Here is a 55,741-nt window from a genome sequence, read left to right as displayed (position 1 = left end):
TGTCGGCGTTGACCTGGTACGGCAGCAGTTGCTCGATGCGCTCGTCCCACGCTTCCACCGGCTCACCCATCGACACCCAGATGTCAGTGTGGATGAAGTCCACGCCCTTGACCGCGGCTTTCGGGTCTTCGGTGATGGTGATGCGCGCACCGCTCTCTTCGGCGAAGGCTTTGCACTGATCGATGAAGTCCTGATGCGGCCACAGCGCTTTCGGTGCGGCGATGCGCACGTCCATGCCGAGTTTGGCGCCGATCATCAGCAACGAATTACCCATGTTGTAGCGCGCATCGCCCAGGTAGGCGTAGCTGATGTCGTGCAGCGGTTTGTCGCTGTGTTCGCGCATGGTCAGGGTGTCGGCGATCATTTGCGTCGGGTGGAATTCAGCGGTCAGGCCGTTGAATACCGGTACGCCGGCGAACTTGGCCAGCTCTTCGACGATTTCCTGTTCGAAACCACGGTACTCGATGGCGTCGAACATCCGCCCCAGCACGCGGGCGGTGTCCTTCATGCTTTCCTTGTGGCCGATCTGCGACGACACCGGGTCGATGTAGGTGACGTGGGCGCCCTGGTCATGGGCCGCGACTTCGAAGGCGCACCGGGTGCGGGTCGAGGTTTTTTCGAAGATCAGCGCGATGTTCTTGCCTTGCAGGTGCGGACGCTCGGTGCCGGTGTATTTTGCGCGCTTGAGGTCGCGGGACAGGTCCAGCAGGTAGTGCAGCTCGCGAGTGGTGTGGTGCATCAGCGAGAGCAGGCTGCGGTTGCGCATATTGAAAGCCATGATTGGATCTCCTTGGGTTTCGGTTATCCCCTCGGCCGTGCTGGATAAGCATCGGCCAAGGCTCGAAAGTTAATAATCGATAGGGTCGCGAATGATCGGGCAGGTCATGCAGTGGCCACCGCCACGCCCGCGCCCGAGCTCACTGGCGCTGATGGTGATGACCTCGACGCCGGCCTTGCGCAGCAGGGTGTTGGTGTAGGTGTTGCGGTCGTAGCCGATGACCACGCCTGGCTCCACCGCCACCACGTTGTTGCCGTCGTCCCATTGCTCGCGTTCGGCGGCAAAGGCGTTACCGCCGGTTTCGACAACGCGCAGCGCCTTGAGGTTGAGGGCCTTGGCCACGGTGTCGAGGAAGCTGGTTTCTTCACGGCGCACGTCGATGCCGCCCGGTTTGCTTTCATCGGGGCGCAGGCTGAAGGCGACGATCTGCTTCACCACTTCCGGGAAAATCGTCACCAGGTCGCGGTCGCAGAAGCTGAACACGGTGTCCAGGTGCATCGCCGCGCGGGATTTCGGCAGGCCGGCGACGATGACTCGTTCCACGGCTTTGTTCTTGAACAGGTTGACCGCCAATTGGCCGATGGCCTGGCGGGACGAGCGCTCGCCCATGCCGATCAATACCACGCCGTTGCCGATCGGCATCACGTCACCGCCCTCAAGGGTAGCGTTGCCGTGGTCCTGGTCGGGGTCGCCGTACCAGATCTGGAAGTCGGCGTTGGTGAACTGCGGGTGGAATTTGTAGATGGCGGTGGCCAGCAAGGTTTCCTGACGACGCGCCGGCCAGTGCATCGGGTTCAGGGTCACGCCGCCATAGATCCAGCAGGTGGTGTCGCGGGTGAACTGGGTGTTGGGCAGCGGCGGCAGAATGAAGCTGGAATGACCGAGGAAGTCGCGGAACATCTGAATGGTCTTGCCACCGAAACTGTCCGGCAGGTCATCGGCGGAAACCCCGCCGATGAGGAATTCGGCGATCTTGCGTGGCTCCAGGCTACGTAGCCAGGCCCCCACTTCATGGACCAGGCCGAGACCGACCGAATTGGCGGTGATCTTGCGCTCCAGAATCCAGTCCAGCGCTTCAGGCATCGCGACGATGTCGGTCAGCAGGTTGTGCATTTCCAGCACGTCGACACCACGCTCGCGCATTTTGGTGACGAAGTCGAAGTGGTCGCGTTTGGCTTGGGCGACCCACAGCACATCATCGAACAGCAGTTCGTCGCAGTTGTTCGGGGTCAGCCGCTGGTGGGCCAGGCCGGGGGAGCAAACCATGACTTTGCGCAGTTTGCCGGCTTCGGAATGGACGCCGTACTTAACTTTTTCCGTGGTCATTACCGTGTTCCTCCAGATCAAAACATTCAGGTGCTGCTTTTCATTACAGTGCTAAAGGGTCAGAAAGCCGGCATACAGCCCATAGGCCGCCACCAGGGCGCCTACGACGACGGCGGCGAAAATCAGCTTCTCGACGTTAGTGAAAACCGGTTTGTCGACTTCAAGTTTGGCCTTGGCGAACAGGATCGCGCCGGGGGCATACAGCAGGGCGGAGAGCAGCAGGTATTTGACGCCGCCGGCGTACAGCAGCCAGATCGCGTAGATCAGTGCGATGCCACCGATGACCAGGTCTTTGCTGCGCTCGGCCACAGCGTTTTCATAGCTCTCACCGCGCACTGCCAGCAGCAGGGCATAGGCCGCCGACCACAGATAGGGCACCAGGATCATCGAGGTAGCGAGGTAGATCAGCGACAGGTAAGTGCTGGCCGAAAACAGTGTGATGATCAGAAACAGCTGCACCATCGCGTTGGTCAGCCACAGCGCGTTGGCCGGTACAAGGTTGGCGTTTTCACGGCGCAAAAACGCCGGCATGGTGTGGTCCTTGGCGGCAGCGAACATGATCTCCGCGCACAGCAACACCCATGACAGCAACGCCCCGAGCAAGGAAATGATCAGGCCGACGCTGATCAGCACCGCGCCCCAATGACCAACCACATGTTCCAGCACCGCGGCCATCGACGGGTTCTGCAGTTTCGCCAGCGCAGGTTGGGTCATGATCCCCAGGGACAACACGTTCACCAGCATCAGGAACAACAGCACGGTGATGAAGCCGATGACGGTGGCTTTACCCACGTCGCTGCGTACTTCGGCACGGGCCGAGAAAATGCTCGCGCCTTCGATGCCGATGAACACCCACACGGTGACCAGCATCATGTTGCGCACCTGGTTCATCACACTGCCCAGGTCAGGGTTTTTGATGCCCCAGATGTCGGCGGTGAAGATCTCCAGTTTGAACGCGAACAAGGCGATCAACACGAACAGCAGCAGCGGTACGACCTTGGCGACGGTGGTTACCAGGTTGATGAACGCCGCTTCCTTGATTCCCCGTAAAACCAGAAAGTGCACCGCCCAAAGCAGCAGCGAGGCGCCGATTACCGAAGCCACGGTATTTCCCTCCCCAAAAATGGGGAAGAAGTAGCCGAGGGTGCTAAACAAGAGAACGAAGTAACCCACATTGCCCAGCCAGGCACTGATCCAGTATCCCCAGGCCGACGAGAAACCCATGTAGTCGCCGAAACCGGCCTTGGCGTAGGCATAAACACCGCCATCCAGCTCAGGCTTGCGATTGGCCAGGGTCTGGAAGACGAAAGCGAGGGTCAACATGCCCACTGCGGTGATTACCCAACCAATAAGAACAGCACCGACATCCGCACTGGCGGCCATGTTCTGGGGCAAAGAGAAGATTCCGCCACCAATCATTGAACCGACCACTAAAGCAACGAGCGCACCGAGTTTCAGTTTTCCGGGGGATTCAGACATAGCATGACTCCAGTGCAGGAGAAGAGAGACAACAGAGTAGTTCTGCTGGCTGTTCAATCAGCTGACATAGATCAGTGCATGGGCACATTCCATTGTTAATGAAAGACTTATGTATCTTTCTCGGACATAGCGGTATTACCGGGGAAGCCCTGTTCAGAGGGGGGCAAGTCAGGTGGGCGTAAGCGGTATTGCTTGGGCTTTGAAATTAGTGTGTTTCTGCGGTTTCGCCAATTTTCTGATAACTGTTTATATGACAGATTTGATTTATCAGGTGCGCGGTACTGGAATTAATGAATAATCGTTATTTCGTTTTATCTGTTTAGTTAAAAATAACTACGTGACAGTGTTTGCAGTGACTGTTCTGGCCTCATCGCGGGCAAGCCACGCTCCCACAGGATCACGCTATACCTGTGGGAGCGGGCTTGCCCGCGAAAGCTATCTGGTGATCACCACCACTGCGCGCGATGGGCGCCCAGTTCCCCGGCCGGCAGCGCCCATTGCAGTGGTGTCCCGGTGATCTTCAACGGCACCTGTAACCGATGGGCCGGTCCCCACGGCGTTTGCTCAATCAACATCCCTTGATCGTGGTCATCCTCTGCGCGCAACGGCTCGTTGGTTCCGGCGCCATGTTCGATCAACAGCTTCGCCGTCCGTGCCAGCGACAGCCGCGCAGAGCCACCGTGCCCCAATAGCTTGATTGCACTGGCCGCCATCAAATACCCGGTGGCGTGATCAAGGGCCTGGACCGGCAGCGGTGTCGGTTTATCCGCCTTCTTCCAGTGCATGCCCGCGTCGGCAATCCCGCTGCTCATCTGCACCAGGCTGTCGAAGCCGCGGCGGTTTTGCCAGGGGCCGCTCCAGCCGTAAGCGTTGAGGCAAACATCGATCAGGCCGGGGGCCAGTGCCTGGCGTTGGGCGGTGCCGTAACCCAGGCGTTCCAAAGCATCGGCGCGGTAGCCGTGGAGCAGGATGTCGGCGTCCTTGAGCAGGCTTTCGAACACCGCGCGATCGGCTTTGTCGTGCAGATCCAGGCGCGCACAGCGTTTGCCCAGGGTGACTTCCGGCACCACGCCCGGTTCGTTCCAGGTCGGTGGGTCGATGCGCAGCACGTCGGCGCCGAGCCCGGCGAGGAAGCGGCTGGCGATCGGGCCGGCGAGCACTCGCGTGAGGTCCAGCACCTTGATCCCGGCCAACGGTTGCGCCACCGAGCCTTGCCACGGTTTGGCGGTTGGGCTGCCACCGACGTTGAACTGAATCAACGGCTCGGCGTTCACGGCTTGGCCTTGGGGGTGAGCTTGCCATTGCTTCCAGCTGCGCATCTCGGCGGCGCAACCACCGGCCTCGACCACTGCTTGTTCCAGATCGCTTTTCGCCCACTGAGCCACTTTGCTCGCCATCGCTGTGCGGTCGGCACAGGCGCCGAGCACTGACTCAGCAGCGGCGCGGTGATGGGGCGCGTTGGTGTGCAGGCGGATCCAGCCGTCCTTGGTCGCGTAGTCGCCGGCGACCGGATCCCACAACGGCGGGACGCTCCAGCCCACGGGGCGGATCGAGGTGGCGAACCAGAACGACGCCAGGCGGCGGTCGACTTCAAGGCTGGGCAAGCGACCGGTTTGTTGATGCAGCCGTTCGCTGGCGGCCTGGCCGGCGGCAGCAATGCTGGCGCAGGCCAGATCGGTCACGGCAAATGCCGAGGGCAGGGCGCCGCTCGAAGTGAACGGGATTGGGGTGTGAGGCAAGCCGAGTGCGGCTTGAATGGACGTGAGTAAATCAGTCATCGAAGGCCCTCCGGAGCGAGAGCCCGAGCATAGTTCAAAAAGACGGCTCGGCCAGATGAAATCCTGTAGAGAGAGCGGTGCGGCGCTCCGACTTGCCCGCGAAGTCGTTGACCGTGTTGCGACCTTCGCGGGCAAGCCTCGCTCCTACGGGGATATGCATTCCCGTGGGAGCGAGCCTGTTGTCACAGAGGATTTATGCCAGCGCTTTACCCACGCCCCTGCAGATAGGTCGCGTAATCCGGGATGCGGTGTTCGTGAGCCTGATCCATCAACGGGCTGCTGAGCAGGTAGTCGGCGCTGCATTCGTTGCAGGCCACGGGGATGTTCCACACCGCCGCGACCCGCAGCAACGCCTTGATGTCCGGGTCGTGGGGTTGCGGTTCGAACGGGTCCCAGAAGAACACCAGCATGTCGACGCGCTGCTCGGCGATTTGCGCGCCGAGTTGCTGGTCGCCGCCCAGCGGCCCGCTGATCATGCTTTCCACCGGCAGGCCGAGGCGTTGTTGCAACAACAACCCCGTGGTGCCGGTGGCGACCAGTTCATGCTGCGCGAGTTTGTCTTTCTGCCGCTCGGCCCAGTCCAGCAAAAACACTTTGCAATGGTCATGGGCGACCAGGGCGATACGCTTGCGCGCTGCCATGGTCTTTTGCGTAAAGCTGATACCGATCATCGGTTGCTGCTCCACGGTTTACTCGGCGTTGCAGAGTGCCAGGCAGTTATCGAGCATGCGGTTGGAGAAGCCCCACTCGTTGTCGTACCAGGCCAGCACTTTGAGCAGCTTGCCGCTGGACTTGGTGTGGTTGGCGTCGAAGATCGACGACAGTGGGTTGTGGTTGAAGTCGCTGGATACCAGCGGCAGGGCGTTGTAGCCGAGAATCTTCGAGTGTTGGCTGGCTTGTTTGAGCAGCGCATTCACTTCATCGGCCGACGCTTCGCGCTTGAGCTGCACGGTCAGGTCCACCAGCGACACGTTGATCACCGGAACACGCACCGCCATGCCGGTCAGTTTGCCCGCCAGTTCTGGCAGCACCAGGCCTACCGCTTCAGCGGCGCCGGTCTTGCTCGGGATCATGTTCTGGGTGGCGGAACGGGCGCGGTACGGGTCGGTGTGGTAGACGTCGGTCAGGTTCTGGTCGTTGGTGTAGGCATGGATGGTGGTCATCAGACCGCTTTCGATGCCCAGCTCGCGGTGCAGCACCTGGGCCACCGGGGCCAGGCAGTTGGTGGTGCACGAGGCGTTGGAGATGATCTGGTGCGACTGGCGCAGAATGTCGTGGTTAACCCCATAAACCACAGTGGCGTCGGCGCCTTTGGCCGGGGCCGAGATAATCACTTTGCGTGCGCCGGCCGTAATATGGGCGGCGGCTTTGGCACGGTCGGTGAACAGACCGGTGCATTCGAACACGACGTCGACCTTCTCCGCGGCCCAGGGCAGTTCGGCCGGGTTGCGAATGGCGCTGACCGAAATACGGTCGCCGTTGACGGTCAGGCTTTCCTGATCGTGCTGGACATCGGCATCGAATGTGCCGTGAACGGTGTCGTATTTCAGGAGGTGAGCATTCATCGAACTGTCGCCCAGGTCGTTGATTGCCACGATCTGCAGATCCTGACGATAGCCTTGGGTATACAGTGCGCGCAGGACATTACGGCCGATACGGCCAAAACCATTGATTGCGATTCGAAGAGTCATTTACAGCGCCGCCGTCGTTTTGTTGTTGGAATTACAAGATTATTCGCAAAAAAATAGAAAACAAGCCTTTTTAGTGGCAATATTTTGTTTTATCTACAACGAGTGACCTGAATCAACTGGTCCGAATGATCAAGAAAGCCGTCTGTCATCCCGATCACAACGGCGTTTGATCAGCATAGACAATCAGGTCGCCACATCCGTTAGCCTGGAGTTCTACACATGCATCCCCGCGTCCTTGAGGTCACCGAACGGCTTATCGCCCGCAGCCGCGCCACGCGTGAGGCTTACCTTGCATTGATCCGTGGCGCCGCCAGTGACGGCCCGATGCGCGGCAAGCTGCAATGCGCCAACTTCGCCCACGGCGTGGCCGGATGTGGCAGCGACGACAAGCACAGCCTGCGGATGATGAACTCCGCCAACATCGCAATTGTTTCGTCATATAACGACATGCTCTCGGCGCACCAGCCGTACGAAGTCTTTCCTGAACAGATCAAAAAAGCCCTGCGCGAAATCGGCTCCGTCGGCCAGTTCGCCGGTGGCACCCCGGCCATGTGCGATGGCGTGACCCAGGGCGAACCGGGCATGGAACTGAGCCTGCCGAGCCGTGAAGTGATCGCGTTGTCCACCGCCGTGGCGCTGTCCCACAACATGTTCGATGGCGCGCTGATGCTCGGCATCTGCGACAAGATCGTGCCGGGCCTGATGATGGGCGCGTTGCGCTTCGGTCATCTGCCGATGATTTTCGTGCCGGGCGGGCCGATGGTGTCGGGCATCTCCAACAAGCAGAAAGCCGATGTGCGTCAGCGCTACGCCGAAGGCAAGGCGACCCGCGAAGAGCTGCTGGAATCGGAGATGAAGTCCTACCACAGCCCTGGCACCTGCACGTTCTACGGCACCGCCAACACCAACCAGTTGCTGATGGAAGTCATGGGCCTGCACTTGCCGGGCGCCTCGTTCGTCAACCCGAACACCCCGTTGCGCGATGCCCTGACCCGCGAAGCGGCGCATCAGGTCACGCGCCTGACCAAGCAGAATGGCAACTTCCTGCCGATCGGCGAAATCGTCGACGAGCGTTCGCTGGTCAACTCCATCGTGGCCCTGCACGCCACCGGCGGCTCGACCAACCACACCTTGCACATGCCGGCCATCGCCATGGCTGCGGGCATCCAGTTGACCTGGCAGGACATGGCCGACCTCTCCGAGGTGGTGCCGACCCTGAGCCACGTGTACCCGAACGGCAAAGCCGACATCAACCACTTCCAGGCGGCGGGCGGCATGTCGTTCCTGATCCGTGAACTGCTGGAAGCCGGCCTGCTCCACGAAAACGTCAACACCGTGCTCGGCCACGGCCTGAGCCGCTACACCCAGGAGCCGTTCCTCGATAACGGCGAGTTGGTCTGGCGCGAAGGCCCGATCGAAAGCCTCGACGAAAACATCCTGCGCCCAGTGGCTCGTGCATTCTCGCCAGAAGGCGGTTTGCGGGTGATGGAAGGCAATCTCGGTCGTGGCGTGATGAAGGTCTCGGCAGTCGCCCTGGAAAACCAGGTCGTCGAAGCCCCGGCCATGGTGTTCCAGGATCAACAGGACCTGGCCGATGCGTTCAAGGCCGGTTTGCTGGAGAAGGATTTTGTCGCGGTAATGCGCTTCCAGGGCCCGCGCTCCAACGGCATGCCGGAACTGCACAAGATGACGCCGTTCCTCGGTGTGTTGCAGGACCGTGGCTTCAAAGTTGCGTTGGTGACTGACGGGCGCATGTCCGGCGCCTCGGGGAAAATCCCGGCGGCGATCCACGTCAGCCCCGAAGCTTATGTGGGCGGCGCTTTGGCACGGGTGCGTGAGGGCGATATCATCCGCGTCGATGGCGTCAAAGGCACCCTGGAGCTTAAGGTGGACGCCGAAGAATTCGCAGCACGCGAGCCGGCCAAAGGCCTGTTGGGCAACAACATTGGCACCGGTCGCGAACTGTTTGGTTTCATGCGCATGGCCTTCAGCTCCGCAGAGCAAGGCGCCAGCGCCTTTACTTCTGCCCTGGAGACGCTTAATTGAAACTGGCTTTGGTCGGTGACATCGGTGGGACCAACGCACGTTTCGCGTTGTGGAAAAACCAGCAGCTGGAATCGGTCCAGGTGCTGGCGACGGCAGACCACGCCAGCCCGGAAGAAGCGATTGCGCTGTACCTGAACGGGCTCGGCCTGGCGCCGGGTTCGATCGGTTCGGTGTGCCTGTCGGTGGCCGGCCCTGTGAGCGGTGATGAATTCAAGTTCACCAACAATCACTGGCGGCTCAGTCGCAAGGGTTTCTGCAAGACCTTGCAGGTGGATCAACTGCTACTGGTCAACGATTTTTCGGCCATGGCGCTGGGCATGACCCGCTTGCAGCCGGGCGAGTTCCGGGTGGTCTGCGAAGGCACGCCGGAGCCGTTGCGGCCGGCGGTGGTAATCGGCCCGGGCACAGGCTTGGGCGTAGGCACGTTGCTCGATCTGGGCGAGGGCCGTTTTGCCGCGTTGCCGGGGGAGGGTGGTCACGTCGATCTGCCGCTGAGCAGCCCGCGGGAAACCCAACTGTGGCAACACATCTACAACGAGATCGGCCATGTCAGCGCTGAAACGGCATTGAGCGGCAGTGGTTTGCCGCGAGTGTACCGGGCGATCTGCGCGGTGGATGGCCACACGCCTGTGCTCGACACGCCTGAGGCGATCACGGCGGCCGGGCTGGCGGGTGATCCGATTGCCCTGGAAGTGCTCGAGCAGTTCTGCTGCTGGCTCGGCCGCGTGGCCGGCAACAATGTGCTGACCACCGGTGCACGGGGTGGTGTGTACATCGTTGGTGGAGTGATTCCACGGTTTGCCGACTTTTTCGTTAAAAGCGGTTTCGCCCGGTGCTTTGCCGACAAGGGTTGCATGAGCGATTACTTCAAGGGCATTCCGGTGTGGCTGGTGACAGCGCCGTATTCCGGCCTTGTTGGCGCGGGTGTGGCGCTGGAGCAGGCCTGAGACCGCGTCACCTCATTCGCGGGCAAGCCTCGCTCCTACAAGGAATGTCACGAACCCTGTAGGAGCGAGGCTTGCCCGCGAAGAGGCCGGAACAGACAACATAGATCCATGATCGATCAGGCATAATCCTCCCTAACACAAACAACAAGGACGCCGCCCCGTGAGCTCAGTCAACAAGTCGATTTTGTTGGTCGATGACGATCAAGAGATACGCGAGTTGCTGGACACCTACCTGACCCGTGCCGGTTTCCAGGTCCGCACCACGCCCGATGGCGCAGGCTTTCGTCAGGCGCTGAACGAGGCGCCGAGCGATCTGGTGATCCTCGACGTGATGCTGCCGGACGAAGATGGTTTCAGCCTCTGCCGCTGGATCCGCCAGCACCCGCGCCAGGCCCACGTGCCGATCATCATGCTCACCGCCAGTTCCGATGAGGCCGACCGCGTCATCGGCCTGGAACTGGGCGCCGACGACTACCTCGGCAAACCCTTCAGCCCCCGTGAATTGCAGGCGCGGATCAAAGCCTTGTTGCGTCGCGCGCAGTTCGGTCAGGAGCGTTCCGGCGGTGAAGTGCTGGCCTTCGACGACTGGCGGCTGGACATGGTCAGCCATCGGCTGTTCCATACCGACGGCGAGGAAGTGATTCTCTCCGGCGCCGATTTCGCCCTGCTGAAACTGTTCCTCGATCACCCCCAGGAAATCCTCGACCGCGACACCATCGGCAACGCCACCCGTGGCCGTGACCTGATGCCGCTCGATCGCATCGTCGACATGGCGGTCAGCCGTTTGCGCCAGCGTCTGCGCGACACCGAAAAGCCGCCGCGGCTGATCCGGACCGTGCGTGGCAGCGGCTACCAATTGGCAGCCAACGTGGTTGCCGGCAATGGTCACTGAGTTCCTGCGCAAGCTCGCCGGGCGCGTGCCGGTGCCGCGCTCGCTGCTCGGGCGCATGTTGCTGCTGACCCTGTTGGCGGTGCTGTTTGCCCAGACGCTGTCGAGCGTGATCTGGGTTTCGCAACTGCGTGCTACCCAACTCGAAGGCCTGGTCACCAGCGCCCGCAGCCTGGCCCATTCGATGACGGCCAGCGTCAGTTATTTCCGCTCGTTGCCGGTGGCGTTCAGGCCGCTGGTGCTCGACCAGTTGCGCAGCATGGGCGGCACCCGGTTCGTGGTGACCCTCAACGACAAACCCTTAGGCATGGAAGTGCTGCCGATCACGCCGCGCAAAGAAGCGGTGCTCAAAGCGGTGGACGAGGTGCTGCGCCAGTCGCTGGGCCAGGACGCGGATATTTCGGTGACGTTCGTCAGCCCCGAAGACCTGCGGATCTTCAATAGCGGGCTGAAACTCGATGAATTGCCACGCTCCTGGGCGCACTACGCGTTGACCCTGGAGCCAGTGAATCCACCGGTACTGGTCACGCAAATCCAGATGGCGCCGGGGGAATGGCTGTACATCGCTTCGCTGTTGCCCGAGCCCTACACCAGTCTCGAAGAGCAAGGCCTGCCGGCACAGCAAGTCTGGTTCATCGTACTCACCAGCGGCTTCTTGCTCCTGTTCATCGGCCTGCTGGTGCACTGGCAGAGCCGACCGCTCAAGCGATTGGCGCGGGCGGCGCGGGACATGTCCCTGGGCGCCGACGTCGAACCGGTCGCTCAGGGGGGCGGCAGTGAAGTGGTGGAAGTCGGTCGCGCGTTCAATGCGATGCGTGAACGCATCAGCCGTTACCTGACCGAGCGCAGCCAGTTGTTCAGCGCGATTTCCCATGACTTGCGCACACCGATCACTCGGCTGCGACTGCGGGTTGAATTGCTTGAAGACGAAAAGCTGCAAGCCAAGTTCGGACGTGACCTGGATGAGCTGGAGTTGCTGGTCAAAGGCGCGCTGCAATGCGTGAAAGACACCGACATCCACGAAAACATCGAGCCGGTGGACCTCAACCACGTGCTCGACTGCCTGGTGGAACCGTATCTGGCGCCTAACGGCAATGGCCGCGTGACTCAGCAGGGGCGGGCGCTGGCGCCGTATCCCGGCAAGCCACTGGCGCTCAAGCGCTGCATCGGCAACCTGATCGACAACGCTTTGAAGTACGGGCAGAACGCGCATCTGCACATCGATGACGACGAGAGCGCGTTCGTCCTGCATGTCGACGACGAAGGTCCGGGTGTGCCGGAGCAGCGGCTGGAGCAAGTGTTCGAGCCGCACTTCCGCCTGGCCGGGCAGCAACAGGGTTATGGCTTGGGGCTGGGGATTGCCCGCAACATCGCCCATAGCCATGGCGGTGAAGTCAGCCTGCAAAACCTGCGTGAAGGCGGGTTGCGCGTGACGTTGCAGTTGCCGCGACCAATGGATTGAAAGCGACCCTGTGGTGAGGGGGCTTGCCCCCGTTGGGGCGCGGAGCGGCCCTGAAAGAGGGACTGCTGCGCAGTCCAACGGGGGCAAGCCCCCTCACCACAAGTAACCACTCACTTCAAAATCAGGGTGAATGTCACAACTTGGTGACAAAAGCCGCCCCCTTCGTTACCTGCCCGCCACCGACCGTTGTTTAGACTGGTCCCAGTCATAACAACAAAAAAAGGTATCGCATGGACACCTTCCAACCCGCCTTCAGCAGTTGGCTGAACGCGCCTGCCCATCAGCAGTGGCTCGCCGCCGAAGGCCTGCGCCTGTTGGCATTTGCCAGGGCTTCAAAGCTTCCCGAAGGTTTCGGCAACCTTGATGAAAAGGGGCGCCTGGCGGTCAACGCGCAAGCCGAAACCATGAACACCGCGCGCATGACCCACAGCTTCGCCATGGCCCACATCCAGGGTTTGCCGGGGTTCGCCGAGCTGGTGGATCACGGCATCAAAGCCCTCAGCGGGCCGCTGCGTGACGCCGAACACGGTGGCTGGTTCGCCACGCCCGAACACCGCGATGGCAATACCGGCAAAGCCGCTTACCTGCATGCCTTCGTGGCGTTGGCCGCGAGTTCTGCGGTGGTTGCCCAGCGTCCCGGTGCACAAGCCTTGCTCGATGATGCGATCCACATCATCGACAGCCATTTCTGGAGCGAGGAGGAGGGCGCCATGCATGAGTCCTTCAACCGCGACTTCAGTTGCGAGGAAGCCTATCGCGGCGCCAACAGCAACATGCACGCCACCGAAGCTTTCCTCGCCCTGGCCGATGTCACCGAGGACCACCGCTGGCTGATTCGCGCGCAGCGCATCGTCGAGCGTGTCATTCACGAACACGCCGCCGCCAACGATTACCTGGTGGTCGAGCATTTCGACCGCGACTGGCAGCCGCTGCGCGACTACAACCACGACAATCCGGCCGACGGTTTCCGCCCTTACGGCACCACGCCGGGTCATGGTTTCGAATGGGCGCGGTTGTTACTGCACCTTGAAGCGGCGCGGGTACAGGCCGGGATGCTCACGCCGGGCTGGTTGGCCACCGATGCGCAAAAACTCTTCGAACACAATTGCCGTCACGGCTGGGACGTCGACGGTGCGCCGGGCATTGTCTACACCCTCGACTGGGACAATCGCGCGGTGGTTCGTCATCGTTTGCACTGGACTCATTGCGAAGCCAGCGCCGCCGCCAGTGCGCTGCTAAAACGCACCGGTGATGAGCAGTACGAGCGTTGGTACCGACTGTTCTGGGAATTCTGTGACAGTCATTTCATCGACCGCTGCGATGGCAGCTGGCATCACGAGCTCGATCCGCTGAATCGCCCGAGCGCCGATATCTGGGCCGGTAAACCTGACCTGTATCACGCCTGGCAGGCTGTATTGATCCCGCGCCTGCCGCTGGCGCCGAGCATGGCCAGTGCGCTGGGGCAGTTGTCCCAGAGCGCTGCTGTGTAACCAGTCATGTAACCATGTGGTGACATTCGAACGTCCCTTCGTTACCTGCGAAGGTATGACTCCTGTTTAGAATCCATGCAGCGCAAGCACCAGACTTGCATGCATAACAACAAGAAAGGTACTACTAGATGAATGCGATTTCTCGCCTCGCTACTGTCATTTCTCTCGCTTCACTGCTTCCCGTTGCTGCATTCCCGCTCAGTGCCCTTGCCGCCGATTCCAAAGGTTCGGTGGAAGTCGTTCACTGGTGGACGTCTGGTGGTGAAAAAGCAGCTGTCGATGTGCTCAAGGCTCAAGTCGAAAAAGACGGTTTCACCTGGAAAGACGGCGCAGTCGCCGGCGGTGGCGGTGCCACGGCCATGACCGTACTCAAAAGCCGCGCCGTGGCCGGTAACCCGCCGGGTGTAGCGCAGATCAAAGGTCCGGACATTCAGGAATGGGCGTCTACCGGTCTGCTCGATACCGACGTCTTGAAAGACGCTGCCAAAGCTGAGAAGTGGGACAGCCTGCTCGACAAGAAAGTCTCCGATACCGTGAAGTACGACGGTAACTATGTGGCCGTGCCGGTGAACATTCACCGCGTCAACTGGTTGTGGATCAATCCGGAAGTCTTCAAGAAAGCCGGCATCGAAAAAGCGCCAACCACCCTTCAGGAATTCTACGCGGCCGGTGACAAGCTCAAGGCCGCGGGCTTCATCGCGCTTGCCCACGGTGGCCAGCCTTGGCAAGACAGCACCGTGTTCGAAGCGGTGGTCCTGTCGGTCATGGGCGTCGATGGCTACAAGAAAGCCCTGGTCGATCTGGATAACGCGGCGCTGACCGGTCCTGACATGGTCAAGGCGCTGACCGAGCTGAAGAAAGTCGCGACCTACATGGACGCCGACGGCAAAGGCCAGGACTGGAACCTGGAGGCGGCCAAGGTCATCAACGGCAAGGCCGGCATGCAGATCATGGGTGACTGGGCCAAGAGCGAGTGGACAGCGGCCAAGAAAGTCGCTGGCAAGGATTACGAGTGCGTAGCCTTCCCGGGCACCGACAAGGCCTTCACCTACAACATCGACTCGCTGGCCGTGTTCAAGCAGAAAGACAAGGGCACTGCTGCGGCTCAGCAGGACATTGCCAAGATCGTGCTGGGTGAGAACTTCCAGAAAGTCTTCAGCATCAACAAGGGTTCGATCCCGGTTCGAAACGACATGCTGAGTGACATGGGCAAGTACGGTTTCGACTCCTGCGCCCAGACGGCTGCCAAAGACTTCCTGGCGGACGCCAAGACCGGTGGCTTGCAGCCGAGCATGGCGCACAACATGGCGACCACGCTGGCGGTACAGGGTGCTTTCTTTGATGTCGTGACCAACTTCATCAACGATCCGAAAGCCGATCCTGCCACTGCCGCCAAGCAACTCGGCACTGCCATTAAAGCAGCCAAGTAATGCTTGGCCTGTAGGAGCCGGCTTGCTGGCGATAGCGATGTGTCATTCAACGCAGATGTCGACTGACACACCGCCTTCGCCAGCAAGCCGGCTCCTACAGGGGACCTGGCCGAATTCTCTCTCTCTTCGTACTGGATCTTCCCATGAGTTCTGTTGCTGTGTTCAGCAAGGCCTCGCCGTTCGATGCGCTGCAGCGCTGGCTCCCCAAGCTGGTGCTGGCGCCGAGCATGTTCATTGTTCTGGTGGGGTTCTATGGCTATATCCTGTGGACCTTCGTCCTGTCGTTCACCACTTCGACCTTCCTGCCGACTTACAAATGGGCGGGTCTGGCGCAGTACCAGCGGCTGTTCGACAACGATCGCTGGTGGGTAGCGAGCAAGAACCTGGCGCTTTTCGGCGGCATGTTCATCGGTATCACCCTGGTGATCGGTGTGTTGCTGGCGGTGTTTCTTGATCAGCGCATTCGTCGCGAAGGTTTCATTCGCACCATTTACCTGTACCCGATGGCGCTTTCGATGATCGTCACCGGTACTGCCTGGAAATGGTTGCTCAACCCGGGCATGGGCCTGGACAAATTGCTGCGTGACTGGGGCTGGGAAGGCTTTCGCCTGGACTGGCTGATCGATCCGGATCGCGTTGTGTACTGCCTGGTGATCGCGGCGGTATGGCAAGCCTCGGGCTTTATCATGGCGATGTTCCTCGCCGGCCTGCGTGGCGTTGATCAATCGATCATCCGTGCCGCCCAGATCGATGGCGCGAGCATGCCGCGCATTTACCTGAAAGTGGTGTTGCCGAGCCTGCGCCCGGTGTTCTTCAGCGCAGTGATGATCCTGGCCCACATCGCTATCAAGAGTTTCGACCTGGTAGCGGCAATGACCGCCGGTGGCCCGGGTTATTCCTCCGATCTGCCTGCGATGTTCATGTATTCCTTCACCTTCAGTCGCGGCCAGATGGGCATGGGCTCGGCCAGTGCGATTCTGATGCTCGGTGCGATTCTCGCGATCATCGTGCCTTACCTGTACTCCGAGCTGAGGGCCAAACGTCATGACTAGTTTCGCTGCCAAACCTGCCATCAGCCTGAGTCGCATCGCGATCTATGGCGTGCTGCTCCTTGCGGTATTGCTGTACCTGATACCGCTGGTGGTCATGCTGTTGACCAGTTTCAAGACGCCGGAAGACATCAACTCCGGCAACCTGCTGAGCTGGCCGACCGTGGTCAGCGGTATTGGCTGGATCAAGGCCTGGGGCACGGTTGACGGGTACTTCTGGAACTCGATCAAGATCACCGTTCCGGCGGTAATGATCTCCACGGCCATCGGTGCGTTGAACGGCTATGTGCTGTCGATGTGGCGCTTTCGCGGCTCGCAGTTGTTCTTCGGCCTGCTGCTGTTCGGTTGCTTCCTGCCATTCCAGACGGTCCTGCTGCCGGCCTCGTTCACCCTCGGCAAGATGGGCCTGGCCAGCACGACGACAGGCCTGGTGTTCGTGCACGTGGTCTACGGCCTGGCGTTCACCACGCTGTTTTTCCGTAACTACTACGTCAGCGTTCCCGATGCACTGGTGAAGGCAGCGCGGCTCGATGGCGCGGGGTTCTTCACCATCTTCCGCTTGATCATTTTGCCGATGTCCACCCCGATCATCATGGTCTGCCTGATCTGGCAGTTCACCCAGATCTGGAACGACTTCCTGTTCGGCGTGGTGTTCTCCAGCGGTGACTCGCAACCCATTACGGTGGCGTTGAACAACTTGGTCAACACCAGTACCGGGGCCAAGGAATACAACGTTGATATGGCGGCGGCAATGATCGCCGGGCTGCCGACCCTGCTGGTCTATGTGGTCGCAGGTAAGTATTTCGTGCGCGGGCTGACGGCCGGCGCAGTCAAGGGGTAATCATGGCTACGCTCGAACTTCGCAATGTAAACAAAACCTATGGCCCCGGCCTGCCGGACACCCTCAAGAACATCGAGCTGTCGATCAAGGACGGTGAATTCCTGATTCTTGTGGGCCCTTCGGGTTGCGGTAAATCGACCCTGATGAATTGCATCGCCGGCCTTGAGACCATCACCGGCGGCGCGATCATGATCGGTGACCAGGACGTCAGCGGCATGAGCCCCAAAGACCGCGACATCGCCATGGTGTTCCAGTCCTACGCGCTGTACCCGACCATGAGCGTGCGCGAAAACATCGCGTTCGGTTTGAAGATACGCAAGATGCCTGCCGCCGACATCGACGCGGAAGTCGCTCGCGTGGCCAAGCTGTTGCAAATCGAACACCTGCTCAACCGCAAGCCGGGTCAGCTCTCCGGTGGTCAGCAACAGCGCGTGGCCATGGGCCGGGCGTTGGCGCGTCGGCCGAAGATCTACCTGTTCGACGAACCGCTGTCCAACCTCGACGCCAAGCTGCGGGTCGAGATGCGCACAGAAATGAAACTGATGCACCAGCGCTTGAAAACCACCACGGTCTACGTGACCCACGACCAGATCGAAGCGATGACCCTGGGCGACAAAGTGGCGGTGATGAAGGACGGGATTATCCAGCAGTTCGGTACGCCGAAAGACATCTACAACAACCCGGCCAACCTGTTCGTGGCGAGCTTCATCGGTTCGCCGCCGATGAACTTCATCCCCCTGCGTTTGCAGCGCAAGGACGGCCGTCTGTTGGCGCTGCTCGACAGCGGTCAGGCGCGCTGCGAATTGCCGCTGGGCATGCAGGACGCCGGTCTCGAAGACCGCGAAGTGATCCTCGGCATGCGCCCGGAACAGATCGTGCTGGCGAACGGCGAAGCCAACGGCCTGCCGACCATCCGCGCCGAAGTGCAGGTCACCGAACCGACCGGTCCCGACACCCTGGTATTCGTCAATCTCAACGACACCAAGGTCTGCTGCCGTCTGGCACCGGACGTCGCACCAGCCCCGGGCGAGACCCTGACGCTGCAATTCGATCCATCGAAAGTGCTGCTGTTCGATGCCAAGACCGGTGAGCGTCTGGGCGTTGCCGGCCTGCCAAAAACCGAAGCTCACAGCGCCAACGTGGCCCAGTTCAAAGGCCGCTGAAGATCAAATGTGGGAGCGAGCAAGCCCGCTCTCACAGGGGGGATTAGTGGCGGATGGAGACATCCGTCGCAATCGATGTAAACCGCGTTAGATAAAAACAGTTAATAACAATAAAACGAGGATGTAGGGATGAAGAAGAAGAACAACGCTCAGCTGATCTGCCAATTGTCAGCGGTTGCGGCGATGATGCTGGCCGGTAGCGTACACGCGGCTGACGCGTTCAGTGCCGATTCCCAGTGGATGACGGGGGACTGGGGGGGCGAGCGGACCAAGCTGATCGAGCAAGGTATCGACATCAAGGCCGACTATGTCGGTGAAGTGGGCGCCAACCTGCACGGCGGCTACAACGACGACAAGACGGCTCGTTACGCCGACCAGTTTGGTCTGGGCGTGGCGCTGGACCTGCAAAAATTGTGGGGCTGGGATAACACCCAGGCCAAGATCCAGCTCACCAACCGTAACGGTCAGAACATCTCCAATGACCGTGTCGGCGACCCGCGTGCCGGCACCTTGAGCTCCTCCCAGGAAGTCTACGGCCGTGGCCACATGGTCCGTCTGACCCAGCTGTGGATCAAGCACCAGTTCCTCGACGGGAAACTGGACGTCAAGGCTGGTTACTTCGGCGAAGGCGAAGACTTCAACACCTTCCCTTGTGAGTTCCAGAACCTGGCATTCTGCGGTTCCCAGGCGGGTAACTGGGCGACCGGTATCTGGTACAACTGGCCGGTCATGCAGGCAGCGGTTCGCGTGAAGTACAACATCACGCCTGAGTTCTATGCGCAGATCGGCGCGTACAACCAGAACCCATCGCAACTTGAGCACGGTAACGGTTTCAAGCTCAGCGGCAGTGGCACCAAGGGCACCGTCTTGCCGGTTGAATTGGTCTGGTCGCCGAAGGTCAACAACCTGCCGGGCGAATACCGTGTCGGTTACTACAAGAGCACGGCCGACGCCAATGACGTCCGTAAAGACGACAACGGCAATGATGCAGCGACCACCGGCAATGCCTATCGCAGCCATGACAGCAAGCACGGCTACTGGTTCGTGGCGCAGCAACAACTGACCACCCATAACGGTGATGCTTCGCGCGGTCTGAACATCGCGGCCAACGCCACCTTCCACGACAAGGACACCAACTTCGTCGACAACTACCAGTCGCTGATGTTTGTTTACAAGGGCCCGTTCGATGCGCGTCCAAAAGACGACGTCGGGATCGGTTTCTCCCGTATCCATGTCAACGATGACGTGAAGAAAAACTCCGAGTTGGTCAACGCCGCCAATGGTGTCACCGACTACAACGATCCACTGTTCGCGCCACTGCGCAGCACCGAGTACAACTACGAGATCAACTACGGTTTCCACGTTACCAACTGGCTGACGGTGCGTCCTAACTTGCAATACATCACTCACCCGGGTGGTGTGGATGAAGTTGATAACGCGCTGGTCGCCGGCCTGAAAATTCAGTCGGTGTTCTAACGCTGTTGCGATAAGCTCCTCTCTATGTGCGCATATTTGCGGACGGCCATGGCTGTCCGCTTTTTTTTGGGGGTGGCGCACCCTCGGGTGACAGATGATTTTCAGGACCGTGGCACATGCTTGAGCATCCGCTACAACGCTTCTTCAAATCCTTGCGCGAACGTCCGGTGTTTGCGTGGGAGCGCTATCAGATGCGCGACGTGCTGGTGATCGACCATCCGCTGTGTCAGGCGGTGTTCAGTCGTCAGGGCGCGCAGTTGTTGCACTTCCAGCCAAAGGGTCAGAAACCCTGGTTGTGGTGCGCGGCGAAATGGCCGCACGTGGGTGCGATTCGCGGCGGCGTGCCGGTGTGCTGGCCGTGGTATGGCCGCCACCCAAGCGAAAACGCCTGGCCGTCCCATGGTTGGGCGCGCCTGCTCGACTGGAAGCTGCTCGACAGCGGCAGTGACGACGATGGCGTGCGCCTGCACTGGCAGTTACAGCTGTGCGACTGGCAAGTGGACTTGCATGCGCACCTGGGCGAACGCATGGATTTGCACCTGAGCACCGAGCATCAGGACGACATGCCGTGCCAGTTGAGTCAGGCGTTGCACGCCTATTGGCGTATTGGTGATGTCGGTGAGATAGCGCTGTCTGGGCTCGAAGGAGCGCAAGGTTACGACCAGTTGAACCGCCAGGCTTGCCAACAGGAAGGCGAGTTGCGGGTCGACGGTGGGTGTCAGCGCGTGTTCCAGCATGACGGCGAACTGCAGCTCAAGGACCACGCCTGGCAGCGCGAACTGTGCATCGACACCGGTGATCATGCGGACACGGTGGTCTGGCATCCCGGCTCGCGGCCATTACTGGGCGTGAGCTGGAACGAGATTTCCGAGTTCGTCTGTGTGGAAGCGGCCAGCGGCGGCACCGACAGCCTGTGCCTGGCGCCGGGGGAGCGGGCGCATCTGAGTTTGCAGGCGCGGGTTGGGGCGTAGCCGATGCGCACAACCTTTGTGGCGGTGCGGCGTTCCGACAAGCCCCCTCGCCACAGTGGGTTAATTAAACTCATCCCCAATCGGATACCGACTGGCATTGAGGCTTTCCTTGATCTTGCGCAAATGCGGCTGGAAATCCACGCCTCGGCGCAAGGTCATGCCGGTGGCGAGCACATCGAGCACGGTCAGCTGAATGATCCGCGAGGTCATCGGCATGTAAATGTCGGTGTCTTCCGGCAACGGAATGTTCAGGCTCAAGGTACTGGCTTTGGCCAGCGGCGAACCTTCGGCCGTCAGCCCCAGCACCGAAGCGCCGTTTTCCCGGGCGATGCGTGCCACTTCCACCAGTTCGCGGGTACGGCCGGTGTAGGAGATGATCACGAATAACTCACCGGTGTGGGCCACCGAGGCAATCATGCGTTGCATCAGCACATCGGCATGGGCGGTCACTGCCAGGTTGAAGCGGAAGAACTTGTGCTGCGCATCCAGTGCCACCGGGGCCGAGGCGCCGAGGCCGAAGAAGTGGATCTGCCGGGCCTGGATCAACAGGTCGACGGCGCGGCTGATCAGGTTCGGGTCCAGTGCCTGGCAGGCGCTGTCCAGGGACGCGATGGCGCTGCCGAAGATCTTCTGGGTGTAAGCCTCGGGGTTGTCGTCGGCTTCCACCGCACGGCTGACATACGCCGCGCCGCTGGCCAGGCTCTGGGCCAGCTGCAGTTTCAGTTCAGGGTAGCCGCTGACACCGAATGAGCGGCAGAAACGGTTGACCGTCGGCTCACTGACCGACGCGGCCTGGGCGAGGGCGGCGATGCTGAACCGGGTCGCCTGCTGTGGGTTGAGCAGGATCACTTCGGCGACTTTGCGTTCTGCCTTGTTCAGGTCTTCGAGGCGACTCTGGATCTGTTCCAGTAAATTTCGCACGCGGTCCATATGGGGTTCCTAAATTCACCTGCGCAAACAAGCGCTCGGCTATGCAAATTGGGCCTTTGATACGGCCCATAACGGTGGCCTATCCTACTGATGGCTCCGACCGACCACCACTCGGAATCTATATTTTGCGAAAATGTTGTGATTATTACTACATTTTCCCTTGAGTGATGCCTTGAAAAAAGGTATTTGTAGCTTAACTTGATAAAAGAACAAACATCATGCCTTCGATTACGGTTGAACCGTGCACCTTTGCCTTGTTCGGCGCTCTCGGCGATCTAGCCCTGCGCAAGCTGTTTCCTGCCCTTTATCAACTCGATGGCGCCGGCCTGCTTCATGAGGATACGCGCATTATCGCACTGGCCCGTGAACCTGGCAGCGAGCAGCAGCATCTGGCGTTCATCGCCACCGAGTTGCGTCGCTACGTGGGCGCCAAAGAGCTGGATGAAGCCGTGCTCGAGCGCTTCCTGGCCCGGTTGAGTTACCTGCATGTCGACTTCCTCAAGGCTGACGATTACGTCGCCCTGGCCGAGCAGGCCGGCAGTGCCCAGCGGGTTATTGCCTACTTCGCCACGCCGGCGGCGGTTTACGGTGCTATTTGCGAGAACCTGTCAAAGGTTGGCCTGGCCGAAAACACCCGCGTGGTGCTGGAAAAACCCATCGGTTCGGACCTGGAATCCTCGCGTAAGGTCAACGACGCCGTGGCGCAGTTCTTCCCGGAGAACCGCACCTACCGTATCGACCACTACCTGGGCAAAGAGACCGTACAAAACCTGATCGCCCTGCGTTTCGCCAACAGCCTGTTCGAAACCCAGTGGAACCAGAATTACATCTCCCACGTGGAAATCACCGTGGCCGAGCAGGTCGGGATCGAAGGCCGTTGGGGTTACTTCGACAAGGCCGGCCAGCTGCGGGACATGATCCAGAATCACCTGCTGCAGTTGCTGTGCCTGATTGCCATGGACCCGCCGGCGGACTTGTCCGCCGACAGCATCCGCGACGAGAAAGTCAAAGTGCTCAAGGCACTGGCGCCGATCAGCCCGGAAGGCCTGACCACTCAAGTGGTGCGCGGCCAGTACATCGCCGGTCACAGCGAAGGCAAGTCGGTGCCGGGGTATCTGGAGGAGCCTAACTCCAACACCCAGAGCGACACCGAAACCTTCGTTGCCCTGCGTGCCGACATTCGCAACTGGCGTTGGGCCGGCGTACCGTTTTACCTGCGCACCGGCAAGCGCATGCCGCAGAAGCTGTCGCAGATCGTCATCCACTTCAAGGAACCGTCGCACTACATCTTCGCCCCCGAGCAGCGCTTGCAGATCAGCAACAAACTGATCATCCGCCTGCAACCGGACGAAGGCATTTCCTTGCGCGTGATGACCAAGGAACAAGGCCTGGACAAGGGCATGCAGTTGCGCAGCGGTCCGTTGCAGCTGAATTTTTCCGACACCTGGCGCAGCGCACGGATTCCCGATGCCTACGAGCGGTTGTTGCTGGAAGTGATGCGTGGCAATCAGAACCTGTTTGTCCGTAAAGATGAAATCGAAGCCGCGTGGAAGTGGTGTGACCAGTTGATTGCCGGGTGGAAAAAGTCCGGTGATGCGCCCAAGCCGTACGCGGCCGGGTCCTGGGGGCCGATGAGTTCCATTGCACTGATCACGCGGGACGGGAGGTCGTGGTATGGCGATATCTGAATTGAAACTGCCTCAGGGCGTCAGCGCCCATGAGTTCAAAAAACCGATGCTGCTGGCCGAAGGCCTGGCATTGGCAGTGGCCAAACAACTGAGCGACGCGATTGCCGCACAAGGCACAGCGACGCTGGTGGTGTCCGGTGGGCGCAGCCCGGTGGCATTTTTCCAGCACCTGGCCAAGCAGGCGCTGGACTGGTCGAAGGTGGTGGTCAGCCTGGCTGACGAGCGCTGGGTGCCGGTGGAGCATGCCGACAGTAATGCCGGTCTGCTCAAGCGTTACCTGTTGCAAGGTCCGGCGGCCAAGGCCCAGTTCCTGAGCCTCTACAGTGCCACCGCCAACCTGGAGCAGGCCGCCGAGCAGGCTGATCGCTTGCTCGCCGAATTGCCGGCGATCGATGTGCTGGTGCTGGGCATGGGCGACGACGGTCACACCGCATCACTGTTCCCCAACAGCCCGAACCTTGCCGACGCCTTGAAAGTCGACGGCACTCGTCGTTGCTGGCCGATGCTGGCGCCGACCGTGCCGCGTCAGCGCCTGACCATGAGTCGCGCGCTGCTGGCTTCGGCCAGGCACACCGTTCTATCGATTTCCGGTCAGTCCAAGTTGACCACCCTGAGCGCCGCACTGGCCGGTGACGATGTCGCCGCCATGCCGATTCGGGCGTTTCTGCAACCTACGTTAGAGATTTACTGGTGCCCATGAACCAAGGATCAGCCGCTATGACAAACACATCCCCGACCGTTTCCATGGCGGACAAAGTTGCCCTGATCGACAGCCTCTGCGCCAAGGCGCGGATCCTGCCGGTGATCACCATCGCTCGCGAACAGGACGTGCTGCCGTTGGCCGACGCCCTGGCCGCCGGTGGCCTCACGGCGCTGGAAGTGACCCTGCGTTCGCAGTTCGGCCTCAAGGCCATCCAGATCCTGCGCGAAAAGCGTCCGGAACTGGTGACCGGTGCCGGTACGGTGCTTGATCGCAGCATGCTGGCCGCTGCCGAAGCCGCCGGTTCACAATTCATCGTGACGCCGGGCATCACCCGTGACCTGCTCGAAGCCAGTGTCGCCAGCCCGATTCCGCTGTTGCCGGGCATCAGCAACGCCTCCGGCATCATGGAAGGCTATTGCCTGGGTTATCGCCGCTTCAAGCTGTTCCCGGCGGAAGTCAGCGGCGGCGTCGCGGCCATCAAGGCCCTGGGCGGCCCGTTCGGGGAAGTTAAATTCTGCCCGACCGGCGGCGTCAGCCCGGCCAACATCAAGAGCTACATGGCGTTGAAGAACGTGATGTGCGTGGGCGGTAGCTGGATGCTTGACCCCGAGTGGATCAAGAACGGCGACTGGGCCCGCATCCAGGAGTGCACCGCCGAGGCGTTGGCGCTGCTGGACTGATCTGATTTACCGGATATACCGGATTTACCAAACACTTCGTTGTGTGTTCTACGGCTTTACGGTGCGCTTGGTCGGTGCACCGTTTTTTTTTGCCTGGTGAAAACTCCTGTGGCCGTCGAAACGCTCGTTGTAGCAGCTGTCGAGCCTGCGAGGCTGCGTTCGGCTGCGAAGCAGTCGTGAATCCGGCTGACGCGGTCTGCCTGACATACCGCAATCTCTGGTTTTACGACTGCTGCGCAGCCGAACGCAGCCTCGCAGGCTCGGCAGCTGCTACGGATCGACATCACGCGATACATAGTTACCGCATCTCGCCGCACGTCCAGCGTTAATCTGCGTTCATCTTATGGAAGAGAGAACGTCATGGACGACAACACCTCGGCTGCACCCCCACTACCGGTTTATCAACTGTCACCCGAGCAGATCGCCGGTCCGTATTTTCGAAATCCAAAACTGATCAGGCGAAACGTCAGCGAAGGCATGGACGGCATTCCCTTGGTGCTGCGGCTCACGATCGTCGATGCCATGACCGGTCAACCGGTTACCGGGGCATTGGTCGATATCTGGCATTGCAATGCGCGCGGGGCGTATTCGGGCTGGAGCAAGGTCAACCCGGACAAGGAAGTCGATGTGGATGATATCGGGTCGATCCCGCGCACCGACGACGACACCTACCTGCGTGGTGGGCAATTCACCGACAAAATGGGCATCGTGCGGTTTACCACTATTTATCCGGGGTTCTATGCCGGCCGCGCTTTGCATATTCACGTCGCGGTACGCATCACCGCCGGTAATAACTATCTGGAAGAGCGGCACGTCGCCTGGGTCGGCCAGCTTTACTTTCCCGAGGTCGCATCAAGGTCGGTGCTCAACGCCCGTGAGTACAGCGGTCGAGCCGTCTCACCGCTGACCAATGCGCAGGATATGTTTTATCAGCGCATGGGCGGCGAGGCCTCGACCCTGAATATTCACACCATCGGTCGAGACTCGAATGAGGACGGCTTTTTTGGGCACATGACCATCGGTGTCGACACGTTTGCGGTGTCATCGCAAATCAAGCCCGAGGACTTTGATAAATACACTGTGTGACGTCAGCGCAATTCGTTCAACGCCCGGGCCAGTACATCCATGTCCGCAGCCATGGTCGTGAGCCCCGGTGTGATGCGGATGCACGGGCCACACGCCGCGCCGCTGCGCGCCACGGTAAACAGGTTGTAGTCGTTGAGCAGGCGCTCGACCATCGCCTGTTGGTCGGCATGCCGGGTAAAGCGCATCGAGGTGATGCCGCAATACAGGCGCGGGTCATCCGGGGTCAGGACTTCGATCCCCGGTAACTCCCGAACGGCATCGACCCAGCGGTTGCGCAGGTAATTGAGCCGAGCGCCCTTGGCGACGGAACCGCCCATGGCCTGATGCTCTTCGAACACCAGCGGCAGGGTCAGCAGGGCCGGGATGTTCGGGGTGCTGTATGGCGTGCGGGCGCGAATGTCGGTGTCAGGGAAATGCATCTCGTCCATGTCCGGGTCGATGTCGGCCAGGCGCTCGGGCGCGATGTAAATGAAGCCGAGAGTCAGCGGCGCACCGATCCATTTGTGCAGGTTGTAGCCGGCGAAGGCAATGCCCAGTTCATCGAGGTTGAACTCGATCTGGCCCAGAGCATGGGCGCCGTCGAGGATTACATCGATGCCATGCTCCCTGGCGGCAGCGGCGATCGCCTGCACCGGCATTACCAGACCGGTGCGATGGGTGACGTGGGTCAGGGCCATCAACTTCAGTCGCGGATAACGTGTGAAAGCTTCGCGGTACGTGGCCAGCAAGCTGTCGAAACTGGCGGGGCGACGGTGCTCGATCTCGATCACTTCCACGCCTCGATAGCGGGCCAGCCAACGCATTGCGCTCTTGACCGTGTCGTACTCCAGATCGCACAGCAGGACCTGATCGCCCGGTTCCAGGCGATTGTAGTTGCGGATCAGCGACTGCAAGCCGTCCGAGGCGTTGCGGGTGAAGGCGACGGCTTCGGCCGGGGCACCGATCAGCTCGGCCAGCTGCGCGCGAATCTTGACGCTTTCGCCCTGTTCGAAGCGCTGGCGCACATGCACCGAGTTGCCGCGGTTGATGAGCTCGATGTTGCGCTGATACTCCTCGACCACGGTGCGTGACATGCGCCCGAAGTAACCGTTCTCCAGGTTCAGGGGGCCGGGTTCGACAGCATAGCGGTCGGCAAAGGTCTGCCAAAAGGCTTCATCACGGGCACGGCGGGTGTTATCGGGCATGGGCGACTCGGTGCGATAGGGCGGTTCAGTGACGGGGGGCAGGTTTGCCGTGCTTGGCGCGCAGCGGTTCGAGCAGTTCCGACAGGCCGTTGTGGTCGATTTCCTGCATCAAGGCCAGCAACCCGCCCAGTTCCCCGTGAGGGAAACCTTCGCGAGCGAACCAGTTCAGGTACTGGCCGGGCAGGTCGGCAATGATACGGCCCTTGTATTTGCCGAAGGGCATCTCGCGGGTAATCAGCAGTTCGAGCTTTTCGGGATTCATCATCAGTCGTCTTGATTTAGAACAGTCTGGAAAATACAGGCATTCTGCATGCAGGCCAATTGACAGATCATGCAAAAAAAGCGGATACAGATTTCGACTAAAGATTAACTCATTGAAATATAGGTAAAAAATTTCAATTCGAAGCTGGCATGCAGGGTGCAACGATTGATTGCATCTTTCATCAACCGCAAGGAATTGAAAAATGACCGACATTAATAAAGAAGCGATCTCTGTACTCAACGACCTGATTGAAACCTGTAAAGACGGTCAGGAAGGGTTCAAGACTTGCGCTGAAGACATCAAGAATCCCGAACTCAAAAACCTGTTCATTCAGCGCTCCGCCGACTGCGCCTCTGCCGCTGCCGAACTGCAGGCCACTGTGCGTTCCCTGGGTGGTGATCCGGAAACCTCCACCAGCGTCAGCGGTGATCTGCATCGTCGCTGGGTGGATGTGAAGTCGATGTTCACCGGCAAGGATGAAGAGGCAGTGCTGAACGAAGCGGAGCGTGGTGAAGACCACGCGAAGAAGGCTTACAAGAAAGCGCTGGATAAAATCAACGAGGACAACCTGGTGAGTATTCGTGACACCGTTGAACGCCAGTACCACGGCGTGCAACGCAACCACGATCAGGTCAAAGCCCTGCGTAACCAGGCTCGCGCACGCTCGTAAGCGTTCGTTACCCATCAAAAACGCCAGCCAGTCTGGCGTTTTTTTGTGTTCGAGATTGTAGGAGAACGAAACGCTGCATTCACCGTGGCGAGGGGGGCTTTTTGTGGCGAGGGAGCTTGCTCCCGCTGGGGTGCGCAGCGCCCCCAATCGGGCACCTCGATTCACCTGTTCCGGCGCGGAGCAGCTTTTACGACTGCTGCGCAGCCGAACGGGAGCAAGCTCCCTCGCCACAGAAGCCCATCCAGGCCACGGATGAGTGATGAATCAGCCGATGCTGATCGCCGGCAACGTCGGCAATGTCACGGTCTGCTGTTTACGCGGCGCCAGAATCTCCGCCTCGCCATCCACTACCAGTTCATCACGCTGATTGAACACTCGGGTGGCGATCCGCACACGAAACTTCGGCATTTTCTCGAGAATTTCCAGGCGCACAGTCAGCGTGTCGCCAATCTTCACCGGCTTCTGAAAGCTCATTGTCTGACCGATATAAATAGTCCCCGGCCCAGGCAGCTCGCAAGCCACCGCCGCGCTGATCAACGCGCCGCTGAACATGCCGTGGGCGATGCGTTCCTTGAACATGGAGGCAGCGGCGAATTCGGCGTCCAGGTGCACCGGGTTGTGGTCGCCGGACATCGCGGCGAACAACTGAATGTCACGTTCTTCGACGGTTTTGCTGTAGCTGGCGGTCTGGCCGACTTCGAGGGCTTCGTAAGGGGTGTTGGTAACCTGGGTCATCTGTCTCGATTCCTGTGACGAATTAAATGAATCCACAAAAAAACTATTCGGCTCTGGGTGGCCGGCGGTTGCTCAAGGCCTGGGCGATCCAGTTCAGCACGTCGGCAGTCACTTCATCGCGATTGCTCTCATTGAACAGTTCGTGCCGGGCCTGCGGGTAAATATTCAAGTGCAGGCTCTGGCAGCCAGCGTCGCGCAGGGCGTGGGCCAGATCTTTCAGACGTTTGCCTTCGCTCACCGGATCACATTCGCCGCCAATTACCAGCAGCGGCAGGCCCGGATCGATCTGGGCGAGATTGGACGCTTTGCTGATTTGCTGCAAGCCGCCGAGCAAATCGATCCATAGCTGATTGGTGCAGCGAAAGCCGCAGAGCGGGTCGTTGGCGTACTTGTCGACCTCGGCCGGGTCGCGGCTCAGCCAGTCAAACGAGGTGCGAGCTGGCTTGAACTTCTTGTTGAACGAGCCGAACGACAGCCATTCGATCAATGCACTGCGACCCTTGGGGCCCTGGCGCAGGCGTTCGAGACGAGCAATCTGCCGCGCTGCGCGATAGAGCGCCACGGGCTGGAAGTTCGAGCCGCTGAGAATCGCCCCGTGCAGGCTGGCGCTGTGGTGCAGCAAGTAAGCCTGGGCGATGTAGCTGCCCATGCTGTGGCCCAACAGCACGATTGGCACGCCGGGATGCTGTTGGCCGATATGTTGGTTGAGGCAGGCGAGGTCACCGACCACTTTGCCCCAGCCATCGCTGTCGGCGAAGTGGCCCAGGGTGCCGTTTTCAGCGGTTTTGCCATGTCCACGCAGGTCCGGTGCGTAAACACCGTAGCCCTGTTCGCAGAGCTTTTCTGCCAGGCGAGCGTAGCGACCGCTGTGTTCCGCCATGCCATGGGCCAGCAGGATCACGGCTTTGAGCGGTGCAGTCGGCAGCCACTGGTTGACGAAGAGGCGGCTGCGGTCGCTCGCGGTCAGCCAGAAAGTGTCATGGATCATGGCGATTCCTTTGCATGGGACTGCATGCGGCATGGGCGTCGTTGCATTGTATAGCGCATCCCGCGCGCGCCGTCTGATCAGGCAGCGCCGGGGCAGCAAGATTCACGGGATCAATGAGGACTGTGCGCATATTTGCCTGATTCACCATAGCTGCTAGTGTCCGGGAAGCACCGCTTTTCAGAAGTGATAGAAAAAGCGGCCCCGGATAGATTCAGGTAATGAGGACAAGAACAATGCAACCTGATTTCTGGAATGACAAACGCCCGGCCGGCGTGCCCCTGGATATCGACCTTGGGGCCTATAAGTCGGTGATCGAGGTGTTCGAGCGTTCCTGCAAGAAATTTGCTGACCGCCCGGCATTCAGCAACATGGGCGTGACCCTGACCTACGCTGAACTGGAACGTTACAGCGCTGCGTTCGCCGGTTACCTGCAAGCCCACACCGACCTGGTGCCGGGGGATCGCATCGCGGTGCAGATGCCCAACGTCCTGCATTACCCGATTGCCGTGTTTGGCGCCCTGCGTGCCGGGCTGATCGTGGTCAACACCAACCCGCTGTACACCGCGCGGGAGATGCGTCATCAGTTCAAGGACTCCGGTGCCCGGGCTCTGGTGTACCTGAACGTGTTTGGACAGAAGGTCCAGGAAGTGTTGCCCGACACTGACATCCAATACCTGATCGAAGCGAAGATGGGCGACCTGATGCCCACCGCCAAGGGCTGGCTGATCAATACCGTGGTCGCCAAGGTCAAGAAAATGGTCCCGGACTATTCACTGCCCCGGGCCATCTCCTTCAAGAGCGCGCTACGTCTGGGCCGGGGCCTGGGCATCAAACCGCTGAACGTCGGTCTCGACGACATCGCCGTGTTGCAATACACCGGCGGCACCACCGGGCTGGCCAAGGGTGCGATGCTGACCCACGGCAACCTGGTGGCGAACATGCAGCAGGCGCGGGCATGCCTCAGTCAGTTGGGTGCCGACGGTCAGCCGCTGCTGCGCGAAGGCCAGGAAGTGATGATTGCGCCGCTGCCGCTGTACCACATCTATGCCTTCACGGCGAACTGCATGTGCATGATGGTGACCGGCAACCACAACGTGCTGATCACCAACCCACGGGACATCAAGGGCTTCATCAAGGAGCTGAAGAACTGGCGGTTCTCGGCGCTGCTTGGGCTCAACACGCTGTTCGTCGCGCTGATGGACCATCCCGACTTCAAGACCCTGGATTGCTCCAGTCTCAAACTCACCAACTCCGGCGGCACGGCGCTGGTCAAGGCCACCGCCGAGCGCTGGGAACAGCTCACCGGTTGCCGGATCACCGAAGGTTACGGCCTGACCGAAACCTCGCCGGTGGCCTGCACCAACCCTTACGGCGACAAATCGCGCATCGGCACGGTCGGCCTGCCGGTGCCGGGCACGACCCTGAAAGTGATCAACGACGAAGGCGTCGAGCAGCCGCTGGGCGAACGTGGCGAACTGTGCATCAAGGGCCCGCAGATCATGAAGGGCTACTGGCAGAAACCCGAAGCCACCGCCGAAGTGCTGGATGCTGATGGCTGGTTCAAGTCGGGCGACATCGGGGTGATCGACCCGGATGGTTTCGTGCGTATTGTCGATCGTAAGAAAGACATGATCATCGTCTCGGGCTTCAACGTGTACCCGAACGAGATCGAAGACGTGGTGATGGCCCACCCGAAAGTCGCCAACTGTGCGGTGATCGGCGTGCCGGACGAGCGTTCGGGGGAGGCGGTGAAACTGTTTGTGGTGGCCCGTGAGTCGGGGGTCAGCCTTGAAGAGCTGAAGGCTTACTGCAAGGAAAACTTCACGGCGTACAAAGTGCCCAAGCACATCGTGTTGCGTGAGTCGTTGCCGATGACGCCGGTGGGCAAGATTTTGCGGCGGGAGTTGCGGGATATCGCATAACGTTTGAAGCTGCGCTACGCGCATTCGCGGGCAAGCCTCGCTCCTACAGTGGATTTGTGTCGCCCTATCGGGTGATCGACAAAAAACCGTAGGAGCGAGGCTTGCCCGCGAAGCTTTTAAGGCTATAAGCCGCGAATTCAGCGGCTTTCAGGGTGATATAGGATTTTTGCTCTAAAATGACCGCTTGCCATTCTTGAGTCACTAAAGTGACTGTAGGGGGCTATTTAGGCTCTAGTCGGCCCTTGGCAAAGCTGCTACTCTCGGCGCGCTTTGTGACTTCTCGGCCTATGTAAAGCCAGATTCACCAATAGACAAACACCAATAATAATCGCATCAAATGCGGTGTTGAATTCGCGTTGCTGAGGAGTGGGCTTCCATGATCGAAGACTTTTGGAAGGATAAGTACCCAGCTGGAATTGCTGCCGAGATCAATCCAGACGAGTACCCGAATATTCAGGCAGTGTTGAAGCAATCCTGCCAACGCTTCGCTGACAAACCGGCATTCAGCAACCTAGGCAAGACAATCACCTACGGTGAGCTGTACGAATTGTCCGGTGCCTTTGCCGCTTACCTGCAACAGCATACCGATTTGCAGCCGGGCGATCGAATCGCCGTGCAATTGCCCAACGTGTTGCAGTACCCGGTCGCCGTCTTCGGTGCCATCCGCGCCGGGCTGATCGTGGTCAACACCAACCCGCTGTACACCGCGCGGGAAATGGAACACCAATTCAACGACTCCGGTGCCAAAGCCCTGGTCTGCCTGGCCAACATGGCGCATCTGGCACAGACCGTCGTGCCGAAAACCGGCGTCAAGCACGTGATCGTCACTGAAGTGGCCGACCTGCTGCCGCCGCTCAAGCGTCTGCTGATCAACAGCGTCATCAAGTACGTGAAGAAGATGGTCCCGGCGTATCACTTGCCCAAGGCCATCAAATTCAACGATGTGTTGAGCAAAGGCCATGGCCAGCCAGTGGTTGAAGCCAACCCGGCCAGCAGCGACGTGGCGGTGCTGCAATACACCGGCGGCACCACCGGCGTGGCCAAGGGCGCGATGCTGACCCACCGCAACCTGGTGGCGAACATGCTGCAGTGCAAGGCGCTGATGGGCTCCAACCTCAACGAAGGTTGCGAGATCCTGATCACGCCGCTGCCGCTGTACCACATCTATGCCTTCACCTTTCATTGCATGGCGATGATGCTGATCGGCAACCACAACATCCTGATCAGTAACCCGCGCGACTTGCCGGCGATGGTCAAGGAACTGTCGAAGTGGAAGTTCAGCGGTTTCGTCGGCTTGAACACATTGTTCGTCGCGTTGTGCAACAACGAAGCGTTCCGCAAGCTGGATTTCTCGAACCTGAAAATCACCTTGTCCGGCGGCATGGCCTTGCAGCTGGCCGCGGCTGAACGTTGGAAAGCGGTCACCGGCTGCCCGATCTGCGAAGGTTACGGCATGACCGAAACCAGCCCGGTGGCTACGGTGAACCCGAGCCAGAACATCCAGATCGGCACCATCGGTATTCCGGTGCCGTCGACCCGGTGCAAAGTCATCGACGATGCCGGCGTTGAGCAGCCGTTGGGCGGCATCGGTGAACTGTGTGTGAAAGGTCCGCAAGTCATGAAGGGCTACTGGCAGCGTCAGGAAGCCACCGATGAAATACTCGACAGCGAAGGCTGGTTGAAGACCGGTGATATCGCACTGATTCAGCCCGATGGCTACATGCGCATTGTCGATCGCAAGAAAGACATGATCCTGGTCTCCGGTTTCAACGTGTACCCCAACGAACTGGAAGATGTGCTGGCGACCCTGCCGGGCGTGCTGCAATGCGCGGCCATCGGCGTGCCGGACGAGAAGTCGGGGGAGGCGATCAAGATCTTCATCGTTGCCAAACCGGGCGTGACCCTGACCAAGGAACAGGTGATGGAGCACATGCGCGCCAACGTCACCGGCTACAAGGTGCCCAAAGCCGTGGAGTTCCGCGACGCGCTGCCAACTACCAACGTCGGCAAGATCCTGCGCCGCGAGTTGCGCGACGAAGAGCTGAAAAAGCTGGGCGTGAAGAAAGTCAGCGCCTGATTAAACAAAAAGCCCCGCAGATGCGGGGCTTTTTGTTTAAAGCGGTATCAAAAGCGCTTTTGTGGCGAGGGAGCTTGCTCCCGCTCGGCTGCGCAGCAGTCGCAAAAGCAGCCAGCGGCCTGATCAGGTGAATCGAGGTACCTGATTTAGGGGCGCTACGCACCCCAGCGGGAGCAAGCTCCCTCGCCACAGGGGACTCTTTGATGGCTTGAGAGGATTACTGGCGGAACTGCGCGAAATTGACGTTGGTGCCCGCCGGACGCATGTCCTGCAGGTACGAGTCCTTGTCGGCGCTCAGTTCCAGGCTCAATGCAGCCTTGCGTTTACCCTGGTTGCGCACCACCAGGCCTTCCAGCTTCTCGCGCAGGAACACCGTCGGCACTTTCAGGTGCAGCAGTTCGTCGGTGTCCGGGGTGTGCATCAGCAAGTGAATCCATTCGTACTGACCAATGGCCAGCCGCGCGACCGGAATATCGAACCAGAAAATGTTGCGGTTACGGTTCAATTCGGTGAAATGGCAGTTGTTGACGCCAAGCACGGCACCGCCAAGTTCCTGGTTTCTGCGGGCAATGGCCTGCTTTTTATCGAGTTTCATAACGTTCCTACGGGATTGGATCTTCAGCGCCATGGCCTGAATACGTTGCGCATTCTCGGGGCAAAGCCTGCAAACATAAAGCCTAACCTGCCTGGGGCGATGAAATGTTCTGTTGGGAAATAAATGAAACTCTGCGCAAAGGCTTTCGGTCCACCCTTATGTAACGACTTTCCCCGTTGAAATGTTCTCAGGAGACATACCATGAGCAGCACTGGCGATAAAGTTAAAGGCATGGCAAACGAAGCGGTCGGCAACGTCAAGCAAGGCGTCGGCAAGGCCACCGGTAATGACAAAATGCGCGCCGAAGGCGTCAGGCAGGAACAGAAAGGCGAAGCCCAGCAAGCGATCGGTAAGGTCAAGGATGCTCTTAAAAAAGGTATCGACAAGGCGTAACCCGGCCTTTGACGAGTAACACAAACGGCCATCCGCGGATGGCCGTTTTTGTGTCAGCTTGAACTTGAGCAAGGAAATTGTTTCAAAGTCGCCAAGTAGGCTACTTTGTTGTAGAAAACGGCCCCTGAGTCGCCATGACTTCAACTTTTTTGCGGCGAGACGCTAATGTTTTTCCCGACCATGAAAGGTCTGCCCCTGCATCGCGTGATGATGCGCACGGTCACCGAGTTCGTCGCCGACGAGATGTCGACCTATGCCTCGGCGCTCGCCTATCAGATGCTGTTCTCGCTGTTCCCTTTCATCCTGTTCCTGATTGCCCTGATCGGCTTCCTGCACTTGCCGGACTTCTTCTCCTGGCTGCGCCTGCAATCGGAACTGGTGCTGCCGCCCCAGGCGCTGGAGCAGGTGAACCCGGTGATCGACCAGCTCCAGCAATCCAAGGGTGGTTTGCTCTCGGTGGGTATTGTGATCGCCCTGTGGACCGCGTCCGCTGGTGTGCGGCTGATGATGAGTGCGATGAACGCCGCGTACGACGTGGTTGAAGGCCGTCCGGTGTGGAAGCGTTTTCCGCTGTCGATTTTCTACACCATCGGCATTGCCGGCATGCTGCTGGCCGCCGCTGCGCTGATGGTGCTCGGGCCGCAGGTGATGGCCTGGATCGCTTCGCAAGTGGGCCTTGAAGATTTCATTGTGACCGTCTGGACCATCGCGCGCTGGCCGGTGATCGTGATTCTATTGATGATGGCAGTGGCGCTGATTTACTACGTCATGCCCGACGTCAAACAAGAGTTTCGCTTCATCACCCCGGGTGCGGTGTTGTCCGTGGTGGTCTGGATCGTCGCTTCGCTGGGCTTCGGTCTGTACGTCAAAACCTTCGCCAACTACAACGCCATGTATGGCAGTATCGGCGCGATCATCGTGTTGTTGCTGTACTTCTATATTTCCGCCGCGGTGCTGCTGCTCGGTGCGGAAATGAACGCGGTGATCGAGCACATGTCATCCGAAGGCAAGAAACCCGGTGAAAAGGTGCACGAAGAACCCAAACAGCATGTCTCAGGACTGGGGCGAGATCACTCAATCCAGCCGACCACTGACGAAGTCATAAAATGATCCGTGAAATTCTGAAAATGGGCGATGAACGCCTGCTGCGCATCGCTCCGCCGGTGCCGGCGGAAATGTTCGACAGCCCCGAATTGTGGCAACTGATCGATGACATGTTCCAGACCATGGAAAGCGTCGGCGGGGTCGGCCTGGCCGCGCCGCAGATCGGTGTCGACCTGCAACTGGTGATCTTCGGTTTCGAGCACAGCGAGCGCTATCCGGACGCCGAAGCGGTGCCGCAGACAATTCTGATCAATCCGCTGATCACGCCCTTGAGCCCGACCCTCGAAGAGGGTTTCGAAGGCTGCCTGTCGGTGCCGGGCCTGCGTGGGGCGGTGGATCGCTATCAGCAGATTCGCTATGAAGGCTTTGATCCCAAGGGCGAGCCGATCGTGCGCATTGCCTCGGGATTTCATGCACGGGTGGTGCAGCATGAATGCGATCACCTGATCGGCCGGTTATACCCCTCGCGCATCACAGACTTCAGCAAGTTCGGGTTTACCGAAGTGATGTTCCCGGACCTTGATCCTGCGGCGGACGATTGAATCGCTAAAGGATCGCTGTTCATGCCGAACCTGGTTGCAAACCCATGGCAATCATCGGTTTGCTGCGCGCATAACGGCTCAACCGTTCGGCCAGGGCGTAGGGCAGGGGCGGGTCGAAGGTAAAACCACGACGCTCATAAAAGCCACGCAAATCCGGATGGCAGAACAGCCAGACCGGCTCTTCAAGGTGCTTGACGGCGTGGGCGATCAACGTCGCGGCGATTCCTTGTTCGCGACAGCTCGGGTCGACAAACAGCCCGGTCAGCCAATGCCCGCCGGCCACCGGCCGCAAACACAGCGCCGCGATGATCTCTTCACGTCTTGCGACCCACAATTGAGCGTCTCGCACCGCTTTCATCGACGATTGGTGGGCGCGGTAAAACTTGTTCATCAACGGCCATAATGGCTCGTCGAGCAAGGTGTACTGGGTGTTGGGCATGGGCTCGGACAGTCGGTGGGCAGGGCACAGATTATAAAAGAACACGCGCGCCGGGATAGGTGTATACCTGATCTCACATCCCCTGTTAGTGGAGTACGCATCATGTCCAAAGGTATGGAATCAAAGAAAGCCGCGAAGAAAAAACCGGCGAAAACCGCAATTGAAAAACGCGCGGACAAGAAAGCCAAGAAGGTGAATGTGTTCGGCCACTGATCCCGCGTCCATGGAGCCCGAGTCCTCGGGCTCCTGTTTTTTGCGTCTATCGAAATAACCAAACAATCTGCAAGAAATCCCGGCGCCGTTGCACAGAGGGGGATTGGTTCCCGTTCTGAGCAAAGCCATGCCCCATTACTTTGACGCTGCCCATCGTGAAGAAATCGAAACCCTGCGCCAACGTTTCACCGCTCGCACCGAGTGGCCGACTTGGCTGTTGCTGATCGGCGTTTACGTCGGCTGGTTCAGTATTGTGCTGGGCAGTGCCCGGTTGGGGCTCTGGTGGAGCACGTTGTTGCTGATTCCACTGCTGGTGTTGTGGTTGTCGGTGCAGCACGAATTGCTGCACGGCCATCCCACCCGTTGGCCAATGCTGAATAAAGTCCTCGGTTATGCGCCGTTTGCGGTCTGGTATCCCTACACCTTGTACCGCGACAGCCATTTGCTGCATCACCGCGACGAAGACCTGACCATCCCAGGTAGCGACCCGGAAAGCCGTTACCTGAGCGCTGAACAGTGGCAGCGCAGTTCGCTGTTCGAACAGGGCCTGCACTGGCTGAACAAAACCGTGCTGGGGCGCTTGGCCCTCGGTGCGCCACTGGCCTTGCTGGCGCTGGCGCGGGAGGAGCTGCAACGGCTGAAAACGGGTGAGCGCCAAGCCTGGTTGATGTGGCTGAGCCATGGTGCGCTGACGCTGCTGATGCTGGCGTTCATCGCGCGCTACAGCGTGCTGCCGGTTTGGTATTACCTGTTGCTGATCAGCGTGCCGGCGCTGTCGATTGCAATGATTCGCTCCTACTATGAACACCGTCCGCATACACAACCGGAGCAACGCACCGTCATCAATGAAGCAGGGTGGCCGTGGCGCTGGCTGTTCCTGAATCTCAATCTGCACCTGGTGCACCATGACTTGCCGGGGTTGCCCTGGTACGACTTGCCACGGGTGTACCGCGCGCATCGCGATCAATGGCTGGCGCGCAGTGGCGGGTTTCTGGTGCGGGGTTATGGCCAGTGGGTGCGTTGGCACGGGGTGAGGGCGATTGACAGTCCGCGGCATCCGTTTCATTGATTTTCACTGGTGAAGAAATATTCGATGACACAACACCTTGCTGAATTACTGATGTACGTCGCTCCCGAGCCGATCCACCAAGCCAACGAGCGTTGGCTGTCGCAGATACTCGAACAGCTCGGCAGCACCCGCCTTGATGCCGAAGAACTGTCGCTGATGGACCTTTGGCTATCCCCGCACCTGCTGCTGACCCAAACCTGTGGTTACCCGTTGATGACAGCCTTGCGCGGTCGCGTCCGGGTCATTGGTCGTCCTCGTTATGAACTGCCGGACAGCAGCGGCGGCAACCATTGCAGCCTGTTGCTGACTCGCGCCGATGATCCTCGAAGAACCTTGTCGGCCTTGCGCGGCAGTCGCGGCGTGATCAACGGCGAAGACTCCAACAGTGGCATGAACCTGTTGCGTCACCGACTGGCGCCGTTGCACCGCGACGGGCAGTTTTTTGCCCGTGTCGCCATCAGCGGCAGCCACCGCGAAAGCCTGCGCTGGCTGCGTGACGACCTGGCGGACCTGGCCGCCATCGACAGCGTGACCTTCACCTATCTGGCGCAGCACGCCCAGGCAGAAGTCGCTGGCTTGAGAGTATTGGCGCGCACCGCGTTCAGTCCGACGTTGCCGTACATCGCGGCGGCTGACACCACTGATGTGCAGGCTGAACAGCTTCGACAGGTGATGAACCAGACATTGAAGGAACTGCCCGAGGTCGCCGAGACGTTGGGCCTGCAAGAAGTGTTGCCCGCCAGCGAGAGCGACTATCAGATTATTCTCGATTATCAGCGGGACGCCGAAGCGCTGGGGTATGGGCGGTTGCGATGAGGCTCGTTCATGTAAATTCATTTATGGAATATAAAAATTCATTTTAAGTATTTTTAATGAATAAGGCTCCTTGCTAGGATCGCGCCACCGGATCACCGGACATTCAGCGACCCCTAACCCAAGGAGCCCCTATGTCCGGCGCCGACGTTTCCCATCGCAACGACGTGGGCGGATTGTTCCGCGCCCACTACACCTGGCTGTGCACACGTCTGCGCCGATATCTGGGAACCAGTCCCAGTGTCGAAGACATTGCCGCCGAAACCTTCGTGCAATTGCTCGAGTCGCCAGGCCTGACGCCGATTCGCGAACCCCGCGCCTTACTCACTACCATCGCCCAGCGATTGATTTATCAGCTGTGGCGCCATCGGGATCTGGAACGCCAACACCTCGAGCAGTTACTGCCGACTGATCCGATTGGCGGGCCATCGCCTGAAGACCTGGCGCAGTTCTCCCAGACTCTGAAGCACCTGGATCGAACCCTCGACCGCCTGCCGGGCCAGGTCAGGGCAACGTTTCTGCTGTCGCGAGTCGACGGCCTGACCTACCCACAAATTGCCGCCGAACTGGGCATTTCCCAGCGTTCGGTCAGCGTCTACATGACCCGTTCCCAGGCGCTGTGCACGCTGCACAGCGCCAACGAACCCCTGAACCGAACGTCCTTGAACCGAACACCCCAGACCCGGAGGTCCGCATGAGATCGATCAAAACCCTGCTCGGCAGTTCGCTGCTGGCCCTGAGCCTTGTGGCTGGCCATGTTCCCGCCGCAGAAAAAGCCACACCCATCCATTTCGGCGACATCACCTGGGAAAGCGGCAGCCTGATCACCGAGATCCTGCGGCTGATCGTCGAGAAAGGTTATGGCTACCCAACCGACACCTTGCCCGGCAGCACCGTCAGCCTCGAAGCCGCGTTGGCCAAGAACGACATCCAGGTGATCGGCGAAGAGTGGGCCGGGCGCAGTCCGGCCTGGGTCAAGGCGGCATCGGAGGGCAAAGTGTTTGGTTTGGGCGATACCGTCAAAGGCGCCACCGAAGGCTGGTGGGTGCCGGAATACGTGATCAAGGGCGACCCGGAACGCGGCATTAAACCCTTGGCGCCGGAGCTGAAATCCGTCGCCGACCTGACTCGCTACAAGGACGTATTCCGCGACCCCGAAGACCCAAGCCGCGGACGCTTCCTCAACAGCCCGACCGGCTGGACGTCGGAGATCGTCAACAGCCAGAAACTCAAGGCCTATGACTTGACCGCCAGCTACGTGAACTTCCGCACCGGTTCCGGCGCGGCGCTGGATGCCGAGGTCGCTTCATCGATCCGCCGGGGCAAACCGGTGCTGTTCTACTACTGGTCGCCGACGCCACTGTTGGGCCGCTTCAAATTGGTGAAACTCGAAGAGCCACCGTTCGACGCGCAAGCCTGGAAAACCCTGGCCGATGCCAACCATCCGAACCCCAAGGGCACGCGTTCGATGCCGGCCAGCCTGGCCATCGGCGTGTCGGCACCGTTCAAGGCGCAGTACCCGGACCTGGTGGCGTTCTTCGAAAAGGTCGATTTGCCGATCGATCTGCTGAACCAGACCCTGGGGCAGATGAGCGAAAAACGCCAGCAACCGCGTCAGGTCGCCGAAGCGTTTTTGCGCGATCAGCCGCAAGTGTGGAAGGGCTGGGTGCCGGGTGAGGTGGCGAGCAAAGTGAGTGCGAGTTTGTAGTTCAGCGGTGTTTGATAGATAGCTATCGCGGGCTTGCCCGCGAAGCGATCTAAAGCCTTACACCAACTCCGCCGCCAATGTCGCTTTCACGCTCGGCCGCTGATCAACCCGCGCCTGAAAGCGCGCCAACGCCGGCCAATCATCCAGATCAATCGCAAACAGCCGAGCCCAACGCAACACCGTAAACAGATACGCATCGGCAATGCTGAACCCGCCGGCCATCAAGTAGTCCTGCCGCTCCAGCGTCCGGCTCAACACGGCAAAGCGCTTGAACAGTTTCTCTTTGATGAGCGCCTTCACCTCGTCCGCAAACTGCGGATTGAACAGCCAACCCAGCCCGCCATGAATCTCGGTCGAAACGAAGTTCAGCCATTCCTGTAACCGCACCCGCTCGAACGTTCCGCTCGCCGGTGCCAGGTTTGCCTCCGGGTGCAGATCCGCCAGGTACTGCAGGATCGCCGGGCCTTCGGTCAGCACATCGCCGTTATCCAGCTGCAATGCCGCGACGTAGCCTTTGGGGTTAATGGCGAGGAAGTCATCGCCGGTGACGGTTTTCTTGCTGCTGTTGTCGACGCGGACCAACTCGAACGGCAGCTCCAGTTCGCGCAGCACAATGTGCGGCGCCAATGAGCAGGCTTGCGGGATGTAATACAACTTCATGGGCAGGGCTCTGGTTGCGGATTTGCGCCAGTGTCATAGTGCGCGGCACCCTCGGTAAAATTAATCTTTCAGAAAACTGCCATAAGGAAAGCTACTGCCATGATGAACTTGATGCATTGGCGAATGGTGGTGGCGGTGGCCGATACCGGCAACATTACCCGCGCCGCTGAACGGGTCGGCATAACCCAATCCGGTGCCAGCCAGGCACTGGCCTTGATTGAAGAAACCCTGGGCGTTCAGCTGTTCAGCCGGGAAAACCGCCAGACCTTGCCGACCGCCATCGGCTTGCCGGTGATCGAACAGGCACGAACCATGCTCGGTGCCCTGGAAAACATCCGCAGCACCGTCGACGCCGCTAAAGGCATCCAGCGCGGGACGATTCGTCTGGCCAGTTTCCCTATGGTGCTGACGACGTTCCTGCCGCCACTGTTGCGCCAGTTCAATCGGCTGTATCCCGGCATTCAAGTGGTGGCGCTGGAGGTCAGCGACGATGAAGTGGAAACGTTGCTCAGTGCCGGGTTGGTGGATGTCGGTGTGGCGTTGAACCCGGCACCTGCGCGCAATGCCGGGCGTTTGGGGCGTGATGCCTGGGTGGCGGTTCTGCCCGGTGGCCATCCTTTGGCGCGCCGCTCGAATGAAGAGGGCGTCTCACTGGCGGAACTGGCGGAGCAACCCTTTGTGCTGGCCACGGGCGGGTGTTCGACCAATGCCCGCAGCTTGGCGGCTGATGCCGGGTTGCAACTGCTGGATGTGCGGGCCGAGGTGCGTGAGTGGAGCAGTGCGTTCACCCTGGTGCGGGAAAACATCGGCGTGACCGTGGTGCCGGAAATGACCCTGCCGACTCATCGCCAAGGCTTGCGGATAGTGCCGGTGACGCCGCGCATCGACCGGGAGTTTGCCTTGGTGGTCGCGCCCGACAAAGAACCTTCGGCGGCGGTGCGGGCGCTGCTGAGGATGCTCGCAGAACATCAGTTATCGGCTGATTCGTCCGGGAACTGAAAAGGAGGGCGATCAACCCTTGCCGCCGAGCGGCAGAGGTCGACCGACCTCAGGCTACAGCGCAAGAACCACGTTGCCCGGATTCTGGAGACGCACCGTCAAGGAAACCCAATGGGAATGTCGAACTCCTGAAATGCATCGTCCACCGGCCTATAACCCAACACCCGGGTAGTTTCACTGAGGTCCAGGCGTTTGAAACGGTTATTGGAGATACCGTGGGCGATCAGGTGTTGCACACCTTCGACCTCCACAGAGAGTTGCAGCAACTGCACTGCATCACGAGGGCTGAGCCATGCACTCAGGTCGCGAGCGTTGGTCAATTCGTGACGGTCCGCAAACTCGAAAGCGCCGATGCGTATGGCAATGCTCGAGAGGTTGTGTTTGGCAGCGTAGAACGCACACAAGGCTTCGCCATAACACTTGCTGACGCCATACAGATTGGCCGGCATCACCTGCATGCCCGGTGTGATCTGCCGGTCCACCGGATAGCCCTCGATGGTCTGCGCGCTGCTGGCGAACACCAATCGTTTACAACCCGCAGCCACGGCGGCTTCGAACAGGTAAGTGGTGGCCAGAATATTGTTGGGCAGTAACTCATCGAAAGAGGCGGTGGCGTGAGGGATGCCGGCCAGATGCACAATGACGTCGATGCCTTTCAGCACTTTGCTTATGGCGGTGAGGTCGGACAGGTCCAGGCGTACAAAGCGATGCGGTGCTTCGACATTGAAGTCGGGCTCGATGCGATCCGTCAGCACGAAGGTGTAGCGGTCCTGCGAAGCTTCAAAAAAGGTTTTGCCGATTCTGCCGCAGGCGCCGGTCAGCAGTACGTTGAGTCCGTTCATGGGGTTCTCTTTTTATGGAAGGGCAGAGGGAGCGGGTTTGGCGTTATGGCACGCCGTTGCAGGCGTGTTCCATGAACCCCGGTCGCAATGCCAGTCGTTGGCAATACGCGTCGACGGCGGGATAGTCCGGGCGCTCCATCGGGGTCATCCGCCAGCGGTTGACCGACAAGCCGATGAGGATATCGGCCAGGGTGAACCGAGGTCCGGCGACATACGCACCGGTCGACGCGAGTTGTTGTTCAAGGATGCCCATTTTCGCGTTCCAGCCGCGAACGCCATCGGCGATCCGCTGCGCGTCCTGGAAGTTCGGCAATTGCCGCACCAGCGCAAAAAAGGCGTAGCCCCAGGACGGATTGAGTTCGGTGGCTTGCCAATCCATCCACTGTTCCACGCGAGCGCGCGCCGCCGGCTCGATGGGCAACAGATCGGTGTTTTGGTATTTGCCGGCCAGATAGCGGCAGATGGTGTTGGACTCCCACAGCACGCCGGCTTCGTCGATGAGCACCGGCACCTGTGCGTTAGGGTTGAGCTGGAGAAACTCCGGACTCTGGGTCGAGGCAAAACCGCTGCCCCAGTCTTCCCGTTCGTAGGAAACGCCCAGTTCGTCGCAGGCCCACAGGACCTTTCTGACGTTGATTGACGAGGCCCGACCCAAAATCTTCAGCGCATGTCCCATTGAGCTTCTCCGTTTGCTGTTACAGGTGCCGGGAATCTAGCACGAGCAAAGGGACGATTGCGTATCAGGTGCTCTCGCGCACCTTCAATTCAAACCCCATGTCCTGCACCGGTTTGGCCACCGAATTGCCGGCCATCAAGGTCAGCATCAACTCGGCCGAACGACGGCCAATGGCCTCTCGAGGCGTATTGATGCTACTCAGGCGCGGCACCATGTGTTCGGACATGGGCAGGTCGTTGAAGCCGAGGATCGCCACCTGTTCGGGGATTTTGATGCCGCAGCGCAAGGCTTCGAGCAGTGCGCCCTGGGCCAGGTCGTCGTTGCCGAAGAAGATCGCATCGAGGTCTGGATGCGCAGCCAGCAATTGCAGGAACAGTTCGCCACCGAGTCCGACCGATGAGGCCCGTGGCGTCAACACTTCCAGATCCGGGTCGTAGCGCCCGGCCTTTTGCAGCGCACGACGGAAACCTTCGCCCCGCAGCAACGTGCGCTGATCCAGCTGCGCTCCGATATAAGCCAGGCGTTTGCGACCGCGCGACAGCAAATGCTCGGCCGCCGTTTCGCCGGCGGCCAGTTGCGAAAAACCGACGCAATTGAGTCCCGCCGCACTGTCCAGTTCCATCATGTAGACGCAGGGAATGTTGCTGGCCTCGATCATCCGCCGCGAACTTTCGGTGCGGTCGAAACCGGTCAGCAGCAAGCCGCGCGGCTGATAAGCCATGTAGTTGCGCAGCAGGTTTTCTTCTTCATCGCGCGAGTAATGGAAGTTACCGATCAGCACTTCGAAGCCCTTTGGTCGCAAAACCTGATGAATGGCTTCCAGCGTGTCGATGAACAGCAGGTTGGATAATGACGGTACCAACACCACGACGGAATGGCTCTGCGCCGAGGCCAGAGCGCGGGCGGCGGGGTTGACCACGTAGTTCAACTCGAGGGCAGCCTTCTGGACTTTTTCCACCAGTTCGGTGGCCACCGTGCTGACGCCACGCAGGGCGCGGGAGGCGGTAATCGGGCTGACACCGGCCAGGCGCGCGACTTCGTTGAGGGTAGGACGGCCAGTGGTTCGTGTATTTTTATCGTTTTTAGGGGTATTCATCGGACGGCTTGCCAAACAAAATTCAAGGCACTAAGGTAGCGCTGTCTCGATGCAGCTGCAAATGCGTGAGCGGGGTTTGCCTGATCCTCGCTTTTCGGCATCGAGAACGAACATGCTGCAACCCACAAAAATGACAAGAAGGCGTCGGCAACATCTGCTTTTGCACTAGAGTTTTACGTAGCAAAGGTAGCGCTGTCTGCGCGCTGAGGTGTTACATGAATCATTCCATCACCGCCCTGGTCATCATGGGCGTTGCCGGTTGCGGCAAGACGTGTGTCAGCCAGGCCCTGTGCCAGCTCAGCGGCGCCACCGCCATTGAAGGCGACACTTTTCACCCTGCCGCCAATATCGAAAAGATGAGCGCGGGTATCCCCCTGAACGACGAAGACCGTGCCGGCTGGCTCGACAGCCTGTGCGATGAACTGCGCCGCGTCGACGCCCGTGGCGAGCGCCCGGTGCTGACCTGTTCGGCCCTCAAACACAGTTACCGCGAACGCTTGCGCAGTGCCTTGCCGGGCCTGGGCTTTGTGTTCCTTGAGTTGACCCCTGAAGTCGCCGCCGATCGTGCCTCCCATCGGCCGGGCCACTTCATGCCGTCGACCCTGATCGACAGCCAGTTCGCCACCCTTGAATCGCCCGTTGGTGAGCCCCTGACCCTGGCTCTGGATGCTTCAAGTTACAGCGTCGACGAATTGGCCGCTCAGGCCCACCGTTGGTGGCTCGATCACGGCCTGAAACTCGCCAGTTGAGTTTTGCTGCAAAAGATAGCGCTGTCCTGACGGCTTCTGATTAATCGCTTTAATAACAACAACAAACAGGAGACACCCCCCATGTTTGGCATGTCCCACGAGTCGTTTCTGCTGCTCGATGCAGTGGTCACGGTGATCGGCTTGATTGTCCTGATCACCAAGTTCAAGTTTCACCCGTTCATTGCATTGATCATCGCCGCCGCGTTCCTCGGGCTGACCTCCGGCATGCCGATCGGCACCATCATCAAGGCGTTCCAGGATGGTTTCGGCGGCGTTCTCGGTTTCGTCGGGATCATTCTGGCGCTGGGCACCATGCTCGGCAAAATGATGGCCGAGTCCGGCGGGGCGGATCAGATCGCCCAGACCCTGATTCGGGCCTTCGGCAAGGACAAGGTGCAGTGGGCCATGATGTTCGCGGCCTTCCTGGTCGGCATCCCGCTGTTCTTCGAAATCGGCTTCGTGCTGCTGATCCCGCTGGTGTTCATCGTCGCCCGTCGTACCGGCGTGTCGATCATCAAGATCGGTATCCCGCTGCTGGCCGGTCTGTCCGCCGTGCACGGTCTGGTTCCTCCGCACCCGGGTCCGCTGCTGGCGATCGGCGTGTTCGGTGCCGACATTGGTAAAACCATTCTCTACGGCCTGATCGTTGCGCTGCCGACTGCCATCATCGCCGGTCCGATCTACGGTACGTTCATTGCCAAGCACATTCCCGGTCATCCGAATCAGGAACTGGTGGACCAACTGGCGCGGGAGTCGGATTCCGCCGATCTGCCGAGCTTCGGCATTACCCTGGTCACCGTGCTGTCGCCCGTGTTCCTGATGCTGCTCAAGACCTTTGCCGATGTGGTGCTGCCGGATGGCAACTTCTTCCGCACCTTCATGGACCTGATCGGTCACCCGATCTCGGCCCTCCTGCTGGCATTGCTGCTGTCGCTGTACACCTTCGGCTACAAGCAGGGCATCGGTTCGCAACAGATGCTCAAATGGCTGGACTCGAGCCTTGCGCCGACTGCCGCGATCATCCTGATCATCGGTGCCGGTGGCGGCTTCAAGCAGATGCTGGTGACCAGCGGTGTAGGTGATGTGATCGGTCACATGGCGGTGGCGGCTCAGATCTCGCCGATCCTGCTGGCCTGGCTGGTAGCCGCGGTGATTCGCATCGCAACCGGTTCGGCAACCGTGGCGACCATCACTGGCGCTGGCATCGTGGTGCCGGTAGTGGGGATGATTCCGGGCGTGAACCGTGAGCTGCTGGTACTGGCCACCGGTGCCGGTTCGTTGATCCTGTCCCACGTCAACGACGCCGGTTTCTGGCTGGTGAAGCAGTACTTCAACATGACCGTGGCGGAAACCTTCAAGACCTGGACCGCGATGGAAACCATCCTGTCCGTGGTAGGCCTGGGCTTTATCCTGCTGCTGTCGTTGTTCGTCTGACACAAACGGCCAACACAAAAAAACCGCAGCGATGCGGTTTTTTTGTGGGTGAGATCTAACCCAATGTCGAGCAAGCTTTTTGTGGCGAGGGAGCTTGCTCCCGCTCGGCTGCGTAGCAGTCGTAAATCCGTCCACCGTGTTCTATCTGAAAAAAACATGGTGATTGGTTTTGGGGCCGCTTCGCGCCCCAGCGGGAGCAAGCTCCCTCGCCACAGATGTTTGTTCTCACAGGGTTTTGTGTGTCAGGCGTTGGTTTTGGTGACCAACCCATCCGCCCGGAACATCCCGCGAATCCCGCGTACAGCCTGACGAATCCGGTCCTGGTTTTCGATCAGCGCGAAGCGCACATGATCGTCCCCGTACTCACCAAACCCGACACCCGGCGAGACGCAGACCTTGGCCTCGGCCAGCAGTTTCTTGGCGAATTCCAGCGAGCCCAGGTGTGCATAAGCCTCGGGAATCTTGGCCCAGACATACATCGACGCCTTCGGGTTCTCGACCATCCAGCCCAATTCATGCAAGCCTTTGACCAGCACGTTGCGACGCTGGCGATACTGTTCGGCAATGTCGCGCACGCATTGCTGATCGCCTTCCAGCGCCGCAATGGCCGCGACCTGCAGCGGGGTGAAGGTGCCGTAGTCGTGGTAGCTCTTGATCCGCGCCAGAGCGTTGACCAGCTCCGGGTTACCGACCATGAAGCCGATGCGCCAGCCCGCCATGTTGTAGCTCTTGGACAGGGTGAAAAACTCCACCGCGATGTCCTTGGCGCCGGGCACTTGCATGATCGACGGGGCTTTCCAGCCGTCGTAGACGATGTCGGCGTAGGCCAGGTCGTGCACCACCAGAACGTCGTACTGTTTGGCGAGGGCGATCACCCGCTCGAAGAAGTCCAGCTCCACGCACTGGGCGGTGGGGTTGGACGGAAAGCCCAGGATCATCATTTTCGGTTTCGGGATCGAACCGCGAATCGCCCGTTCCAGCTCGGCGAAGAAATCCACGCCAGGGATCAGCGGCACCGACCGCACCTGGGCGCCGGCAATCACGGCACCGTAGATGTGAATCGGGTAGCTCGGGTTCGGCACCAGCACGGTGTCGCCCTGGTCGAGGGTGGCCAGCATCAAATGCGCCAGGCCTTCCTTGGAACCGATGGTGACGATGGCTTCGTTTTCCGGGTCGATATCAACCTGGTAGCGATCCTTGTACCAATTGGAAATCGCCCGGCGCAGGCGCGGAATCCCTTTGGACGTGGAGTAGCCGTGGGTGTCTTCGCGCTGGGCGACGGTGACCAGTTTTTCGACGATGTGCGGCGGCGTGGCGCCGTCGGGGTTGCCCATGCTCAAGTCGATGATGTCTTCGCCACGACGACGGGCGGCCATCTTCAGCTCGGCAGTGATGTTGAAAACGTAAGGGGGGAGTCGATCTATGCGCGCAAAGCGGCGCGGCGAACCTTGTTCGGCCATTGTTGCCTCGAATAACGTAAGCGCCCGGAACCGTCCGAGCGACGCTGGCCACTGCGGTGGCCTGTGGCGGAATGTAAGGGCAGGTATGGCAAACTGTCCAGCCTCTACGTAAACAATTTTTTCCGAAGGAAACGGGTTGATGGAATTTACCAGTGGCTTCCTGCTCAGCCTTTCGCTGTGCCTGGACATCGGCGTGGCCAATATCGCGATGATCACGCTGGCGATGCAGCGCGGCTATTTCCAGGGTTTTGCCCTGGGGCTGGGGACTTGCGTCGGCGACCTGATTTACGCAGTGCTGGCACTGGCCGGCATGACCGTATTGCTGCAATACGAAACCGTGCGTTGGGTGTTGTGGATCGGCGGGTCGGCGTTGCTGCTGTACTTCGCGGCGAAGATGATTCATTCGGCGATCTACCACAGTGCGGTGTTGGCCGAGACCGCCGACGTTGGCCACAACTCCCATCGCAAAGAGTTCTTGCGGGGGATTTTCCTCGCCATGTCGTCGCCCAGTGCGATTCTCTGGTTCGCCGCGGTGGGCGGCACCCTGATTGCCCGTTCCGGTGGCGGCGGCACCCTCAGCTCGGCGTTGTTTCTCGGTGGATTTCTCTGTGCGGGAATTCTCTGGTGCGTCACGCTGTGCTTTGCGGCGAGCCATGGCGGCAAGCTGCTCGGAGACAAACTGCTGCGTTATTCCTACATGGCATCGGCCGCGATCTTCTGCTATTTCGCGGTGTACGTGATTCTTTCGGGTTACAACGAGTTTATCGGTGCGCCCACCGCCGGGCAGCTTCCGGGGCTCTGACTGGGCGAATCGGGTTTGGCCTCTATACTCCCAGCCGAACCCACTTTTTACGTTCCCAGGAGTCGAGTCATGGATGAGCAAATACGCGATGATCAGGTTGAGCAACGCTTCGAACACGGGCACTTCATGCTCATAGCGGGGCTTGGCGGACGATTTACCCAAGAGACGGCCGGCAAGATTCCCAAGCTCTGGGATAAATTCGTTCCCCACATCGGCAATGTTCCCGGGCAAAAGGGCGAAGTGACCTACGGCGTTTGCTGCAACCCGGATGGCAAGGGCGGTTTCGAATACATCGCCGGTGTCGAGATCAGCAAGCTCGACGACCTGCCCGAGAAATACCGCTGGGTCGAGATTCAGCCCCAGTATTACGCGGTTTTCGAGCACAAGGGCTCGCTGGATACCTTGCCCCAGACCTTTCAGTACATCTGGAACACCTGGTTGCCGCAGTCCGGTCACGAGGCAGCGGATGCCCCGGAGTTCGAACGCTACAGCGAAGACTTCAACCCGAAGCTCAATACCGGCGTGCTGGAAATCTGGCTGCCGATCAAGTCCTGATCACATTTGCAGAGGCGGCTCAACCGGCCGCCTCTGCATGTCCTGCGGGCACTATTTTCCCTTGTTCACCCGTCGCGCCCGCAACAGGTCGATCGCCAAAGAAACGAAGCCGAACGTGCTGATGCCCAACAGCATAAGAAGACCGATTTGGACGCTGCTCATGGTGTATTCCCCTCATGGTGACTAGAGACAGGCAACACAAATAGCCCCGGGCGACGCGCAATGAAAGTGCCTATACGAAGGCTTTACGGCACTTGTCGTGATCGATATGAACACCTTATTAATTTATGATCCCAGCCTTTCCCCGCCGATTCCGAGCTGCCATGAACACCGTCATCCGCCACGTCATTCCCGCTGACCTGGACCGTTGCTACGCCATCGAAACCGTTGCCTACGAAGGCGACGAAGCCGCCACCCGCGAGAAAATCGCCACCCGCATCGCCACTTGGCCCGAGGGCTTCATCGTCGCCGAAGTGGATGGCGTTGTAGCCGGTTTCGTCAATTCCGGTGCGGCGTTCGAGGTGGAAATGTCGGACGAGGCGTTCAAGGAACTGATCGGCCACGACCCGGCCGGCCCGCATGTGGTGATCATGTCGGTGGTGGTGCATCCGGATTATCAGGGGCAAGGCCTGGCAAAACGCTTGATGGGTGAATTCATCCAGCGCATGCGCGCACTGAACAAGGCCAGCATCCACCTGATGTGCAAAGAGCGGCACATTGCGCTGTATGCCGGGTTTGGGTTTGTCTATATCAAGCCTTCGGCGTCCGACCATGGCGGGATGGCGTGGCATGAGATGGTGCTCACCCTCTGATTGATTGTTCCAACGCAGAGCGTGGTAACGACCAATCCTCTAATAGAGACTATCGCGCACCCTGGCCGGTGCTTCCCGGTCATACGTCTCGGCATCGAACTGCCCATCGTTCAGCCGTTTGTGAAACGCGCCGGCGGTCGGCAGGGCAGAGCGGTCGAGGTAGCGCTCGGGGTTCCACAAATCCGAACGAACAATCGCTTTCGAACAATGGAAATACGCCGCTTCCACCGTCACCAGCATTACCGTGCGCGCCGGTTTGCCATTGACGGCAAAACTCTCCAGCAATGCGGGCTCGGCGCTGATCTGCGCCGTGCCGTTGACCCGCAACGTCTCGCCGATCCCCGGAATGATGAACAGCAGTGATACCCGCGAATCGAGCACGACATTGCGCAGTGTGTCGATGCGGTTGTTGCCGGGGCGATCCGGGATCGCCAGCGTGCGCTCATCGATGATCCGCACAAAACCCGGCGTATCGCCGCGCGGTGAGCCGTCCATGCCGTCGGGGCCGACCGAGCTGATAATCACCAGCGGCGAAGCGCGGACCATCGCCTGATAGTCCTCGTTCAAAAACGGGATCTGCTTGCGCACCGCGCGCTCATGGGGCAGGCCGTAGATCGCTTCCAGCGCTTCGATTGAATTCAACATTCGTTCATCCCTCCATGAATCAGAAAACCAGTCCCATCCGTCGTTCGTAACCGATCCGGCCTTTGTACGCTTCGCCGCTGTCGACAAAACCGTATTTGGCATACAGCGCGATGGCCGATTCATTGTCGGCATCCACCGACAACTCCAGCCCCTTGATCTCCGGCCAGGCCTGGCGCGCAACCTCGGGCAGGGCCTGCAGGCAGGCCTTGCCGTAACCTTTGCCCTGGGCGCGGTGATCGACTTGCAGGGCGTGCAGGGTGGCACTGTGTTCGTTAGCCCAGGCCGGCAGCACTGGCGGGCGCTTGAGCAGCAGGAAGGCCACCGGAACCTCTTCGGCCAGCAGGGCAAAGCCTTTGACGCCAGGGCCCGGTTTGGACAGCAAGGTGTGCAATGCACCGTGGATGTCGCCGGAGAATCTGATTTGTTCGGCGTGGATTTCGATGGCCTCGACCTGTTGGCGCTGCAAGGCGTTCAGGCTTTCGTAAGGCACGAGTCGGGCTGTCACTGGAGTGTCCTTTTTCCAACACAAATGAGCCTCGGATTCTAGCGAGTTTGCCTCCATGGATTATTTTTATTTCGGTTGTCGATTTGGCTTTTCGCCAGACGACTAAAGGTGTCTTCAACAAAAAACGTGGAGAACCCTCATGAACGCTCAGACACAAATCCATAACTTGATCGAGAACTACCGTCAGGCGGTCATCGCCAAGGATGTGGAAAAGGTCATGGCCCTGTACGCCGACGACATCGTCTCCTTCGATGCCGTCAAAGCCCTGCAATTCAAGGGCAAGGCGGCCTACCGTGCGCATTGGCAGGAATGCATGGAGATGTGCCCCGGCCCGCATATTTTCGAGTTCCATGAAATCAACGTCGTGCCGTCGCAGGAGATCGCTTTCGCTCACTGGCTGGCGCATTGCGGCGGCACCAATGAAAAGGGTGAAACCCAGGCGTGCTGGATGCGCGTCACCGCGTGCTATCGGCAGGAAGCGGGGCTCTGGCAGATCGTCCACGAACACTGGTCGGCTCCGTTTGACATGACCAGCGGCGCGGCGCTGTTCAACCTGGAACCCTGATGGTCGGGTTGTTTATCGGAAAGCAGCGCCAAAGCGCCAATCGACAGCCATAGTTGATCAGTTCGGTCACGGCAAAGCCGCCTGAAATGGAGAGTCCCATGAAGTATCTATGCCTGGTCTACAGCAACGAGCACGAATTGCACTCGCTGCCCGAAAGCCCCAACGACGCCGAGTGCATGGCCTATGCCGAGTCGATCCAGGGCAGCGGCCGGATGATCGCCGCCGAAGCGCTGGAGTCGGTGCAGACAGCGACCACCGTACGCATGCGCAACGGCAAAATGTCGATCACCGACGGCCCGTTCGCTGAAACCAAGGAGCAGTTGGCCGGCTTCTACCTGATCGATGCCAAGGACCTCAATGAAGCCCTCCAGGTCGCCGGTAACATTCCGGCGGCCCGGGTCGGCTGCGTCGAGGTGCGGCCCGTTCGCCAGTTAAATGTCTGAATAACTATCACAACAGGAGTTCTTTTATGAGTGTGCAATCCGTCCAGCGAAAAATGGCCCCAGGCATGCCGGACTGATGCCGGGCGAATCGGTACGGGCGCAAGTCGAGCAGGTTTACCGCGACGAGTCGCGGCGAATCCTGGCGACCCTGATCCGCTTGCTCGGCGATTTCGATCTCGCCGAAGAAGCGCTGCACGAGGCGTTCTTCGTCGCGGTCGAGCGCTGGCAGCGCGACGGCGTGCCGGACAATCCGCGTACCTGGCTGGTGTCTACTGGCCGTTTCAAGGCCATTGATGTGTTACGCCGGCGCGCGCGTTTTAACGCGTCCCGGCCGTTGTTGATCGCTCAACTGGAGGCGCTGGAACAGGCCGACTGGAGTGACGAAGACGAGGAAGACGATCGCCTGCGCCTGATCTTCACCTGTTGTCACCCGGCACTGGCGGCGGACGCTCAAGTGCCGCTGACCCTGCGTGAAGTCTGCGACCTGACCACGGAAGAAATCGCCCGGGCATTCCTCTCGGCACCGGCCACCATCGCCCAGCGCATCGTGCGCGCCAAGGCCAAGATCCGTGACGCGAAAATCCCATACCAAGTGCCCACCCTGACGGAACTGCCCGAGCGACTCGACAGCGTGTTGCGGGTGATTTACCTGGTGTTCAACGAAGGGTATTCGGCGTCCATCGGCAACGAACTGATCCGTGAAGACCTGACGCGCGAAGCGATTCGTCTCGGTCGGTTGTTGATGGAGCTGTTGCCTGAACCGGAGGTGATGGGGCTGCTGGCGCTGATGCTGTTGCATGAGTCCCGGCGTCCGGCCAGGACCTCCGCGAGCGGTGAGCTGATTGTGCTGGATGAACAGGATCGCTCGTTGTGGAACGCCGAGCTGATTGCCGAAGGCTGCGCCTTGATTGAGCGGGCGTTGACGACACGGCGCTTCGGACCTTATTGCCTGCAAGCGGCGATTGCCGCGGTGCATGCCGAAGCGCCCTCGGCGGCAGAGACGGACTGGGCGCAGATTGTCGGTCTGTACGACGTGCTGCTGCGGGCGGTGCCGTCGCCGGTGATCGAACTGAACCGCGCGGCGGCGCTGTCCAGGCGCGATGGCCCGCAGGCCGGGCTGACGTTGATCGAAGGGATTCTGGCCCGGGGCGAGTTGCTGGATTACCACCTGGCGCATTCGGCACGGGCAGAGTTTTGCCGGCAGTTGGGAAGGGTGGAAGAGGCGCGAGCGGCGTATCAGCGGGCGCTGGAATTGACACAGCAGGTGCCGGAGCGGCGGTTTATCGAGGGACGGCTCCGGGCGTTGGAGTGATGTGATTTCACTGGCCCCATCGCGGGCAAGCCACGCTCCCACAGGATTGTATCGAATCGCAAAGGTGTGATCGCCTCAATCCTGTGGGAGCGTGGCTTGCCCGCGATAAGGTCCGCAGGACCTTCATTCCAGCATCTTGCCCAATAACCAACTCCCCGCTGGCCCCGGCGGGTGCAAACGCGACCACAGCGCATCGACATACACCGGTTTCGGCCAGCCGCGCACTTTCAATTCCACCAACGAACCAGCCCCGAACCGTCCCACCAGCCATCGCGGCAACGGTGCCCAGCCGAACCCGCCCTGGGCCATTTCCAGCAGCATCAGGTAACTTGGCGCCGACCAGACCCGCCCCTTCGCGCGGCTTTCATACGGATTGACGATCGTCGCCAGACGCAGTTCGCGGTGCTGTTGCAGCACGTCCTGATCGATGTCGTTCAGCGTCGCCAATGGGTGCGCGTGGGACACGAACAGGGCGATTTCCGTGCGCTCGTCCACCGTCGAACTGACCAGGTCCGGCGGGTAGCTGTCCTGCATTTCGGCGAAGGCGACGTGCGCGCGGCCGCGTTGTACCAGTGCTACCAGGTCATCGCATTCGGCGATCAGGCATTCAAGTTCCAGGTCCGGGTAACGCTGCTCGAAAGCACTGAGCGCCGCTTCGAAACGGTCGGACTGGTAAGTGTCGGAAATCGCCACGGTCAACTTTGGCTCGATGCCTTGGGACAGTTGGCTGGCGGTCATTTCCAGACGGCTGGTGGCGGCCAGAATCTCCTCGGCCCGTTGCAGCATGACGTGCCCGGCCGGGGTCAGGCTCGGCTTGCGGCTGCTGCGGTCGAAGAGGACAAGGTTCAGGTCGATTTCCAGGCTCGCCACGGCGGCGCTGATGGTCGACTGACTGCGCCCGAGCTTGCGCGCCGCGGCGGAAAACGAGCCTTGGGTCGCGGCCTCTACAAACGCCAGCAACACTTCGTGGGAAGCCATGAACTATCGCCTTGATCGATGGTTATTGGTTATGAAGTATCGGTTCGATGGCAGATCATGGCAACCACAGTCACTCAGGGAGTCTGGCCATGAACGCCAACAAATCCATCACTGAACGCATCTTCCAGGCCATCGGTTTCGAGCTGCTGGCCGTTTTGATCTGTACCCCACTGCTGGCCTGGATCATGGACAAACCCATGTTGGAAATGGGCGTGGCAACCGTGGCGATTGCAGCCCTTGCCCTGGCCTGGAACGTGGTCTTCAACGGCCTGTTCGACCGCTTGCTCAAGCGCTTCGCCATTGTGCGTAACGCTTGGGTGCGCGTGGTGCATGCGCTGTTGTTCGAAGGCGGGCTGGTGGCGTTTGGGGTGCCGTTGATTGCCTGGTGGCTGAAGATCAGCCTGTGGCAGGCGTTCCTGCTGGACATTGGCGTGCTGCTGTTTTTCCTGCCGTACACCTACGTGTACCACTGGGGTTACGACGTGGTGCGGGAGCGGCTATTACTGCGCAGGGCTTGCGAAGGCTATTGAATGACCTGTAGGAGCGAGGCTTGCCTGCGAAAGCGGTTTCACAGTCAGAGTCATCGTTGAA

56 protein-coding genes (1 of these 56 cut by a window edge) are annotated in these 55,741 nt (G+C 59.9%); 35 read left to right on the top strand and 21 right to left on the bottom strand.

The features are described from left to right. The 6 genes from AC07VO_RS16500 to gap form a co-directional block, all read right to left on the bottom strand. A protein-coding gene (locus AC07VO_RS16500) for an ornithine carbamoyltransferase (protein WP_018926481.1) crosses the window boundary here: on the bottom strand, window positions 1–778 show its 5' portion. 233 nt of this gene lie to the left of the window's left edge; the window shows 778 of its 1,011 coding nt (coding positions 1–778); its start codon is at window positions 776–778; the stop codon falls past the left edge of the window. 69 nt (window positions 779–847) lie between these two features. Further along, window positions 848–2,104: an arginine deiminase gene (gene arcA, locus AC07VO_RS16495; protein WP_111454761.1), complete on the bottom strand. Its 1,257-nt coding sequence runs from the start codon at window positions 2,102–2,104 to the stop codon at window positions 848–850. Window positions 2,105–2,155: 51 nt separating this feature from the next. Beyond that, a complete protein-coding gene (gene arcD, locus AC07VO_RS16490; protein WP_018926479.1) occupies window positions 2,156–3,583 on the bottom strand; it encodes an arginine-ornithine antiporter in 1,428 nt (475 codons plus the stop codon). Window positions 3,584–4,029: 446 nt separating this feature from the next. Continuing rightward, window positions 4,030–5,361, bottom strand: coding sequence for a CoA transferase (locus tag AC07VO_RS16485; RefSeq protein ID WP_495007615.1), 1,332 nt, complete (start codon window positions 5,359–5,361; stop codon window positions 4,030–4,032). Window positions 5,362–5,567: 206 nt separating this feature from the next. After that, a complete protein-coding gene (locus AC07VO_RS16480; protein ID WP_349746590.1) occupies window positions 5,568–6,032 on the bottom strand; it encodes a methylglyoxal synthase in 465 nt (154 codons plus the stop codon). A gap of 18 nt (window positions 6,033–6,050) precedes the next feature. Next, window positions 6,051–7,052 (bottom strand): type I glyceraldehyde-3-phosphate dehydrogenase, encoded by a 1,002-nt coding sequence (gene gap / locus AC07VO_RS16475; RefSeq protein ID WP_007934706.1) that lies wholly within the window; start codon window positions 7,050–7,052, stop codon window positions 6,051–6,053. A 219-nt stretch (window positions 7,053–7,271) separates the two neighbouring features. Here gap and edd point away from each other — a divergent pair, with 219 nt between their 5' ends. The 11 genes from edd (at window position 7,272) to AC07VO_RS16420 (ending at window position 20,816) form a co-directional block, all read left to right on the top strand. Further along, on the top strand, window positions 7,272–9,098 hold the full coding sequence (edd, locus tag AC07VO_RS16470) for a phosphogluconate dehydratase (RefSeq protein ID WP_018926475.1): 1,827 nt from the start codon (window positions 7,272–7,274) through the stop codon (window positions 9,096–9,098). Continuing rightward, a complete protein-coding gene (locus tag AC07VO_RS16465; protein WP_086944506.1) occupies window positions 9,095–10,045 on the top strand; it encodes a glucokinase in 951 nt (316 codons plus the stop codon). The genes edd and AC07VO_RS16465 overlap by 4 nt, the downstream gene beginning before the upstream one ends. A 160-nt stretch (window positions 10,046–10,205) precedes the next feature. Continuing rightward, window positions 10,206–10,937: a response regulator gene (locus AC07VO_RS16460; RefSeq protein ID WP_007934711.1), complete on the top strand. Its 732-nt coding sequence runs from the start codon at window positions 10,206–10,208 to the stop codon at window positions 10,935–10,937. Then, window positions 10,927–12,396 carry an ATP-binding protein gene (locus AC07VO_RS16455; protein ID WP_018926473.1) on the top strand — a complete coding sequence of 490 codons (1,470 nt, stop codon included), beginning with the start codon at window positions 10,927–10,929 and terminating at the stop codon, window positions 12,394–12,396. Before AC07VO_RS16460 ends, AC07VO_RS16455 begins: the two co-directional genes overlap by 11 nt. 230 nt (window positions 12,397–12,626) lie before the next feature. Beyond that, window positions 12,627–13,886, top strand: coding sequence for a D-mannose isomerase (locus tag AC07VO_RS16450; protein ID WP_495007614.1), 1,260 nt, complete (start codon window positions 12,627–12,629; stop codon window positions 13,884–13,886). Window positions 13,887–14,014: 128 nt separating this feature from the next. Next, window positions 14,015–15,316, top strand: a complete 1,302-nt coding sequence (locus tag AC07VO_RS16445; RefSeq protein WP_064616384.1) for an ABC transporter substrate-binding protein — start codon at window positions 14,015–14,017, stop codon at window positions 15,314–15,316. Window positions 15,317–15,459: 143 nt separating this feature from the next. Continuing rightward, window positions 15,460–16,368 carry a carbohydrate ABC transporter permease gene (locus AC07VO_RS16440; protein ID WP_018926470.1) on the top strand — a complete coding sequence of 303 codons (909 nt, stop codon included), beginning with the start codon at window positions 15,460–15,462 and terminating at the stop codon, window positions 16,366–16,368. Next, window positions 16,361–17,206 carry a carbohydrate ABC transporter permease gene (locus AC07VO_RS16435; protein WP_019581464.1) on the top strand — a complete coding sequence of 282 codons (846 nt, stop codon included), beginning with the start codon at window positions 16,361–16,363 and terminating at the stop codon, window positions 17,204–17,206. Before AC07VO_RS16440 ends, AC07VO_RS16435 begins: the two co-directional genes overlap by 8 nt. A gap of 2 nt (window positions 17,207–17,208) precedes the next feature. Beyond that, the gene (locus AC07VO_RS16430) at window positions 17,209–18,369 is read left to right on the top strand and encodes an ABC transporter ATP-binding protein (RefSeq protein WP_018926468.1); all 1,161 of its coding nucleotides are present in this window, start codon (window positions 17,209–17,211) and stop codon (window positions 18,367–18,369) included. 129 nt (window positions 18,370–18,498) lie between these two features. Beyond that, complete coding sequence (locus AC07VO_RS16425; RefSeq protein WP_018926467.1) at window positions 18,499–19,845, top strand: carbohydrate porin; 1,347 nt, start codon at window positions 18,499–18,501, stop codon at window positions 19,843–19,845. A 116-nt stretch (window positions 19,846–19,961) separates the two neighbouring features. Then, entirely contained in the window at window positions 19,962–20,816 is an 855-nt protein-coding gene (locus AC07VO_RS16420) for a D-hexose-6-phosphate mutarotase (protein WP_495007613.1), read from the top strand. 60 nt (window positions 20,817–20,876) lie between these two features. Here AC07VO_RS16420 and AC07VO_RS16415 read toward each other — a convergent pair whose 3' ends face one another. Continuing rightward, a complete protein-coding gene (locus AC07VO_RS16415; RefSeq protein ID WP_172901244.1) occupies window positions 20,877–21,737 on the bottom strand; it encodes a MurR/RpiR family transcriptional regulator in 861 nt (286 codons plus the stop codon). Window positions 21,738–21,964: 227 nt separating this feature from the next. Between AC07VO_RS16415 and zwf the strand changes: the two genes are divergently transcribed. The 4 genes from zwf to AC07VO_RS16395 all read left to right on the top strand — a co-directional run bounded on the left by zwf (window position 21,965) and on the right by AC07VO_RS16395 (window position 25,903). Then, on the top strand, window positions 21,965–23,434 hold the full coding sequence (zwf, locus tag AC07VO_RS16410; RefSeq protein WP_019581460.1) for a glucose-6-phosphate dehydrogenase: 1,470 nt from the start codon (window positions 21,965–21,967) through the stop codon (window positions 23,432–23,434). Further along, window positions 23,421–24,134, top strand: coding sequence for a 6-phosphogluconolactonase (gene pgl, locus AC07VO_RS16405; RefSeq protein ID WP_018926463.1), 714 nt, complete (start codon window positions 23,421–23,423; stop codon window positions 24,132–24,134). The genes zwf and pgl overlap by 14 nt, the downstream gene beginning before the upstream one ends. A gap of 17 nt (window positions 24,135–24,151) precedes the next feature. Further along, window positions 24,152–24,817 (top strand): bifunctional 4-hydroxy-2-oxoglutarate aldolase/2-dehydro-3-deoxy-phosphogluconate aldolase, encoded by a 666-nt coding sequence (locus tag AC07VO_RS16400; RefSeq protein WP_018926462.1) that lies wholly within the window; start codon window positions 24,152–24,154, stop codon window positions 24,815–24,817. 360 nt (window positions 24,818–25,177) lie between these two features. Further along, the gene (locus tag AC07VO_RS16395) at window positions 25,178–25,903 is read left to right on the top strand and encodes an intradiol ring-cleavage dioxygenase (RefSeq protein ID WP_495007612.1); all 726 of its coding nucleotides are present in this window, start codon (window positions 25,178–25,180) and stop codon (window positions 25,901–25,903) included. Between the two features lie 2 nt (window positions 25,904–25,905). Here AC07VO_RS16395 and AC07VO_RS16390 read toward each other — a convergent pair whose 3' ends face one another. Next, window positions 25,906–27,087, bottom strand: a complete 1,182-nt coding sequence (locus AC07VO_RS16390) for an aminotransferase class V-fold PLP-dependent enzyme (protein ID WP_018926460.1) — start codon at window positions 27,085–27,087, stop codon at window positions 25,906–25,908. 25 nt (window positions 27,088–27,112) lie between these two features. Then, on the bottom strand, window positions 27,113–27,349 hold the full coding sequence (locus tag AC07VO_RS16385; protein ID WP_007949456.1) for a DUF3820 family protein: 237 nt from the start codon (window positions 27,347–27,349) through the stop codon (window positions 27,113–27,115). Between the two features lie 202 nt (window positions 27,350–27,551). On the opposite strand from AC07VO_RS16385, the gene AC07VO_RS16380 reads away from it, so the two are divergent. Next, a complete protein-coding gene (locus AC07VO_RS16380) occupies window positions 27,552–28,019 on the top strand; it encodes a ferritin-like domain-containing protein (protein WP_018926459.1) in 468 nt (155 codons plus the stop codon). 264 nt (window positions 28,020–28,283) lie between these two features. Here the strand turns inward: AC07VO_RS16380 and AC07VO_RS16375 are convergent, their stop codons facing one another. Next, complete coding sequence (locus AC07VO_RS16375) at window positions 28,284–28,754, bottom strand: MaoC family dehydratase (protein ID WP_018926458.1); 471 nt, start codon at window positions 28,752–28,754, stop codon at window positions 28,284–28,286. A 43-nt stretch (window positions 28,755–28,797) separates the two neighbouring features. Next, on the bottom strand, window positions 28,798–29,742 hold the full coding sequence (locus AC07VO_RS16370) for an alpha/beta hydrolase (protein ID WP_018926457.1): 945 nt from the start codon (window positions 29,740–29,742) through the stop codon (window positions 28,798–28,800). Between the two features lie 233 nt (window positions 29,743–29,975). Between AC07VO_RS16370 and fadD2 the strand changes: the two genes are divergently transcribed. After that, entirely contained in the window at window positions 29,976–31,664 is a 1,689-nt protein-coding gene (gene fadD2, locus AC07VO_RS16365; protein ID WP_064616391.1) for a long-chain-fatty-acid--CoA ligase FadD2, read from the top strand. Window positions 31,665–32,040: 376 nt separating this feature from the next. Next, window positions 32,041–33,741: a long-chain-fatty-acid--CoA ligase FadD1 gene (gene fadD1 / locus AC07VO_RS16360; protein WP_018926455.1), complete on the top strand. Its 1,701-nt coding sequence runs from the start codon at window positions 32,041–32,043 to the stop codon at window positions 33,739–33,741. A gap of 217 nt (window positions 33,742–33,958) precedes the next feature. On the opposite strand, the gene AC07VO_RS16355 is transcribed toward fadD1, so the two are convergent. After that, on the bottom strand, window positions 33,959–34,336 hold the full coding sequence (locus AC07VO_RS16355; RefSeq protein WP_018926454.1) for a hypothetical protein: 378 nt from the start codon (window positions 34,334–34,336) through the stop codon (window positions 33,959–33,961). A 201-nt stretch (window positions 34,337–34,537) separates the two neighbouring features. Between AC07VO_RS16355 and AC07VO_RS16350 the strand changes: the two genes are divergently transcribed. The 3 genes from AC07VO_RS16350 (at window position 34,538) to def (ending at window position 36,375) form a co-directional block, all read left to right on the top strand. Next, entirely contained in the window at window positions 34,538–34,729 is a 192-nt protein-coding gene (locus tag AC07VO_RS16350) for a CsbD family protein (RefSeq protein WP_018926453.1), read from the top strand. Between the two features lie 165 nt (window positions 34,730–34,894). After that, entirely contained in the window at window positions 34,895–35,839 is a 945-nt protein-coding gene (locus AC07VO_RS16345) for a YihY/virulence factor BrkB family protein (protein WP_018926452.1), read from the top strand. Further along, the gene (gene def / locus AC07VO_RS16340) at window positions 35,836–36,375 is read left to right on the top strand and encodes a peptide deformylase (protein WP_018926451.1); all 540 of its coding nucleotides are present in this window, start codon (window positions 35,836–35,838) and stop codon (window positions 36,373–36,375) included. Before AC07VO_RS16345 ends, def begins: the two co-directional genes overlap by 4 nt. Window positions 36,376–36,394: 19 nt before the next feature. Here the strand turns inward: def and AC07VO_RS16335 are convergent, their stop codons facing one another. After that, window positions 36,395–36,814: a GNAT family N-acetyltransferase gene (locus tag AC07VO_RS16335; RefSeq protein WP_018926450.1), complete on the bottom strand. Its 420-nt coding sequence runs from the start codon at window positions 36,812–36,814 to the stop codon at window positions 36,395–36,397. A 340-nt stretch (window positions 36,815–37,154) separates the two neighbouring features. Here AC07VO_RS16335 and AC07VO_RS16330 point away from each other — a divergent pair, with 340 nt between their 5' ends. The 4 genes from AC07VO_RS16330 to AC07VO_RS16315 all read left to right on the top strand — a co-directional run bounded on the left by AC07VO_RS16330 (window position 37,155) and on the right by AC07VO_RS16315 (window position 40,617). After that, the gene (locus AC07VO_RS16330; protein ID WP_064616395.1) at window positions 37,155–38,096 is read left to right on the top strand and encodes a fatty acid desaturase; all 942 of its coding nucleotides are present in this window, start codon (window positions 37,155–37,157) and stop codon (window positions 38,094–38,096) included. 24 nt (window positions 38,097–38,120) lie between these two features. Beyond that, on the top strand, window positions 38,121–38,912 hold the full coding sequence (locus AC07VO_RS16325; protein ID WP_018926447.1) for a phosphate/phosphite/phosphonate ABC transporter substrate-binding protein: 792 nt from the start codon (window positions 38,121–38,123) through the stop codon (window positions 38,910–38,912). Between the two features lie 131 nt (window positions 38,913–39,043). Then, window positions 39,044–39,607, top strand: coding sequence for a sigma-70 family RNA polymerase sigma factor (locus AC07VO_RS16320; RefSeq protein WP_192379714.1), 564 nt, complete (start codon window positions 39,044–39,046; stop codon window positions 39,605–39,607). Further along, on the top strand, window positions 39,604–40,617 hold the full coding sequence (locus tag AC07VO_RS16315) for an ABC transporter substrate-binding protein (RefSeq protein ID WP_495007611.1): 1,014 nt from the start codon (window positions 39,604–39,606) through the stop codon (window positions 40,615–40,617). Before AC07VO_RS16320 ends, AC07VO_RS16315 begins: the two co-directional genes overlap by 4 nt. A gap of 57 nt (window positions 40,618–40,674) precedes the next feature. Here AC07VO_RS16315 and gstA read toward each other — a convergent pair whose 3' ends face one another. Next, window positions 40,675–41,277, bottom strand: coding sequence for a glutathione transferase GstA (gstA, locus tag AC07VO_RS16310; RefSeq protein ID WP_192351725.1), 603 nt, complete (start codon window positions 41,275–41,277; stop codon window positions 40,675–40,677). Window positions 41,278–41,376: 99 nt separating this feature from the next. Here gstA and AC07VO_RS16305 point away from each other — a divergent pair, with 99 nt between their 5' ends. Then, the gene (locus AC07VO_RS16305) at window positions 41,377–42,276 is read left to right on the top strand and encodes a LysR family transcriptional regulator (RefSeq protein ID WP_018926443.1); all 900 of its coding nucleotides are present in this window, start codon (window positions 41,377–41,379) and stop codon (window positions 42,274–42,276) included. A 98-nt stretch (window positions 42,277–42,374) separates the two neighbouring features. On the opposite strand, the gene AC07VO_RS16300 is transcribed toward AC07VO_RS16305, so the two are convergent. The 3 genes from AC07VO_RS16300 to gntR all read right to left on the bottom strand — a co-directional run bounded on the left by AC07VO_RS16300 (window position 42,375) and on the right by gntR (window position 44,890). Next, window positions 42,375–43,118 (bottom strand): NAD-dependent epimerase/dehydratase family protein, encoded by a 744-nt coding sequence (locus AC07VO_RS16300; protein WP_495007610.1) that lies wholly within the window; start codon window positions 43,116–43,118, stop codon window positions 42,375–42,377. Between the two features lie 43 nt (window positions 43,119–43,161). After that, entirely contained in the window at window positions 43,162–43,794 is a 633-nt protein-coding gene (locus AC07VO_RS16295; protein WP_018926441.1) for a glutathione S-transferase family protein, read from the bottom strand. A gap of 64 nt (window positions 43,795–43,858) precedes the next feature. Beyond that, complete coding sequence (gene gntR, locus AC07VO_RS16290) at window positions 43,859–44,890, bottom strand: HTH-type transcriptional regulator GntR (protein ID WP_018926440.1); 1,032 nt, start codon at window positions 44,888–44,890, stop codon at window positions 43,859–43,861. Between the two features lie 215 nt (window positions 44,891–45,105). Between gntR and AC07VO_RS16285 the strand changes: the two genes are divergently transcribed. Together AC07VO_RS16285 and AC07VO_RS16280 are read left to right on the top strand one after the other, a co-directional pair. Continuing rightward, window positions 45,106–45,639: a gluconokinase gene (locus AC07VO_RS16285; RefSeq protein ID WP_495007609.1), complete on the top strand. Its 534-nt coding sequence runs from the start codon at window positions 45,106–45,108 to the stop codon at window positions 45,637–45,639. Between the two features lie 81 nt (window positions 45,640–45,720). Beyond that, entirely contained in the window at window positions 45,721–47,073 is a 1,353-nt protein-coding gene (locus AC07VO_RS16280) for a GntP family permease (RefSeq protein ID WP_018926438.1), read from the top strand. Window positions 47,074–47,315: 242 nt separating this feature from the next. On the opposite strand, the gene alaC is transcribed toward AC07VO_RS16280, so the two are convergent. Continuing rightward, window positions 47,316–48,533 carry an alanine transaminase gene (gene alaC / locus AC07VO_RS16275; protein WP_018926437.1) on the bottom strand — a complete coding sequence of 406 codons (1,218 nt, stop codon included), beginning with the start codon at window positions 48,531–48,533 and terminating at the stop codon, window positions 47,316–47,318. A gap of 139 nt (window positions 48,534–48,672) precedes the next feature. Between alaC and AC07VO_RS16270 the strand changes: the two genes are divergently transcribed. From AC07VO_RS16270 to AC07VO_RS16260, 3 genes are all read left to right on the top strand, one after another. Next, a complete protein-coding gene (locus tag AC07VO_RS16270) occupies window positions 48,673–49,335 on the top strand; it encodes a LysE family translocator (RefSeq protein WP_064616407.1) in 663 nt (220 codons plus the stop codon). 69 nt (window positions 49,336–49,404) lie between these two features. Further along, window positions 49,405–49,890, top strand: a complete 486-nt coding sequence (locus tag AC07VO_RS16265) for a GyrI-like domain-containing protein (RefSeq protein WP_064616409.1) — start codon at window positions 49,405–49,407, stop codon at window positions 49,888–49,890. Between the two features lie 323 nt (window positions 49,891–50,213). Further along, entirely contained in the window at window positions 50,214–50,702 is a 489-nt protein-coding gene (locus AC07VO_RS16260) for a GNAT family N-acetyltransferase (protein ID WP_018926433.1), read from the top strand. Between the two features lie 39 nt (window positions 50,703–50,741). On the opposite strand, the gene AC07VO_RS16255 is transcribed toward AC07VO_RS16260, so the two are convergent. Beyond that, window positions 50,742–51,347 carry a pyridoxamine 5'-phosphate oxidase family protein gene (locus tag AC07VO_RS16255; RefSeq protein ID WP_007934805.1) on the bottom strand — a complete coding sequence of 202 codons (606 nt, stop codon included), beginning with the start codon at window positions 51,345–51,347 and terminating at the stop codon, window positions 50,742–50,744. 19 nt (window positions 51,348–51,366) lie between these two features. Next, window positions 51,367–51,852, bottom strand: a complete 486-nt coding sequence (locus AC07VO_RS16250; RefSeq protein ID WP_495007608.1) for a GNAT family N-acetyltransferase — start codon at window positions 51,850–51,852, stop codon at window positions 51,367–51,369. A 139-nt stretch (window positions 51,853–51,991) separates the two neighbouring features. Between AC07VO_RS16250 and AC07VO_RS16245 the strand changes: the two genes are divergently transcribed. The 3 genes from AC07VO_RS16245 to AC07VO_RS16235 all read left to right on the top strand — a co-directional run bounded on the left by AC07VO_RS16245 (window position 51,992) and on the right by AC07VO_RS16235 (window position 54,172). Then, a complete protein-coding gene (locus AC07VO_RS16245) occupies window positions 51,992–52,417 on the top strand; it encodes a YybH family protein (protein ID WP_018926431.1) in 426 nt (141 codons plus the stop codon). Between the two features lie 98 nt (window positions 52,418–52,515). Continuing rightward, window positions 52,516–52,860 (top strand): YciI family protein, encoded by a 345-nt coding sequence (locus tag AC07VO_RS16240; RefSeq protein WP_019651728.1) that lies wholly within the window; start codon window positions 52,516–52,518, stop codon window positions 52,858–52,860. A gap of 76 nt (window positions 52,861–52,936) precedes the next feature. Next, window positions 52,937–54,172: an RNA polymerase sigma factor gene (locus AC07VO_RS16235; RefSeq protein WP_495007607.1), complete on the top strand. Its 1,236-nt coding sequence runs from the start codon at window positions 52,937–52,939 to the stop codon at window positions 54,170–54,172. A 123-nt stretch (window positions 54,173–54,295) separates the two neighbouring features. On the opposite strand, the gene AC07VO_RS16230 is transcribed toward AC07VO_RS16235, so the two are convergent. Then, window positions 54,296–55,150 carry a LysR family transcriptional regulator gene (locus tag AC07VO_RS16230; protein WP_018926428.1) on the bottom strand — a complete coding sequence of 285 codons (855 nt, stop codon included), beginning with the start codon at window positions 55,148–55,150 and terminating at the stop codon, window positions 54,296–54,298. An 89-nt stretch (window positions 55,151–55,239) separates the two neighbouring features. On the opposite strand from AC07VO_RS16230, the gene AC07VO_RS16225 reads away from it, so the two are divergent. Then, entirely contained in the window at window positions 55,240–55,680 is a 441-nt protein-coding gene (locus AC07VO_RS16225) for a multidrug/biocide efflux PACE transporter (RefSeq protein ID WP_086944527.1), read from the top strand. The last annotated feature ends 61 nt before the right edge of the window (window positions 55,681–55,741 follow it).

The organism is Pseudomonas sp. GW821-FHT03E01 (genome assembly GCF_059420765.1).
Note: the sequence above shows the minus strand (reverse complement) of the source record. Positions and strands in the feature narration are given on the sequence as shown.

Bases quoted from the DNA above. Each gene is read 5' to 3' on its own strand.
- AC07VO_RS16245 (WP_018926431.1), top strand. From the start codon at position 51,992: ATGAACGCTCAGACACAAATCCATAACTTGATCGAGAACTACCGTCAG.
- AC07VO_RS16350 (WP_018926453.1), top strand. From the start codon at position 34,538: ATGAGCAGCACTGGCGATAAAGTTAAAGGCATGGCAAACGAAGCGGTC.
- AC07VO_RS16485 (WP_495007615.1), bottom strand. From the start codon at position 5,361: ATGACTGATTTACTCACGTCCATTCAAGCCGCACTCGGCTTGCCTCAC.
- AC07VO_RS16425 (WP_018926467.1), top strand. From the start codon at position 18,499: ATGAAGAAGAAGAACAACGCTCAGCTGATCTGCCAATTGTCAGCGGTT.
- AC07VO_RS16385 (WP_007949456.1), bottom strand. From the start codon at position 27,349: ATGAATCCCGAAAAGCTCGAACTGCTGATTACCCGCGAGATGCCCTTC.
- AC07VO_RS16435 (WP_019581464.1), top strand. From the start codon at position 16,361: ATGACTAGTTTCGCTGCCAAACCTGCCATCAGCCTGAGTCGCATCGCG.
- AC07VO_RS16445 (WP_064616384.1), top strand. From the start codon at position 14,015: ATGAATGCGATTTCTCGCCTCGCTACTGTCATTTCTCTCGCTTCACTG.
- zwf (WP_019581460.1), top strand. From the start codon at position 21,965: ATGCCTTCGATTACGGTTGAACCGTGCACCTTTGCCTTGTTCGGCGCT.
- gntR (WP_018926440.1), bottom strand. From the start codon at position 44,890: ATGAATACCCCTAAAAACGATAAAAATACACGAACCACTGGCCGTCCT.
- AC07VO_RS16315 (WP_495007611.1), top strand. From the start codon at position 39,604: ATGAGATCGATCAAAACCCTGCTCGGCAGTTCGCTGCTGGCCCTGAGC.
- gstA (WP_192351725.1), bottom strand. From the start codon at position 41,277: ATGAAGTTGTATTACATCCCGCAAGCCTGCTCATTGGCGCCGCACATT.
- AC07VO_RS16230 (WP_018926428.1), bottom strand. From the start codon at position 55,150: ATGGCTTCCCACGAAGTGTTGCTGGCGTTTGTAGAGGCCGCGACCCAA.
- AC07VO_RS16260 (WP_018926433.1), top strand. From the start codon at position 50,214: ATGAACACCGTCATCCGCCACGTCATTCCCGCTGACCTGGACCGTTGC.
- AC07VO_RS16345 (WP_018926452.1), top strand. From the start codon at position 34,895: ATGTTTTTCCCGACCATGAAAGGTCTGCCCCTGCATCGCGTGATGATG.
- AC07VO_RS16455 (WP_018926473.1), top strand. From the start codon at position 10,927: ATGGTCACTGAGTTCCTGCGCAAGCTCGCCGGGCGCGTGCCGGTGCCG.
- AC07VO_RS16235 (WP_495007607.1), top strand. From the start codon at position 52,937: ATGCCGGGCGAATCGGTACGGGCGCAAGTCGAGCAGGTTTACCGCGAC.
- AC07VO_RS16420 (WP_495007613.1), top strand. From the start codon at position 19,962: ATGCTTGAGCATCCGCTACAACGCTTCTTCAAATCCTTGCGCGAACGT.
- def (WP_018926451.1), top strand. From the start codon at position 35,836: ATGATCCGTGAAATTCTGAAAATGGGCGATGAACGCCTGCTGCGCATC.
- AC07VO_RS16440 (WP_018926470.1), top strand. From the start codon at position 15,460: ATGAGTTCTGTTGCTGTGTTCAGCAAGGCCTCGCCGTTCGATGCGCTG.
- AC07VO_RS16325 (WP_018926447.1), top strand. From the start codon at position 38,121: ATGACACAACACCTTGCTGAATTACTGATGTACGTCGCTCCCGAGCCG.
- AC07VO_RS16330 (WP_064616395.1), top strand. From the start codon at position 37,155: ATGCCCCATTACTTTGACGCTGCCCATCGTGAAGAAATCGAAACCCTG.
- AC07VO_RS16320 (WP_192379714.1), top strand. From the start codon at position 39,044: ATGTCCGGCGCCGACGTTTCCCATCGCAACGACGTGGGCGGATTGTTC.
- arcD (WP_018926479.1), bottom strand. From the start codon at position 3,583: ATGTCTGAATCCCCCGGAAAACTGAAACTCGGTGCGCTCGTTGCTTTA.
- AC07VO_RS16225 (WP_086944527.1), top strand. From the start codon at position 55,240: ATGAACGCCAACAAATCCATCACTGAACGCATCTTCCAGGCCATCGGT.
- AC07VO_RS16295 (WP_018926441.1), bottom strand. From the start codon at position 43,794: ATGGGACATGCGCTGAAGATTTTGGGTCGGGCCTCGTCAATCAACGTC.
- AC07VO_RS16430 (WP_018926468.1), top strand. From the start codon at position 17,209: ATGGCTACGCTCGAACTTCGCAATGTAAACAAAACCTATGGCCCCGGC.
- edd (WP_018926475.1), top strand. From the start codon at position 7,272: ATGCATCCCCGCGTCCTTGAGGTCACCGAACGGCTTATCGCCCGCAGC.
- AC07VO_RS16270 (WP_064616407.1), top strand. From the start codon at position 48,673: ATGGAATTTACCAGTGGCTTCCTGCTCAGCCTTTCGCTGTGCCTGGAC.
- AC07VO_RS16370 (WP_018926457.1), bottom strand. From the start codon at position 29,742: ATGATCCATGACACTTTCTGGCTGACCGCGAGCGACCGCAGCCGCCTC.
- AC07VO_RS16255 (WP_007934805.1), bottom strand. From the start codon at position 51,347: ATGTTGAATTCAATCGAAGCGCTGGAAGCGATCTACGGCCTGCCCCAT.
- AC07VO_RS16240 (WP_019651728.1), top strand. From the start codon at position 52,516: ATGAAGTATCTATGCCTGGTCTACAGCAACGAGCACGAATTGCACTCG.
- AC07VO_RS16450 (WP_495007614.1), top strand. From the start codon at position 12,627: ATGGACACCTTCCAACCCGCCTTCAGCAGTTGGCTGAACGCGCCTGCC.
- arcA (WP_111454761.1), bottom strand. From the start codon at position 2,104: ATGACCACGGAAAAAGTTAAGTACGGCGTCCATTCCGAAGCCGGCAAA.
- alaC (WP_018926437.1), bottom strand. From the start codon at position 48,533: ATGGCCGAACAAGGTTCGCCGCGCCGCTTTGCGCGCATAGATCGACTC.
- pgl (WP_018926463.1), top strand. From the start codon at position 23,421: ATGGCGATATCTGAATTGAAACTGCCTCAGGGCGTCAGCGCCCATGAG.
- AC07VO_RS16300 (WP_495007610.1), bottom strand. From the start codon at position 43,118: ATGAACGGACTCAACGTACTGCTGACCGGCGCCTGCGGCAGAATCGGC.
- AC07VO_RS16305 (WP_018926443.1), top strand. From the start codon at position 41,377: ATGATGAACTTGATGCATTGGCGAATGGTGGTGGCGGTGGCCGATACC.
- AC07VO_RS16400 (WP_018926462.1), top strand. From the start codon at position 24,152: ATGACAAACACATCCCCGACCGTTTCCATGGCGGACAAAGTTGCCCTG.
- gap (WP_007934706.1), bottom strand. From the start codon at position 7,052: ATGACTCTTCGAATCGCAATCAATGGTTTTGGCCGTATCGGCCGTAAT.
- AC07VO_RS16265 (WP_064616409.1), top strand. From the start codon at position 49,405: ATGGATGAGCAAATACGCGATGATCAGGTTGAGCAACGCTTCGAACAC.
- AC07VO_RS16335 (WP_018926450.1), bottom strand. From the start codon at position 36,814: ATGCCCAACACCCAGTACACCTTGCTCGACGAGCCATTATGGCCGTTG.
- AC07VO_RS16285 (WP_495007609.1), top strand. From the start codon at position 45,106: ATGAATCATTCCATCACCGCCCTGGTCATCATGGGCGTTGCCGGTTGC.
- AC07VO_RS16390 (WP_018926460.1), bottom strand. From the start codon at position 27,087: ATGCCCGATAACACCCGCCGTGCCCGTGATGAAGCCTTTTGGCAGACC.
- fadD1 (WP_018926455.1), top strand. From the start codon at position 32,041: ATGATCGAAGACTTTTGGAAGGATAAGTACCCAGCTGGAATTGCTGCC.
- fadD2 (WP_064616391.1), top strand. From the start codon at position 29,976: ATGCAACCTGATTTCTGGAATGACAAACGCCCGGCCGGCGTGCCCCTG.
- AC07VO_RS16395 (WP_495007612.1), top strand. From the start codon at position 25,178: ATGGACGACAACACCTCGGCTGCACCCCCACTACCGGTTTATCAACTG.
- AC07VO_RS16280 (WP_018926438.1), top strand. From the start codon at position 45,721: ATGTTTGGCATGTCCCACGAGTCGTTTCTGCTGCTCGATGCAGTGGTC.
- AC07VO_RS16375 (WP_018926458.1), bottom strand. From the start codon at position 28,754: ATGACCCAGGTTACCAACACCCCTTACGAAGCCCTCGAAGTCGGCCAG.
- AC07VO_RS16355 (WP_018926454.1), bottom strand. From the start codon at position 34,336: ATGAAACTCGATAAAAAGCAGGCCATTGCCCGCAGAAACCAGGAACTT.
- AC07VO_RS16380 (WP_018926459.1), top strand. From the start codon at position 27,552: ATGACCGACATTAATAAAGAAGCGATCTCTGTACTCAACGACCTGATT.
- AC07VO_RS16480 (WP_349746590.1), bottom strand. From the start codon at position 6,032: ATGATCGGTATCAGCTTTACGCAAAAGACCATGGCAGCGCGCAAGCGT.